The 57,671-nt window shown below is 44.5% G+C and carries 49 protein-coding genes, 1 tRNA gene, 1 riboswitch and 2 other annotated features (1 of these 53 running past the window's edge); of the genes, 48 read left to right on the forward strand and 2 right to left on the reverse strand.

Features of this window, described 5'->3' with window-relative positions:
* The 10 genes from J7I80_RS12430 to J7I80_RS12475 form a co-directional block, all read left to right on the forward strand.
* The coding region (locus J7I80_RS12430; protein ID WP_214738679.1) for a hypothetical protein at positions 1–214 on the forward strand (214 nt) is incomplete at its 5' end.
* A gap of 46 nt (positions 215–260) precedes the next feature.
* Positions 261–1,211: an NAD-dependent epimerase/dehydratase family protein gene (locus J7I80_RS12435; protein ID WP_214738680.1), complete on the forward strand. Its 951-nt coding sequence runs from the start codon at positions 261–263 to the stop codon at positions 1,209–1,211.
* Positions 1,195–2,115: a lysylphosphatidylglycerol synthase transmembrane domain-containing protein gene (locus J7I80_RS12440; RefSeq protein ID WP_214738681.1), complete on the forward strand. Its 921-nt coding sequence runs from the start codon at positions 1,195–1,197 to the stop codon at positions 2,113–2,115. The genes J7I80_RS12435 and J7I80_RS12440 overlap by 17 nt, the downstream gene beginning before the upstream one ends.
* On the forward strand, positions 2,112–3,587 hold the full coding sequence (locus J7I80_RS12445; RefSeq protein ID WP_214738682.1) for an alkaline phosphatase family protein: 1,476 nt from the start codon (positions 2,112–2,114) through the stop codon (positions 3,585–3,587). Before J7I80_RS12440 ends, J7I80_RS12445 begins: the two co-directional genes overlap by 4 nt.
* Positions 3,580–4,353 carry a glycosyltransferase family 2 protein gene (locus tag J7I80_RS12450; protein WP_214738683.1) on the forward strand — a complete coding sequence of 258 codons (774 nt, stop codon included), beginning with the start codon at positions 3,580–3,582 and terminating at the stop codon, positions 4,351–4,353. Before J7I80_RS12445 ends, J7I80_RS12450 begins: the two co-directional genes overlap by 8 nt.
* Positions 4,354–4,402: 49 nt before the next feature.
* Complete coding sequence (locus J7I80_RS12455; protein WP_214738684.1) at positions 4,403–5,152, forward strand: hypothetical protein; 750 nt, start codon at positions 4,403–4,405, stop codon at positions 5,150–5,152.
* Between the two features lie 38 nt (positions 5,153–5,190).
* Positions 5,191–6,120, forward strand: coding sequence for an FTR1 family iron permease (locus tag J7I80_RS12460; protein WP_214738685.1), 930 nt, complete (start codon positions 5,191–5,193; stop codon positions 6,118–6,120).
* Positions 6,121–6,231: 111 nt separating this feature from the next.
* Complete coding sequence (locus tag J7I80_RS12465; protein ID WP_214738686.1) at positions 6,232–7,692, forward strand: glycosyltransferase family protein; 1,461 nt, start codon at positions 6,232–6,234, stop codon at positions 7,690–7,692.
* A gap of 15 nt (positions 7,693–7,707) precedes the next feature.
* A complete protein-coding gene (uvrC, locus tag J7I80_RS12470) occupies positions 7,708–9,480 on the forward strand; it encodes an excinuclease ABC subunit UvrC (protein WP_214738687.1) in 1,773 nt (590 codons plus the stop codon).
* 69 nt (positions 9,481–9,549) lie between these two features.
* Positions 9,550–9,727, forward strand: a riboswitch (Lysine riboswitch).
* A 151-nt stretch (positions 9,728–9,878) separates the two neighbouring features.
* Positions 9,879–11,111, forward strand: coding sequence for an aspartate kinase (locus tag J7I80_RS12475; protein ID WP_214738688.1), 1,233 nt, complete (start codon positions 9,879–9,881; stop codon positions 11,109–11,111).
* 412 nt (positions 11,112–11,523) lie between these two features.
* Here the strand turns inward: J7I80_RS12475 and J7I80_RS12480 are convergent, their stop codons facing one another.
* Positions 11,524–11,976: a YslB family protein gene (locus J7I80_RS12480; protein WP_214738689.1), complete on the reverse strand. Its 453-nt coding sequence runs from the start codon at positions 11,974–11,976 to the stop codon at positions 11,524–11,526.
* 467 nt (positions 11,977–12,443) lie between these two features.
* Here J7I80_RS12480 and J7I80_RS12485 point away from each other — a divergent pair, with 467 nt between their 5' ends.
* From J7I80_RS12485 to yihA, 26 genes are all read left to right on the forward strand, one after another.
* The gene (locus tag J7I80_RS12485) at positions 12,444–13,052 is read left to right on the forward strand and encodes a succinate dehydrogenase cytochrome b558 subunit (protein ID WP_192471467.1); all 609 of its coding nucleotides are present in this window, start codon (positions 12,444–12,446) and stop codon (positions 13,050–13,052) included.
* A gap of 85 nt (positions 13,053–13,137) precedes the next feature.
* Positions 13,138–14,895: a succinate dehydrogenase flavoprotein subunit gene (gene sdhA / locus J7I80_RS12490; RefSeq protein WP_214738690.1), complete on the forward strand. Its 1,758-nt coding sequence runs from the start codon at positions 13,138–13,140 to the stop codon at positions 14,893–14,895.
* Positions 14,896–14,901: 6 nt separating this feature from the next.
* Positions 14,902–15,663 (forward strand): succinate dehydrogenase iron-sulfur subunit, encoded by a 762-nt coding sequence (gene sdhB / locus J7I80_RS12495; protein WP_192471469.1) that lies wholly within the window; start codon positions 14,902–14,904, stop codon positions 15,661–15,663.
* 216 nt (positions 15,664–15,879) lie between these two features.
* On the forward strand, positions 15,880–16,347 hold the full coding sequence (locus J7I80_RS12500; protein ID WP_214738691.1) for an acyl-CoA thioesterase: 468 nt from the start codon (positions 15,880–15,882) through the stop codon (positions 16,345–16,347).
* Between the two features lie 140 nt (positions 16,348–16,487).
* A complete protein-coding gene (gene gerE / locus J7I80_RS12505; RefSeq protein ID WP_019154738.1) occupies positions 16,488–16,712 on the forward strand; it encodes a spore germination transcription factor GerE in 225 nt (74 codons plus the stop codon).
* A 186-nt stretch (positions 16,713–16,898) separates the two neighbouring features.
* A complete protein-coding gene (locus J7I80_RS12510) occupies positions 16,899–17,357 on the forward strand; it encodes a MarR family winged helix-turn-helix transcriptional regulator (protein WP_214738692.1) in 459 nt (152 codons plus the stop codon).
* A 10-nt stretch (positions 17,358–17,367) separates the two neighbouring features.
* Positions 17,368–18,165: a glutamate racemase gene (racE, locus tag J7I80_RS12515; RefSeq protein ID WP_214738693.1), complete on the forward strand. Its 798-nt coding sequence runs from the start codon at positions 17,368–17,370 to the stop codon at positions 18,163–18,165.
* 133 nt (positions 18,166–18,298) lie between these two features.
* Positions 18,299–19,369 (forward strand): GerMN domain-containing protein, encoded by a 1,071-nt coding sequence (locus J7I80_RS12520; RefSeq protein ID WP_214738694.1) that lies wholly within the window; start codon positions 18,299–18,301, stop codon positions 19,367–19,369.
* 124 nt (positions 19,370–19,493) lie between these two features.
* Entirely contained in the window at positions 19,494–20,249 is a 756-nt protein-coding gene (rph, locus tag J7I80_RS12525; RefSeq protein ID WP_214738695.1) for a ribonuclease PH, read from the forward strand.
* A 13-nt stretch (positions 20,250–20,262) separates the two neighbouring features.
* Entirely contained in the window at positions 20,263–20,868 is a 606-nt protein-coding gene (locus J7I80_RS12530; RefSeq protein WP_214738696.1) for an XTP/dITP diphosphatase, read from the forward strand.
* The gene (locus tag J7I80_RS12535; RefSeq protein WP_214738697.1) at positions 20,861–21,385 is read left to right on the forward strand and encodes a metallophosphoesterase; all 525 of its coding nucleotides are present in this window, start codon (positions 20,861–20,863) and stop codon (positions 21,383–21,385) included. Before J7I80_RS12530 ends, J7I80_RS12535 begins: the two co-directional genes overlap by 8 nt.
* Positions 21,386–21,506: 121 nt before the next feature.
* A tRNA-Arg gene (locus tag J7I80_RS12540) sits at positions 21,507–21,583 on the forward strand.
* 374 nt (positions 21,584–21,957) lie between these two features.
* Positions 21,958–22,860: a branched-chain-amino-acid transaminase gene (gene ilvE / locus J7I80_RS12545; protein ID WP_214738698.1), complete on the forward strand. Its 903-nt coding sequence runs from the start codon at positions 21,958–21,960 to the stop codon at positions 22,858–22,860.
* Positions 22,861–22,886: 26 nt separating this feature from the next.
* Positions 22,887–23,140 (forward strand) — a binding site (T-box leader).
* 82 nt (positions 23,141–23,222) lie between these two features.
* Complete coding sequence (ilvB, locus tag J7I80_RS12550; protein WP_214738699.1) at positions 23,223–24,932, forward strand: acetolactate synthase large subunit; 1,710 nt, start codon at positions 23,223–23,225, stop codon at positions 24,930–24,932.
* Complete coding sequence (ilvN, locus tag J7I80_RS12555) at positions 24,929–25,444, forward strand: acetolactate synthase small subunit (protein ID WP_192471479.1); 516 nt, start codon at positions 24,929–24,931, stop codon at positions 25,442–25,444. The genes ilvB and ilvN overlap by 4 nt, the downstream gene beginning before the upstream one ends.
* Positions 25,445–25,587: 143 nt before the next feature.
* Positions 25,588–26,610, forward strand: coding sequence for a ketol-acid reductoisomerase (gene ilvC, locus J7I80_RS12560; protein ID WP_214738700.1), 1,023 nt, complete (start codon positions 25,588–25,590; stop codon positions 26,608–26,610).
* The gene (locus J7I80_RS12565) at positions 26,597–28,135 is read left to right on the forward strand and encodes a 2-isopropylmalate synthase (protein WP_214738701.1); all 1,539 of its coding nucleotides are present in this window, start codon (positions 26,597–26,599) and stop codon (positions 28,133–28,135) included. The genes ilvC and J7I80_RS12565 overlap by 14 nt, the downstream gene beginning before the upstream one ends.
* Positions 28,136–28,167: 32 nt before the next feature.
* Positions 28,168–29,280 carry a 3-isopropylmalate dehydrogenase gene (gene leuB, locus J7I80_RS12570; protein WP_214738702.1) on the forward strand — a complete coding sequence of 371 codons (1,113 nt, stop codon included), beginning with the start codon at positions 28,168–28,170 and terminating at the stop codon, positions 29,278–29,280.
* 72 nt (positions 29,281–29,352) lie between these two features.
* Complete coding sequence (leuC, locus tag J7I80_RS12575; protein WP_214738703.1) at positions 29,353–30,762, forward strand: 3-isopropylmalate dehydratase large subunit; 1,410 nt, start codon at positions 29,353–29,355, stop codon at positions 30,760–30,762.
* 307 nt (positions 30,763–31,069) lie between these two features.
* Positions 31,070–31,666 carry a 3-isopropylmalate dehydratase small subunit gene (gene leuD, locus J7I80_RS12580; protein ID WP_214738704.1) on the forward strand — a complete coding sequence of 199 codons (597 nt, stop codon included), beginning with the start codon at positions 31,070–31,072 and terminating at the stop codon, positions 31,664–31,666.
* Positions 31,667–31,812: 146 nt separating this feature from the next.
* Positions 31,813–32,835 (forward strand): tetratricopeptide repeat protein, encoded by a 1,023-nt coding sequence (locus J7I80_RS12585; protein WP_214738705.1) that lies wholly within the window; start codon positions 31,813–31,815, stop codon positions 32,833–32,835.
* A gap of 157 nt (positions 32,836–32,992) precedes the next feature.
* Complete coding sequence (gene tig, locus J7I80_RS12590; protein ID WP_214738706.1) at positions 32,993–34,282, forward strand: trigger factor; 1,290 nt, start codon at positions 32,993–32,995, stop codon at positions 34,280–34,282.
* A gap of 333 nt (positions 34,283–34,615) precedes the next feature.
* Complete coding sequence (clpX, locus tag J7I80_RS12595) at positions 34,616–35,878, forward strand: ATP-dependent protease ATP-binding subunit ClpX (RefSeq protein WP_214738707.1); 1,263 nt, start codon at positions 34,616–34,618, stop codon at positions 35,876–35,878.
* 443 nt (positions 35,879–36,321) lie between these two features.
* Positions 36,322–37,989, forward strand: a complete 1,668-nt coding sequence (gene lonB / locus J7I80_RS12600) for an ATP-dependent protease LonB (protein ID WP_214738708.1) — start codon at positions 36,322–36,324, stop codon at positions 37,987–37,989.
* Positions 37,990–38,428: 439 nt separating this feature from the next.
* Entirely contained in the window at positions 38,429–40,756 is a 2,328-nt protein-coding gene (gene lon, locus J7I80_RS12605) for an endopeptidase La (RefSeq protein WP_214738709.1), read from the forward strand.
* A complete protein-coding gene (gene yihA / locus J7I80_RS12610) occupies positions 40,753–41,337 on the forward strand; it encodes a ribosome biogenesis GTP-binding protein YihA/YsxC (protein WP_214738710.1) in 585 nt (194 codons plus the stop codon). The genes lon and yihA overlap by 4 nt, the downstream gene beginning before the upstream one ends.
* 56 nt (positions 41,338–41,393) lie before the next feature.
* On the opposite strand, the gene J7I80_RS12615 is transcribed toward yihA, so the two are convergent.
* Positions 41,394–41,879, reverse strand: coding sequence for a LiaI-LiaF-like domain-containing protein (locus J7I80_RS12615; RefSeq protein WP_214738711.1), 486 nt, complete (start codon positions 41,877–41,879; stop codon positions 41,394–41,396).
* A gap of 259 nt (positions 41,880–42,138) precedes the next feature.
* Here J7I80_RS12615 and hemA point away from each other — a divergent pair, with 259 nt between their 5' ends.
* From hemA to J7I80_RS12675, 12 genes are all read left to right on the forward strand, one after another.
* Positions 42,139–43,485, forward strand: a complete 1,347-nt coding sequence (gene hemA, locus J7I80_RS12620; protein WP_214738712.1) for a glutamyl-tRNA reductase — start codon at positions 42,139–42,141, stop codon at positions 43,483–43,485.
* A 14-nt stretch (positions 43,486–43,499) separates the two neighbouring features.
* On the forward strand, positions 43,500–44,333 hold the full coding sequence (locus J7I80_RS12625) for a cytochrome C assembly family protein (RefSeq protein WP_214738713.1): 834 nt from the start codon (positions 43,500–43,502) through the stop codon (positions 44,331–44,333).
* A gap of 12 nt (positions 44,334–44,345) precedes the next feature.
* Positions 44,346–45,281, forward strand: a complete 936-nt coding sequence (hemC, locus tag J7I80_RS12630; protein WP_214738714.1) for a hydroxymethylbilane synthase — start codon at positions 44,346–44,348, stop codon at positions 45,279–45,281.
* On the forward strand, positions 45,278–46,054 hold the full coding sequence (locus J7I80_RS12635; protein ID WP_214738715.1) for a uroporphyrinogen-III synthase: 777 nt from the start codon (positions 45,278–45,280) through the stop codon (positions 46,052–46,054). The genes hemC and J7I80_RS12635 overlap by 4 nt, the downstream gene beginning before the upstream one ends.
* Positions 46,055–46,057: 3 nt before the next feature.
* On the forward strand, positions 46,058–47,038 hold the full coding sequence (gene hemB / locus J7I80_RS12640; protein WP_214738716.1) for a porphobilinogen synthase: 981 nt from the start codon (positions 46,058–46,060) through the stop codon (positions 47,036–47,038).
* Positions 47,039–47,124: 86 nt separating this feature from the next.
* Positions 47,125–48,417, forward strand: coding sequence for a glutamate-1-semialdehyde 2,1-aminomutase (gene hemL, locus J7I80_RS12645; RefSeq protein WP_214738717.1), 1,293 nt, complete (start codon positions 47,125–47,127; stop codon positions 48,415–48,417).
* A gap of 229 nt (positions 48,418–48,646) precedes the next feature.
* Positions 48,647–48,820, forward strand: a complete 174-nt coding sequence (locus tag J7I80_RS12650) for a hypothetical protein (protein ID WP_214738718.1) — start codon at positions 48,647–48,649, stop codon at positions 48,818–48,820.
* 185 nt (positions 48,821–49,005) lie between these two features.
* Positions 49,006–50,193, forward strand: coding sequence for a stage VI sporulation protein D (gene spoVID, locus J7I80_RS12655; protein ID WP_214738719.1), 1,188 nt, complete (start codon positions 49,006–49,008; stop codon positions 50,191–50,193).
* 453 nt (positions 50,194–50,646) lie between these two features.
* Positions 50,647–51,684, forward strand: coding sequence for a spore coat protein YsxE (ysxE, locus tag J7I80_RS12660; protein WP_214738720.1), 1,038 nt, complete (start codon positions 50,647–50,649; stop codon positions 51,682–51,684).
* Positions 51,685–52,075: 391 nt separating this feature from the next.
* Positions 52,076–52,317: a binding site (T-box leader), on the forward strand.
* Positions 52,318–52,372: 55 nt separating this feature from the next.
* Positions 52,373–55,012, forward strand: coding sequence for a valine--tRNA ligase (locus J7I80_RS12665; RefSeq protein ID WP_214738721.1), 2,640 nt, complete (start codon positions 52,373–52,375; stop codon positions 55,010–55,012).
* A gap of 69 nt (positions 55,013–55,081) precedes the next feature.
* The gene (locus J7I80_RS12670) at positions 55,082–56,395 is read left to right on the forward strand and encodes a bifunctional folylpolyglutamate synthase/dihydrofolate synthase (protein WP_214738722.1); all 1,314 of its coding nucleotides are present in this window, start codon (positions 55,082–55,084) and stop codon (positions 56,393–56,395) included.
* A gap of 84 nt (positions 56,396–56,479) precedes the next feature.
* Positions 56,480–57,671: the 5' portion of a sensor domain-containing diguanylate cyclase gene (locus tag J7I80_RS12675; RefSeq protein ID WP_214738723.1), read on the forward strand. The gene runs 524 nt beyond the window's last position; only the first 1,192 of its 1,716 coding nucleotides appear in the window; the start codon lies at positions 56,480–56,482; its stop codon lies beyond the right edge, outside the window.

Consider the following 57,671-nt stretch of genomic DNA (forward strand, 5'->3'; position numbering starts at 1 on the left):
GCCCAATGAAGTCAAAGAACGACTTCACTGGTCGGCCCTCCAACGCTTGTCGGGGCTGAACGAGGCGCTTGCGCTTTTCTATGTCCAGCTCCAGCGCCTAGCCCCTCGAGACGAGTTCGGTCCGCCCAATGAAGTCAAAGAACGACTTCACCGGTCGGCCCTCCAGCGCTTGTTGGGGCTGAACGAGGCGCTTGCGCTTTTTGTTCTTTTTTAGATGAAATACTATGGTAAAATGGCTTGAGAAAGAAAGAGGTGTAATCGTGAAAATTTTGATTACTGGAGGAGCAGGATTCATCGGAAGCCATCTTGCCTTAAAAATGCTGAAGGAGCAGCATGAGGTGGCGATCATTGATAACTTGCACCCTTACTACTCTGTTGAGAGAAAAAAACAGCATCTGGATGTCATAAAAAAAGCTGGCGATTTTCAATTTTATCAAGCAGATCTGCTGGACCGTGAAAAGACCATTGACATCATCAAAAGAATATCACCGGAAGCGATTGTGCACCTTGCGGCATTGCCGGGAGTTGCCTATTCCATTCTTCGTCCACTTGAATACATAGATTATGATGTGAAGGCTACCGTTAACGTACTTGAAGGAGCCGGAAAAGCTGGTGTGAAGCAGGTCATTTTTGCTTCTTCATCATCCGTATATGGAATGATGAAAAATATACCGTTCAAAGAAGAGATGGCAGCTGGCAAACCTATTTCTCCTTACGCGGCCTCAAAATACGGAGCTGAATCTTTTTGTCATGTGTATGGCCATCTATATGGGATGGATGTTAAAATTCTAAGATTTTTCACTGTTTACGGTCCATGGGGAAGGCCGGATATGGCCATCGCTAATTTCATAAAAAAATTGAAAAACAGTGAAGAAATCACGATTTTTGGCGAGGGCGGATCTCGTGATTATACATATGTAGGTGACATTGTGAACGGCATGAGCCTTGCTCTAAAAAATTTGGAGCAAAGTGCCATTATCAATATTGGATCTGGCAGACCGGTTTCGATGAATCAGCTTTTGGACGAGCTACGGATTTACTATCCTGATATGAAAATCAGGCGTGAAGAAAACCGTGCCGGAGACGTAGACAGGACCTGGGCTGATATTTCCCTGGCGCGTGAATTGCTTGGTTATGAACCAGAGGTGGACTTCAGAAAAGGAATCGCAGAGACAGTGGCATGGGCTGAGCAGTATGAAAACTACCTTTAAGAAACTAATTTCCATTCTGCTGATTACCGCATTTCTAATTATGACGTTTTACTATCTTGATGCGGGCATGATGATAGAGGAAATAAAGGTAATCGCAACAAAGCCTGGAATCCTGTTGCTTATTTTCTCTAGTTATTTCCTTGCTTTTTTGGCAAGGGGGGCAGCCTGGAAGCTTTATCTGAACAATAGAGTACGACTTACAACCTGCATGTACGGCCTGTTTTACAGCTTGCTGCTGAATCATCTACTTCCAGTCAAAGCGGGAGACTTTGCGAGGATTGGTGTCTTGAAAGCGAGGGAGCCGGTTATTACGGGGGTAGAAGCATTTAATTCAGTGATCGTCCTGCGGGTTATGGATACGCTAATTCTATTTGGAATGGCTTCGGCAGGTTTGGCTTTTCTTGAGCTGCCTTTGAATGGAAAGGTTCTCGTATGGCTGGGAGCAAGCGGTGTTGTAGTCACGATCATTCTTTACTATAAATTCCGTTCTTTCTTTGACAGACAATTAACTATAATGAAAAATGCTTTCATTGGCTGGCGAGGAGTCTGGATCATTATGCTGACCCTGATAAGCTGGATTCTTGAAGCAGCAGTAATTTATGGCGTCGTATTGAATGGAGGAAGCATCATCAGCTTTCTGCAGGCCATTTGGGTAAACAGCATTACGGTTGCCGGGCAGATCTTCCAGATCACGCCAGGAGGAATTGCCAGCTATGAGGCCATTATGGTTTTTGCATTAGGAGCAAATGGAATAGCTCCCGAAAATGCCTATACAGCTGCGGTCATTACCCATGGATTGAAGTATTTATTTTCCTTCATAGTCGGAGGGATTGCATTGGCTGCTTATCCTGTACCGGCGCACTTACTGAAAAAATGGACTAGGGAAAGGGGCAACGAATCATGAAAAGTGCTTCAAAGTTTGAAAAATTCGCGGCCCGAAGCTGGAATTTGCTTAATGAGGGGAAGCCCTTTACGCCAATTTTTACAGTTGGCACAATGGTATTATTTCATCTCGGAGATTTAGGAAGTACAGGCAGTATAGTGGATTTTTTACTCGCCTTCCTGGTTATGCTTCCACTGTTCATCATCTATTTTATCTATGATTTTCCACTTTTTTTGAGAAACTATTTGTGGATACCATTCGTTGTTTTTATGATAGTTTGGCCTGAACCTGATATTAATCTTCTGCTTTTCGCAGCTGGACTGTACTTTTTCTTTACTGTGTTTTTCTGGGGAACGCTTTACTATCACCTGAGGATTGGTACTTCATGGCTTAACTTCACGAGATTTTGGAAGCTTGTGTTGAAGAATAGTGACTCGACCAGCGGGAATGCCCAGGAACAGCTTCCGAAAGTTTTTCTGCTGCTTTCTCTCTGGGAACTGTCATTCAGTACCTTAACCGCTGGTACTGATATACCGTTTTTTGATATTGCTATTTTTTATGGCTTTGTTCTCCTATTTGCCTTTATTCTCCACCGATATTTATTTGACTGGAAGCCGAAGGCCTATGAAAGCTACACGAAGGATGATGGACCGGAAGTACCGGAGAATGGCCTGTCCGATAAGGTCATTGTCATCGTCATTGATGGAATGCGCAAAGAGCGCTTTTATGAAGCAAATACACCGTTCCTCGATCAGTTAAAAGAGAACGGAACTGAATATTTGAATATGGAAACACTGTATCCTGCAAGGACCGTTGTTTGCTTTAGTTCGATGTTCACTGGGACTTATCCGTTTGAGCATGGCATCAAATCGAATATGGTCTATAAACTTGGAGTTAACACAGAAACAATATTTGACTCGCTTCGCAAAGTGGGCAAGAGAGGGCGGCTCCTTGGCATTGCTCACCTCGTTGATGCAATGGGCAGTGATGTCGAGACCGTTACAGCTGTCATGCATAAGGACAAAGCGGATACAAACATGCTTGCGAGGGCAAGAAAAATCATGGATGAACAGGACCCGGATCTGTTTATCGTCCAGATGATCGGAACGGATCAGGTTGGCCACAGCCGCGGCGTTCTCTATGATGATTATATTGAAAAGATTGAAGAAGCAGACGCGCTGATCCAGGAGTTTGTTCAATGGCTGGAAACCGAAGGGAAGATGGAGAACACCACACTTGTAGTCTGTGCGGACCACGGACAGGCTGATGGCATCGGCGGTCACGGACACCTGGATGAAGGAGAACGGTTTGTTCCATTTTTCATGCATGGACCACATATCGCCAAGGGGGTTAAAGTGCAAGAAAAACACAGCCTTGTATCCCTGGCACCGACGATTTCCTATCTGATGGGTGCCCCTTATCCGGGGAGCAGCAGAGGAAAAGTTTTAATGGATGCAATAAAAGCAGAGAAGGATGAGAATTTAATTGAGTAAAGTTATCGTATTTTTGCCGGCTTTTAACGAAGAAGAGTCCATTGCGGAAGTGATTGAAAATATACCTCGTACCTTTGCCGGAGCGGATCAAGTGGAGGTTTTAATCATTGATGATGGTTCGACAGATGGAACTGTAGCTGAAGCGAAAAAAGCAGGCGCCGACCATATTATAAGCTTTGAGAAAAACCGCGGCCTTGGTGCCGCGGTCCGACAAGGAATAGAAGAATGCTTCCGGATGGGTGCTGATGTCGGTGTGATGATTGATGCAGATGGGGAGTATCCGGCATGGCAGATTCCTGATATAGTCAAACCGATTCTAAATGGGGAAGCGGATTATACAATGGGTTCCCGATTTATGGGCACAATAAAAGGGATGAAGTTTCATCGGAGGATGGGGAATTATTGTTTCACCTTCCTGCAAACATTATTGTTGAGAAAATGGTTGTATGACGGCCAGTCCGGGATGAGGGCTTTTTCGCGGAAAGTGCTTAAGCATGCGGAAATCATCCATGATTACAATTATGCGCAAGTGTTGACGCTCAATCTTGTCAGGAAGGGATTCAGGGTCCTTGAAATCCCGATTAAATACCGCGTCAGGACAACGGGGACATCCTTCATTTCATTCAAAAAATATATGACGAATGTTGTGCCGGCAGTCTATCGCGAAATGTCCAGGCCTGTCTCAAAGGTAACTGGAGCGGAAGAATCCCCATCTAAAAACAGTAAAAATAGTGACAATAAAGTGACGATTATCAAATATGATTGACATTCATAATGATAATCATTATCATTATCATTGTAGGAGGGAACAGTAAATGAAAAGAGCTATATTTTTTTGTTTTTCACTGATATTAATTCTCATTAACGGCATTCCTCAGACTGCCAGCGCTTATTCATATGGTGATCCAAATGAAGAAAAAGTCGCAGAAGTCTATAAGGAAATGCAGTTGAAGCTGGATGAGGACCCTCCAAACTTCTCGGCTGCGACATCCCTGTTTGAAACGGTTAAAGAAGAAATCGATATGCACATGGGAACCGAGCCAGGAGAAGTGATCATGGAAAGCCTGGAAGCAGAAGATAAAGAAGCTACAATTGAAAATATGGAGAAACTCCTCGTGTTGAATGTTGCGAGAAGGCTTGAAAGCATTGAAAAAAGCTTTGAGGAGTATGACACTTCAAAGAAGCTGCTGGCAAAGGGATATGCTACATATCAAGCGCTATCGCCAAAGGTAGAGGGTAATAATCCTGAACTGGACAAAGAAATAAAAGCTGACTTTGATGCTGCACTTGAGGCACTAGGAAATCCCGGGCTCTTTGGAGTAGGGAAGAAGCCTTCTGACATAGAAGTTTTTAAAGAGAAAAAAGAAGAGATACTGAATGCACTGCAAGACGAATTTGATCTTCCGAGCTTGGAAGTCGGGCACTTTACAGATACTGAGGAAGAAGAGGGCCCAGGCAAAAAGGACTGGACAGATCGTTCAAATATCCGTAACTGGATTCCTTTGATCTTGATAGTCGCGGTTATTGGTGCGATAGTTGTTATTGGCATTAAACGAAGAAAGTAATATAGATAGATGACACCTTGGAGAGGGGAGAATCAGCAATGGAAGTTCAAGCGTTATTGATTACATTTCGTGAAGTATTGGAAGCGTTATTAATCATCGGAATCATCACAACCTATTTAAAGAGAACTGGTAATCCAAAGTATACAAAGTATGTATGGCTCGGTGCCGGACTTGCTGTTTTGGCTAGTATCGGAGTTGCGATTTTGTTCCAGGTTGTGTTCACAGGCTTCGCTGCTATGGGCAGTGAGATTTATTTGAAAATAGGAATCATGATTGTGTCCACTGTACTCTTGACCCAGATGGTATTCTGGATGGCGAGCCACAGTAAGGACCTTAAAGGGAACATGGAAGGCAAAATGAAGAAATTCATCACGACAGGCAACATTGTCGGTATGGTCATCCATTCATTCCTCGTCGTCTTACGTGAAGGTATTGAAACGGTCTTCTTCTTTGCTGCAATTACAGGTGGTAACATCGGTGCTGCCATGCAGGGATGGGGAGCGATCACAGGTACATTGATTGCCGTTGCCGTCTCTTACATGTTCTTCAAAGGTACGATGAAGGTTAAGCTTAAGACGTTTTTCCAGATCACTGGAGCTTTTATCATCCTGATTTCTGCCGGATTGCTCGTACAGGCGATTTCGATGATGCAGGATGTAAACATAATCGGAAGCGTTATGTACCATGTTTATGATATAACGTGGCTATTGCCAGAACACCCGATTGATTATGCGCATTATCTTCGTGATACTGGTGTCGCACCGCTGATCTCTGGCGATGTAGGCATCTTCCTGAAGGCTCTGTTTGGATACTCTTCGATGCCTTCAATTGAAGAAGTCATTGCCTATATCGGATACTTTGCTGCGATCTTCCTGCTGACTTCATCACGCAGTCCCAAGAAAGAAAAGGCTGCTGACAATAAAGTAGCTGAGAACAAGCAAGTAGTATTGAACCCACAAGTTAAATAATTAATTTGATTTGAGGCTGAATGATCCTCTCTCCAGAAAAGTACAGGGAATTTCCTTGTACTTTTTTCATACGTAAAAACGTCCCCTGTGGAAGTTAGTTGGTGTAATATGATGAATTTAGAAAAACTGAACAGAATAATCTTTCCTGGACTATGTTTGCTTACGGTTCTTTACATTTTCGCCGTCCAGTTGAATTCACTTAATCCCTTCGTCGCTTCTTGGGATCAAGTTGATTTTACCCTGGCGATGGACAGGTATGACCTTCGTGCGATGCAGCCGCATTTTCCCGGATATCCGTATTTTATTCTGGGTGGTATGCTGCTGAAGTTTTTCGTAGATTTTCCAAATCAGGCACTGGTCCTATTTAATGTTTTAGTGTATGCAAGCACCATTCTGCCTGTGTATTTACTTGCATCAAGAGTTTTGAGCAGGACGAATGCATTTCTCATTGCAGCTGCCATTTATACTGCCAGTTATCCTTTGATTATCGTAAACCAGCCAATGTCGGAGGGTGCCGCGCTTGCTGCCTTTTGGTGGTTCTTTTGGAGTATCGCGGCCGCAGAGTCCAGGCCAGCAGGCAAGTGGATGCTGCTTCCCCTGATTTTATTCGGTATCCTGTTGGGAATCAGGCTGAGCTATATTCCGATGGGAATCGGGCTGATTTATCTGCTGTACAGGAAATGGGCAAAACGGGAGATTACATTGGGTGGAATTATCAAATATGTGGTCCTCGCTGGATTGTTTCAGTTGATCTGGGTTGCTGGCCTGATTATTTCTGAAGGTGGTCTCTCTAATTTTCTGGAGCTTGCTTTTGGTTTCACAGGCGGGCATTTTCAGGAATGGGGCGGCACCTCGGCGTCGAATGAACTTTCTTTTTGGGCAAGGCTGAAAGCACTCCTGTTTACCAACATTTTATGGTGGGGAATCTTTTCACGAACAACTGTTTTGATGGTATTATATATAGTTATTGGCATAGTTATTTTTTTGCCGGCATCTACAAGGAAAGTTTTAAAGGAAAACAGCGTTTATCTCGGCGTATTGCTACTCCTCGCTTATGCTGTCTGGGCGCTTTTTGCCCAGAATATCGAAAAGCCGAGGCATATACTTCCGCTGGCACTATTGTTAATGTTTCTTGGCCTTATTGTCTTTTTTAAAAAAAGGGCAGAGATGTATGCCAGTCTGTTAGTAGTTGTTGTCATCATTGCCCAGGCAATTATTTCTTCAAGTTATATACAGAAACAGGCAGTAATCGAACCGGCAGTCTATCAGCTTGCGCATTATTTGGAGGAGCAGCCAGAGGACTTCGTTTTGTATACATGGGAAGAAACCAGGGTGCTTCAGTATCTCGAAATGTCTTACCCGCATAAGCGAATCTATACTTATAGAAATTTCATCCATGACCAGGGGTTATATAAAGGAAAGACGGTTTATCTAACCAACAGTGTAGTCGACGGTTTTCGTTCGCAGGGCTTTGATCCTGACGGGACGCTCGAGAAGGTAGAAACTTTTACTTCGGGTGAAATTTTTGACCCAGTCTATCATAAGATCATTTTATATAAATGGACACCGTAACAGGAGGTGAACGGCATGAATGAACAGATCAGGAATAAGCTTGCTCTTCTCCCTGCTCAGCCAGGTTGTTATTTGATGAAGGACAGGCAGGGGACCATCATTTATGTAGGGAAAGCCAAAGTATTGAAGAACAGGGTGCGTTCTTATTTCACAGGATCGCATGACGGTAAAACTCTTCGTCTGGTCAATGAAATTGAGGATTTTGAGTATATCGTCACCTCCTCCGATATGGAAGCGCTGCTTCTCGAAATCAATTTGATCAAGAAATATGATCCAAAATACAATATCATGCTCAAGGATGATAAATCATATCCGTTCATCAAGCTGACCGCGGAACGGCATCCAAAGCTGATCATTACGAGAAAAGTAAAGAAGGACAGCGGCAAATATTTTGGGCCATATCCAAATGTACAGGCGGCCAATGAGACGAAAAAACTGCTGGACAGGATTTATCCGCTCCGAAAGTGCTCGACGCTGCCAGACCGTGTCTGTCTCTATTACCATATGGGCCAATGTCTGGCACCCTGCATCAAGGACGTCAGCAGGGACGAGTATAAGCAGATTACGGATGAAATCACTCGCTTCCTCAATGGGGGCTATAAGGAAATCAAGGAAGATTTGACGGCTAAAATGGCTGCCGCTGCCGAGGAATTGGATTTTGAACGTGCGAAGGAATTTCGTGACAAAATCGCCCATATAGAGGCAACGATGGAAAAACAGAAGATGACGACGACGGATTTTACCGACCGTGATGTGTTTGGCTATGCTGTCGACAAGGGCTGGATGTGTGTTCAGGTCTTCTTTATCCGTCAGGGGAAGTTGATTGAAAGGGAAGTTTCGATGTTCCCGATTCACAATGAACCTGAAGAAGATATCCTCACATACCTGGGGCAATTTTATTCGAAAAATGAACATTTCAAGCCGAAGGAAGTATTGGTGCCTGAGGGTGTGGACCTGGAATTGGCAGAGGGTCTGCTTGAAGTGAAAGTCCTAAAACCGCAGCGTGGAAAGAAGAAGGAGCTTGTCCACCTGGCGTCCAAGAATGCGGGTATTGCCCTGAAAGAAAAGTTTTCATTAATCGATCGCGATGAGGAACGGACCATCAAGGCTGTTGAAAACCTTGGCAAGCAAATGGGCATTTACACTCCTCATCGGATCGAGTCCTTCGATAACTCGAACATCCAGGGGACCGATCCGGTATCAGCGATGATTGTTTTTATCGACGGCAAGCCTGAAAAAAGGGAATACCGTAAATACAAAATTAAATCAGTCAAAGGTCCGGATGACTATGAATCCATGAGGGAAGTTGTCAGGCGCAGGTATACACGTGTCCTGAAAGAGGGCTTGCCGCTGCCGGATTTGATTATCATCGACGGCGGAAAAGGACATATCGAGTCCGCGCGTGATGTACTTGAAAATGAATTGGGACTTGATATCCCGATTGCCGGCCTGGCGAAGGATGACAAGCACAGGACCTCCCAGCTGCTCTACGGCAATCCACTGCAGGTGATCGAACTGGCACGTAACAGCCAGGAGTTTTACCTGCTGCAAAGAATCCAGGATGAGGTCCACCGGTTCGCGATTACCTTCCACCGCCAGCTAAGAGGCAAGAGCGTCTTTCAGTCACTGCTCGATGATATTCCAGGCATTGGCGAAAAGCGCAAGAAGGCTCTGTTGAAGCATTTCGGTTCGGTGAAAAAAATGAGGGAAGCCTCATTGGAAGAGTTAAACGCTGCCGGCCTGCCGGCAAATGTGGCAGAGGAACTATTTCAGAAATTACAGGAATAATGTAGCATTCTATTTTTGGGTGTGCTATAATGATTAAAATTTCATATAGCTATCACTTTAGAGCATTAAAGTGAAGATAGAGGTGCGAGCTTCAAGAGTAAAAGTCAGGAGAATTGTAGGATTCGAGGATGGACTTTGAAAGGGGATGTTCGCCGAAGTGGGGAAATTCCTATTGATTTTCTCGCTGGTCCTTCGTTGAATAAACGCTGGATTGTCAAGATTGCCATCTTGGAGTGCTATCTCATGTTGCAGCGTATATACACGTTTATCAAGCAATGGGAGCCACTTCCATTGCTTTTTCTGTTTTCAAAGGGCTATTTTTGACAGAATTACATATGCGGCTTGGCCATGAAACTCTATTAGAGGCAAAATACAGAATGAAGAGGCAGGGGAAACTTATGGGATTGATTGTACAGAAATTTGGCGGAACATCAGTTGGCAATGTCGAAAGGATCAGGAACGCTGCCAGCAGGACAGCGGAAGAACTGCAGAATGGCAATAATGTGGTCGTTGTCGTATCAGCAATGGGCAAGACGACAGACCATCTGGTCGACATGGCGAATGATATATCCAGCGCGCCATCAAAAAGAGAGATGGATATGCTGTTGACAACAGGCGAGCAAATTACGATCGCACTTTTTTCAATGGCATTAGCGCAAAATGGCATTGATGCCGTTTCCTATACAGGTTGGCAGGCAGGGATCAAAACTGAACCTGTCCATGGGAACGCCAGGATTGTTGATATCGAGACGGATAGGATTGCCAGAGATTTAGAGAGTGGCAAGGTGGTCATTGTCGCGGGATTCCAGGGAGTTACGGATGAAGGTGAAATCACTACACTTGGCCGCGGCGGCTCGGATACCACGGCAGTCGCCCTTGCAGCGGCTCTGAAGGCTGATAAATGCGATATCTATACCGATGTGACCGGAGTATTCACGACCGATCCAAGATATGTGAAAAGCGCGAGGAAATTGCTGAGCGTTTCCTATGATGAAATGTTAGAGCTGGCCAATCTGGGGGCAGGCGTGCTCCACCCGCGTGCGGTGGAATTCGCGAAAAACTATGGATTGCCGCTTGAAGTAAGATCCAGCATGGAAAAAGAAAGAGGCACGATCATCGAGGAGGAGAATGAAATGGAACAGAATTTAATCGTACGCGGAGTCGCGTTTGAAGATCAAATCACTAGAGTATCAGTCCTAGGAGTAAGCACTTCATTAAAAGGACTTTCAACTATATTCACAACACTTGCACAGAACCACATCAATGTCGACATTATCGTCCAGAGCCGTACAGAAGCAGGGTTAGCGAATATTTCGTTCTCCATTAAGAGTAACGACCTCCCGGAGGCACTGGACGTATTGGAACGTAATAAAGAAACATTGAACTATCAGGCGGTCGAATCCGAAACCGGCCTTGCCAAGGTATCAATTGTAGGTTCGGGAATGGTTTCAAATCCAGGTGTAGCTGCCAAAATGTTTGAAGTCCTTGAAGGACACGGTATCCAGGTGAAGATGGTAAGCACATCCGAAATTAAAGTTTCTACCGTAGTGGATGAAAAACAAATGGTGAACGCAGTAGAATCACTGCACGAAGCATTTGAGCTATACTCCGAAGCTGTTAAGACGAATTAAGAGAATCGCTGAAGAAGCTTTCCTGGTGTACCGGGAAAGCTTTTTTTACAGGTGCTGGGGCTGCCTGGTGTCCAGGGGGGAAGAAGATGACACCTAATTTATCGGTATGTGCCCGTGAAAAGGGAAAACGAGAGTTGACGGTCACAAGAAAGGGGAACTTGTGCCCGTGAAAGTGAAAAACGAGAGTTGACGGTCACAAGAAAGGGGAACTTGTGCCCGGTTTAGGCTGAAGAGAGAGAAACGGGGAATAAGCGATAACTACCCTAGTTTCCGTCGAATTTAAAGAGGCTTTGAGTTTAAATACGCCGGACCGCTCAATTTCAGATCATAATAAAAGGGTTACTGCGCCAGGGGCAAATTCTGGCGCAGTAACCCATCCTATCATGTTAAAAGACGATGCTGATTTCCTACCTCATACAATCGGGTCACTCTTATCCCACTTGACCGTAAACAGGATTTTCGATGATTTTTTATTTGGGTGTTCGAAGGCTTCAGCTGTTACTTTTTTCTGTTGTTCCATTTGCTGGGCAATGAAACCTGCTTCTAGCTGGAAAGTGGTATTGGGGTTATTTTTCAATCGGGAGGAAATTAGCTCGCTGCTAAGTTCAAGCATCATTTCTCTTCGGGATTCTTCTTTAATGGTTAATGCACCCCAGCCGGCATCCTGAAAGAAGCGGAAGGTTTCGTCAAGGGTTGATAATGGATATTTCCGGGCGAGGCGTTTTCCGGCCCAATACAGGATTTCTGGTGTATCTTTGCCGAGTAATTCCGGCAGGAGGATTTCCCTGATCAATTCATATCCAAACGCAGTAACGGCCATTGGCTCGCTCTCTGTTTTTTGCTCTGAAGTAGTTATTTCACTCATGTTCTCCCCTCTTTCTATCACTCTATTATAAACAATTTGCCGCGAAAACAACCTATATTCAATAAATTAAAAACTTGTTAAATTTTGCATGGCATAAGAAATTCTATAAAATTTTTCCATGTTTATACCATACCCGAAACTTCGTTATTCAAAAATTATTGGATCGGGAAAATTTTATCAGTCATATCCAACAGGCAATAGTATTATTTTAATATACTCTTTCACGCCTTGGAATAATTAGAAAGTGGGATTTTTACAATATCAATATATTTTAAAAATTTTCTTTATATAAGCATTTTTATGTATCCGTTTTCTTGACGCTCTATTATGATGGGAGTAAAATGAACATGTCACATAATTGTAAGAAATGCTTATTTTTTTGATGTTAGGTTGGATCAATCTGTTAGATTAATAGGGATGGGGAGAGAAGCCTGAACATCACGGCCAAATTTCAGGGGGGTATACTTATGGCAGGTAGACAAGAGTTTTATTGGCGGAGGCTGCATTCATTGCTGGGTGTCATTCCAGTAGGTCTTTTCCTTATGCAGCACCTTGTAGTCAACCATTTCGCTACAGGGGGAGAAGAATCATTCAATAACGCAGCACATTTTATGGAGCAGTTGCCTTTCAGGTACTTTTTAGAAATCTTCATTATCTTCTTACCGTTATTATTCCATGCAATTTACGGTCTTTATATTGCTTTTACTGCTAAAAACAATATAGGCCAATATGGCTATTTCAGAAACTGGATGTTCATGCTTCAGCGTGTGTCCGGTGTGATTACTTTGATTTTCGTAGCTTGGCATGTATGGGAAACTCGTATTGCTGCAGCATTTGGCGCAGAAGTTAACTTCCAGATGATGGAGACAATTCTTTCTTCTCCTTTCATGCTTTGGTTCTATTTGATTGGTGTCATCTCAACTACTTTCCACTTTGCGAACGGATTATGGTCATTCTTCGTAAGCTGGGGAATCACGGTAACACCACGTTCACAAGTGATTTCCACTTACGTAACTATCGGAGTTTTCATTGCGCTTTCCATCGTAGGTGTCCGCGCAATCCTGGCATTTGTATAAGCCCTTTTCGAGGACTATATGCTAAAAAAGATTTACTTTTGATCGGATATGAAAGACAGATATGGATTTAAGGGAGTGAGTCACGATGAGTAAAGGTAAGGTGATCGTAGTCGGCGGCGGTTTGGCTGGCTTAATGGCTACAATAAAAGTTGCAGAAACAGGAACTCCTGTTGAACTGTTTTCTCTTGTGCCGGTAAAACGTTCCCACTCTGTATGTGCACAGGGCGGAATAAACGGTGCAGTTAATACTAAAGGTGAAGGTGACTCTCCATGGGAGCACTTTGATGATACAGTTTACGGCGGTGACTTCCTTGCGAACCAGCCGCCAGTTAAGGCGATGGCTGAAGCAGCGCCTGGAATCATCCACCTTCTTGACCGTATGGGTGTCATGTTCAACCGTACACCGGAAGGCTTGCTTGATTTCCGCCGCTTTGGTGGAACGCAGCACCACCGTACTGCATTTGCGGGTGCGACAACTGGACAGCAGCTTCTATACGCTTTGGATGAGCAGGTTCGCCGCCATGAAGTGGCTGGTTTGGTCACAAAGTATGAAGGATGGGAATTCCTGGGAATAGTTAAGGATGAGGAAGGTGTGTGCCGCGGAGTCGTAGCACAGAACCTGACTTCAATGGAAATCAAATCATTTGCTGCTGATGCAGTCATTATGGCAACTGGTGGTCCTGGCATCATTTTCGGTAAGACAACTAACTCAGTTATCAATACTGGTTCAGCTGCTGCGATCGTTTATCAGCAGGGTGGTTATTACGCTAACGGGGAATTCATCCAGATTCACCCTACTGCAATCCCGGGAGACGACAAACTCCGCTTGATGAGTGAATCTGCCCGTGGTGAAGGTGGACGAGTTTGGACGTACAAGGATGGCAAGCCATGGTACTTCCTGGAAGAGAAGTATCCTGCATATGGAAACCTTGTGCCACGTGACATTGCTACACGTGAAATCTTTGACGTATGCGTAAGCCAGAAGCTTGGCATCAACGGCGAGAACATGGTTTACCTCGATCTATCACACAAGGATCCAAAAGAGCTTGATATCAAGCTTGGCGGTATCATCGAAATCTATGAGAAATTCATGGGCGATGACCCAAGAAAAGTTCCTATGAAAATATTCCCTGCCGTTCACTATTCTATGGGCGGACTTTGGGTTGACTATGATCAAATGACTAATATTCCAGGTCTGTTTGCAGCAGGTGAGGTTGATTATTCACAGCACGGTGCGAACCGTCTTGGTGCCAACTCATTATTGTCAGCAATCTACGGCGGTATGGTTGCAGGTCCAAACGCAATCCGTTACATCAACGGCCTTGAAAAGAGCTCAGATGCTATTTCTTCAGTACTTTTCGATGATGCTGTCAAGATGGAGCAGGAGAAGTGGGACAATGTCATGTCACTGGATGGAACAGAGAATGCATATGTCCTTCACAAAGAGCTTGGCGAGTGGATGACGGACAATGTAACCGTTGTTCGCTACAATGATAGACTTCAGAAAACAGACGAAAAGATCGTCGAGTTGATGGAGCGCTATAAGAATATCAATATTAACGATACGGCAAAATGGAGCAACCAGGGTGCTGTGTTCACACGCCAGCTTCAAAACATGCTTCAGCTTGCACGTGTTATCACAATCGGTGCTTATAACCGTAATGAAAGCCGTGGGGCTCACTATAAACCTGAATTCCCTGATCGTAATGACGAGGACTTCTTGAAAACAACTATGGCGAAGTTTGTTGATGCAAACTCTGCGCCAGCTTTCCATTATGAAGAAGTTGATACTTCATTAATCCAACCGCGTAAGCGCGATTATTCTAAGAAGAAAGGGGAGTAATAGAGCATGTCAGAGAAAAAAACTGTCCGTTTTATCATCAGCCGCCAGGATACTCCTGATTCAGCCCCTTATCAGGAAGAGTTCGAACTTGATTACCGTCCAAATATGAACGTGATTTCTGCACTAATGGAAATTCGTCGTAATCCTGTAAATACAAAAGGTGAAGCCACTACCCCAATTTCCTGGGATATGAACTGCCTTGAAGAGGTTTGTGGTGCGTGTTCAATGGTCATCAATGGCCGCCCGCGCCAGTCATGTTCTGCACTCGTTGACCAGCTTGAGCAGCCAATCAGGCTAGAGCCTATGAGAACATTCCCGGTTGTCCGTGACCTACAGGTTGACCGCAGCCGCATGTTCGATTCTTTAAAGCGTGTTAAGGCATGGGTTCCAATTGATGGTACTTATGACCTTGGACCAGGACCACGTATGCCAGAGAAAAAGCGTCAATGGGCCTATGAACTTTCCAAGTGTATGACTTGCGGTGTTTGCCTTGAGGCTTGCCCTAACGTAAACGACAAGTCAGATTTCATTGGGCCTCAGCCATTATCACAGGTTCGTCTCTTCAACGCACACCCAACTGGTGCCTTGAACAAAGGCGAGCGTCTTGAAACAATCATGGGAGACGGCGGACTTGCGAACTGCGGTAACTCACAGAACTGCGTTCAGTCTTGCCCTAAAGGAATTCCATTGACTACATCAATCGCTGCCCTGAATCGTGATACAACATTCCAGTCATTCAAGAACTTCTTCGGAAGCGACCAAGTTTAACAAAAAGCCTCCTTTTCCAGACGGAAAAGGAGGTTATTCTTTTTTTACAGTGCGGTTCTGTGGGTATACTAAAATAAAAGAGTTGTATGAGCTAGTTTATCCAGCATGGATCAATTCTGTGCTGGTTTTTGTTAGCCTTTTTTATTCCCAAAATGATTAAATATATTTATAATAAAGAAAAGAATGAATGTTCATTCAGTTTCGGGAGGTTTCAGCATGAAAAAGATGGAATATATTAACGAGATTGTAGGTTGGGAAGAGGAATTTGAATTTTTTTATCAGGTGAAGGTTCGGTTTTCGGAAACTGACATGTTTGGACATTTAAACAACACAGTTCCGTTTACATATTTCGAACAGGCGAGAATTGAATATTTCAAGAGCCAGGGATTCATGCAGGATTGGGTCAAACCAGAGAACGAGACGATTCCGGTCGTGGCCGATCTTCAATGTGATTATTTAAGCCAGATTTTCTTTGATGAAGACCTGAGAATATTTGTGAAAGCCAACTCCATTGGGAATTCCTCGGTTGACCTTCACTATATGGTCAAAAAAGCGGATGGCTCGATTTGCTTGACTGGCAGGGGCACAATCGTACAAATTTCCAAGAGAACAGGCAAGGGAGTATCCTGGACAGAGGAAATGAGGCAATTGTTTTCAGAAAGCAAAAAATCTGCGGTTAAATAAGTTTTGCATTTAAAAATAAAATTGGCATGAAGTCCCTTAAATGTTGTCACTACACCTCTTTCCTTCACATATGATATTTTGACTAAATTTATACCCACCCCGCAGTTCACAGCTGGCGAAGGCAAGGAGGGTTACAATACTTGAAGGAAAATGAATATACTCACAAGCCATTACTCACAAAACGCGAAAGAGAAGTTTTCGAACTGTTAGTACAAGACAAAACAACAAAAGAGATCGCTAGTGAATTATTTATCAGCGAAAAAACGGTTCGGAACCATATTTCAAACGCCATGCAAAAGCTTGGTGTAAAGGGGCGTTCCCAAGCTGTTGTAGAGCTCCTGCGTATGGGAGAGCTAGAACTTTAATCATGACCGGCCAACCCGAATGGGGGGCCGGTTAAGATGTTTAATAGGGTAAAACAGGCTCTTATTGGAATTCTGTCTTGAAATTTGCGCGAAAAAAGTAGAAAATAAGGGCAATAGTAAAAATCATCTCGGCTTGGAAAACAAGTTTTATGGATAAAGGAAATAGATTTTTAGGAGTTGTTACGGATGAAAGTTGAAGGGGTAGAAAAGAATCAGGGACTGGAGACGGTTGCTGATATCGAAAAGGATCTGCGGTACATATCAGGTATTATTAAGCAAAAGGGACGAGAGCTCCTCAGCAATTACACGATCACTCCTCCCCAGTTCATTGCGCTGCAATGGCTATTTGAGGATGGAGATATGACAATTGGGGAGCTGTCGAATAAAATGTTCCTGGCTTGCAGCACGACCACGGATCTAGTAGACAGAATGGAGAAAAATGAGCTTGTTGTCAGGGTGAAGGATCCTAATGACAGGCGTGTAGTCCGCATTCATCTTCTTGACGAAGGCGAAAGGATCATCGATGAAGTGATCAAGAAACGCCAGCTGTACCTTCAAGAGGTATTGAAGGACTTTTCAGGTGAGGAAATATTATCCCTTAAAGAGGGCTTAGCGAAATTACATCAAGAAATGCGTGGAGAATGAGGCGAGTTTTTTGAATCGACCAATCGGAATCATTGATTCAGGAGTAGGCGGGTTAACCGTTGCCAAGGAAGTCATGAGACAGCTGCCATATGAGCAGATTATCTATGTTGGTGATACGGCACGTTGTCCATATGGCCCTCGACCCGTTGAGGAAGTGAAGAGATTCACCTGGCAAATGACCCGTTTTCTTTTAGGAAAAAATATTAAAATGCTGGTTATTGCGTGCAATACAGCGACTGCTGTGGTCCTTGACGAGATAAGGAATGAACTCCCGATTCCTGTGTTAGGTGTCATCCAGCCTGGTGCGAGGACAGCGATCAAGGTAACGGACAATTATAAAATTGGCATTATTGGAACTGAGGGCACGGTAAAAAGCCGTGCGTATGAGCATGCGCTGAAATCCATCAATCGTAAGACTGCCATTGAAGCACTCGCCTGCCCAAAATTTGTGCCGCTTGTAGAAAGCGGAGAATATGATGGACGTGTCGCAAAGAAAGTGGTGACTGAAACCCTTCAGCCACTGCAGGGACAGGGGCTTGATACATTGATCCTTGGCTGCACCCACTACCCTTTGCTCGAGCCGCTCATTAAGGAAGTGATGGGGCCTGAGGTCAAGGTGATTAGTTCAGGCGAGGAAACAGCGCGAGAAGTAAGCACGATTCTCGGCCATAACGACATGTTTGCGGACAGGGAAGAACTTCCGGAGCATTTCTATTACATGACAGGCTCCAGAACCATTTTTTCTGCCATAGCATCCCAGTGGCTGGAGAGGCCGATTGAACATGTTGAAAAAATTAAATTAGGTTAGTAAGGCTTCCGGAGACGGAGGTCTTTTTTATTTGCTTTAATTCGATTTTAATTCAAAAAACTTCTCAAAGGCGGTCTAAAATATCCAGAGGCTCGTATACATATTAGTACAAACTGTCTTTGGAGGGATTTATATGTCAAAAAATAAAAAGGCTGTGGTCGTTACAGCTGCTACATTGGCAACTACGGTATTCCTATCAGGCTGCGGGCTGTTCGGGGGCGAGGAAAAGAAAAAGATCGATCCTCCCCAGGATGTCACGTTCATGGAAGAGGGGGAAGCTCTTGATGAAAATGTTTCTACAGAAACAACGGAGGATGGTAAAGAAGCGGTTGAAACATCCATCCAGACAGAATTGTATTTGATCGATAAAAATGGCTATGTAGTCTCACAGACAATGGATCTTCCGAAAACAGAAAGTGTCGCCAAGCAGGCACTGGAATACCTTGTTGCAAATGGGCCAGTCGAGCAAATGCTTCCAAATGGCTTTAGGGCCGTCCTTCCAGCTGATACACAAATGACAGTGAACATTAAAGATGGGACGGCAACTGTTGATTTTTCAAAGGAATTCGGATCCTATAAAAAAGAGGATGAGAAAAGAATTCTTCAGGCTGTGACATGGACGCTCACACAGTTTGATACCGTTGATGAAGTGAAGCTTCAGATGAATGGCACCCCTCTTGAAGCGATGCCTGTAGGCGGCACTCCTATCGGGGGAGAGTTGAGCCGTGCGGATGGCATCAATACTGACAATACCGATGTAGTGGATATCACAAACACGAAAGCGGTCACTGTATATTATATTGGCGGCGAGGAAGGCGCATATTATTATGTTCCAGTAACAAAACGCGTCAGCAATGATATGAAAGATAACATTACTGCAATCGTCAACGAGCTTGTTGAAGGGCCGGCGTATGCATCCAATCTACTGTCGGATTTCCAGTCGGGTGTAAAGCTGCTTGACGCACCTAAGGTTGAGGATGGCAAGGTGACATTGAACTTCAATGAATCCATTTACGGCAGCTTTGAAGAAAAAATGGTGTCTGAACACCTGCTGAATTCCCTTGTGCTGTCACTGACAGAACAGACAGGTGTTGAGAGTGTGGCCCTTACGGTTAACGGAAAGGCAGATATCCTTACAGAATCCGGGGAAAAACTGGCTGAGCCGGTTACAAGGCCTGAAAAAGTAAACACAGGTAGTTTTTAATAGCCAGATTTTGATATACTAATTAAAGACATTCAAAGAGGCAGGCGTATTTCCTGCCTCTTATTTATATTGTGGTTACCGGGCAGGCTGCCTGCTTTTTATCATGCTAAGGAGGATATTTATCATGCGATTTGATGGGCGTGAACCATTGCAATTAAGACCAATACATATTGAAACGGATTACCTTAAGCATCCAGAAGGCTCTGTGCTGATCTCTGTTGGAGATACGAAAGTGATTTGTACTGCCAGCATCGAGGACCGCGTTCCTCCGTTCATGAGGGGCGAAGGAAAAGGATGGATTACGGCAGAATACTCTATGCTGCCGCGCGCTACAGAGCAGAGAAATATTCGTGAGGCTGCAAAAGGGAAGATATCCGGAAGAACGATGGAAATCCAGCGTTTGATCGGGAGAGCTTTGCGTGCAGTAGTCAATCTTGAGGCTATTGGCGAGCGTACTGTTTGGGTTGATTGCGATGTCATCCAGGCGGATGGGGGCACTCGTACTGCTTCAATCACAGGAGCATTTGTTGCGATGGCTATGGCCCTTGAGAAGCTGAGCAAGCAAAAGAAGCTGTCTGCTTTTCCTGTGACTGACTTTCTTGCTGCGACGAGTGTCGGCGTCCTGAAGAACGGTGAGGTAGTTGTTGATTTGAATTATGTCGAGGATTCTGCTGCCCATGTCGACATGAATGTTGTCATGACAGGAAATGGAGAATTCGTTGAGCTGCAGGGTACTGGAGAAGAAGCTACTTTTTCATACAGCCAGCTGCAAGACCTTTTAAAGGCCGCACAAGATGGAATCACAGAACTGTTCGAAAAACAAAAGGAAGCTCTGGGAGTAGAATTGACGGCCAAAATTGCGGACGGAAAACAGAGATAGGGGAGTTCTCAAAATGGATTCAGTCATTATCGCGACAAAAAATAAAGGAAAAGCGAAGGAATTCGAGAAACTTTTTTTGCCAAAAGGGCTGGCGGTTAAAACTTTGCTCGATTACCCAGAGCTTGATGATGTAGAGGAAACAGGGACAACTTTTGAAGAGAACGCGATTTTAAAAGCTGAGGCAATCGCTAATATTCTTGGAGGCAAAGTGATTGCAGACGATTCAGGGCTTGAGATCGACGCATTGGAGGGACGGCCGGGTGTGTATTCGGCACGTTACGCAGGTCCTGAGAAAAATGATGAAAACAACATCGACAAAGTTCTCGATGAACTTCAGGATGTGCCAGAAAGTGAGCGCACCGCAAGATTCTGCTGTGCACTCGCAATGGCGGAGCCAGGGAAGGAAACAGTGACTGTATTCGGTACATGTGAAGGCAGAATCCTTAATGAACGACGCGGTACCAACGGTTTTGGCTATGATCCCATTTTCTTCGCAGAAACAAAGGGGAAAGCTATGGCCGAATTGGCATCAGACGAAAAAAACAAAATCAGCCACCGGGCTAATGCGATCAGAAAACTGGACGATCTTCTTAAAGAGCGAGAGGAACGCCATGAGTAGGGTGCTGATTGTCAGTGACAGCCACGGGTCAACAGAGGTGCTAGAGGGAATTGAAAAGCTGCATGGCAATGATGTGGAATTGATGATCCACTGCGGTGACTCAGAGCTATCTGAAGATGATGCTGCTATTAAGAATTTCAAATCGGTGAAGGGAAATTGCGATTTTTATGGCCATTTTCCTGATGATGAAATCCATGTGATTAAGGGCGTGAAAATTTTTGTGACACATGGGCACCTATACTCAGTGAAGTCTACACTCGTAAATTTGTACTATAAGGCAAAAGAACTAGAGGCTGATGTCGTGTGCTTTGGGCATTCCCATTTGCTGGGAGCAGAAATGGTAGACGATGTACTGTTCATTAATCCGGGAAGCATCAGGCTTCCACGCGGCAGGTCTGAAAAGAGCTATGCCCTCCTGGAGCTGATAGACAAAAAAGCGGTAGTGCGGATCTATGACTATGGAAATGGTGAGGTGTCAGAGTTAAGGCAGGAGTTTTCACTTCACAAAACAAGTTAAAACTACTATAATGATTTTCTGAGGGGAGTCAGCTGGTTTCCCTCAGAAAAAAGTTTTGATTTTTTATTGACATTTAGTTATTTGGCTAATATAATAAATCTTGTCTTTAAAAAACAACCAAGTCCCAGTAGCTCAGTTGGATAGAGCATACGCCTTCTAAGCGTACGGTCGGGAGTTCGAATCTCTCCTGGGACGCCATTTAAACTACATACCTTAACTCACCTTATTGAAGGTGAGTTTTTTTTATGTCCTATAGTTCTTACTCGCTCTCGAAAATTGAAGTCCATTATAGGGGCTAGCTAAAAAAAAATAAATTTATTTAAATGTGAATATATCAACAATGTAAGCGTATACAAATAAATTAACTAATCTAAATTATCAAATAATTTAGAAAAAGGGTGTTGACGAGTGTGAAAATTGGGCGTAAGATAATCCTCAAATAAAAAAAACAAGTTGAATGCAACTAAAGCGAGTCATAGTTTTATATTAATTTTTGAATAATGTAAAACTGTATTTTTTTAACCTGTAAATTTAATAATTTAAAGCGTCTATTCGTTAAAGGAGTGTTTATTGTGCCCGATCAGTGGATCTACTTAAACGGTGAATTTGTCACCAAGGAAAATGCTAAGGTTTCGGTATATGATCATGGATTTCTATACGGAGACGGTATTTTTGAAGGGATACGGGTATACAGCGGCAATATTTTCAGGATGGAAGAACACATGGACCGCCTTTACCGGTCAGCCAAGTCCATTATGCTGAACATGCCACACTCTAAGGAGGAGTTCACCGGACTGGTTGTTGAAACGGTCGAACGGAATCAATTGAGAGATGCTTATATCCGCATTGTCGTTTCCAGAGGTGTAGGGGACCTTGGGTTGGATCCCTATAAGTGTCCGAAAGTGAATGTCGTCATCATTGTGGAGCCCCTGGCTATTTTTCCAAAGGAATTGTATGAACGGGGACTGGAAATTGTAACTGTCGCGACAAGAAGAAATCGTCCCGATGTGTTAAGTCCTAAAGTAAAATCTCTGAATTATTTGAATAATGTTCTTGTGAAAATCGAAGCTCATCTGGCAAATGTAAGTGAAGCACTTATGCTGAATGACCAGGGCTATGTTGCCGAAGGCTCCGCGGATAATATTTTTATCGTGAGAGGAAACACCTTCCTCACACCGCCAGGGTATGTAGGAGCGCTAGAAGGAATCACCAGAAATGCGGTAATTGATATCGCCAAAAATCTGGGCTATGAGATTAAGGAGGAACCATTCACCCGCCATGATGTATACACGGCTGACGAGGTATTCCTTACCGGGACTGCAGCAGAAGTCATAGCAGTCGTCAAAGTAGATGGAAGAGTCATCGGCGATGGAGTACCAGGTGAGCATACACAAAACATCCTGCGTGAGTTCAGGGCAAGAGTGGTTGAAGAAGGAATCCAGGTCTATCCGGAAAAAGCCCATCAAGTCAGTTGATATGAATAATAGTCTAATTGAATATGGATAAAGCGAAGACAGGGACAAGTAATTTATTGCGATCAGCATGCACAGAGAGCCGGGATTGCTGGGAAACGGCGATGCCGCGATAAATGAACTCACCCTGGAGCGCCAGTTCGAAAGGAAACCTAGTAAAACTGGTCGAGTGCCCTGCACTTGTTATCAAAACCGGCAGCTGAAGCTGTCACGAGTGCACGCATCATGCGTGAATAAGGGTGGTACCGTGGAATAAGGAGATAAAGCCTATTCCATCCCTTTGCCTGGCATACCTGGCATATGGAGATGGAGTGGGCTTTTTTATTTTGAAAAAAACTGTGAGTTCACAATGGGAGGTTCGATAAATGGAAGCTGCCTTGAAGGAAACAAAGGCTAAAACGAGTGAAGTAAGCGGTGCGGATATGCTGCTTAAAGCCCTGGAAAAGGAAAACGTCGAAGTCATTTTCGGCTACCCGGGAGGGGCTGTCCTTCCGATTTACGACAAACTCTATGATTCTAACATTCTTCATGTTTTGCCAAGGCATGAACAGGGAGGGATCCACGCGGCGGAAGGATACGCGAGAATCAGCGGGAAACCTGGAGTAGTAATCGCGACTTCCGGTCCCGGAGCGACCAATATTATTACCGGCATTGCTGATGCCATGATGGACTCATTGCCGCTGGTCGTCTTTACGGGCCAGGTTGCGACAGGAGTGATTGGTACAGACGCCTTCCAGGAAGCAGACATCCTTGGTATCACGACTCCTATTACGAAATACAATTATCAGATTCGGGATATCAAAGATATCCCCAGAATCATCAAGGAAGCATTTTATATAGCGACAAGCGGAAGGCCCGGACCAGTCGTCATAGATTTTCCAAAAGACATGGCAGCAGGCGTATCGGCAGTACCAGCTGAGGAGGAAATCCACCTTCCAGGCTATCAGCCGACAGTGGAGCCGAATTTCCTTCAAGTAAGAAAACTGTCCGAAGCTGTCAGCAAGGCAAAAAGGCCGGTCATTCTCGCTGGGGCAGGTGTCCTTCACGCGAAGGCTTCGAATCTTTTAAAAGAATACGCAGAACAGCAGAACCTTCATGTTGTCCACACGTTACTGGGGTTAGGAGGCTTTCCGGCAGCACATGACTTATTCCTTGGGATGGCTGGGATGCATGGCTGTTATACAGCAAATATGGCGCTATATAATTGTGACCTGCTGATCAATATTGGAGCAAGATTCGATGACCGGCTGACTGGAAATTTGAAGCATTTCGCTCCGAAAGCAGCTGTTGCCCATATCGATATCGACCCGGCAGAAATCGGCAAAAATGTGCCAACGCAAATCCCTGTTGTCGGTGATGCAGGAGAGGCGTTAAGACAGTTGTTAAAGCTGGAAGGCAGGCCTCCACTCCAGGAAGAATGGGTGGAAACACTCGCAGCCTGGAAGGAGGATCATCCTTATCATTACGAAGATAGTGAAGTGCTAAAACCGCAAAAGGTTATGGAACTCCTATATGAAAAAACGGCGGGTGAAGCGATTGTCGTAACCGATGTTGGCCAGCATCAAATGTGGGCAGCACAATATTATCAGCTCCAGCAAGCGGATCGATGGGTGACCTCCGGAGGACTCGGAACAATGGGATTTGGCCTGCCTGCAAGCATTGGAGCCCAACTGGCAGATCCATCTGCCTGTGTTGTCGCCGTTCTCGGAGATGGCGGCTTCCAGATGTCAACACAGGAGCTGGCCGTCATTGCTGAATTCCAGCTGCCGATCAAAATAGCGATTTTCAATAATAAGGCGCTTGGGATGGTCAGACAATGGCAGGAAATTTTCTATAAAGAAAGATATTCCCACAGTAAAAATCCGGTACAGCCATCTTTTGTAAAACTGGCTGAGGCCTATGGCATTAAAGGGTTTGAAATCCACTCGGAGGAAGAAGCACATTTAATTCTGGATCAGGTCCTGCATGACAAAGAGCCGGTGCTGCTCGATTTCAGGGTCGATGGAGCTGAAAATGTCTACCCGATGATTGCGCCCGGGAAAGGAATCCACGAAATGGTGGGAGTGAAGAAATGAAAAGAATCATAACGATGACGGTATTGAACCGGCCAGGAGTACTGAACAGGATCACGAATTTATTCTCGAAGAGGAACTACAATATTGAAAGCATCTCGGTAGGCCTTACCGAGCAGGAGGGAGTTTCGAGGATTACCTGTGTTGTCCATGTGGAGAATGACGGGATGGTCGAACAAATCACGAAACAGCTTAATAAACAGATTGATGTCCTTAAGGTGGCAGATATCAGTGACCAGGCAATTGTCGCCCGCGAGCTGATTCTCATGAAGGTCCCAGTTCTGCCGCACAACCGGGCAGAAATCTACTCGATCATTGAACCATTCCGGGCGTCGGTGATCGACGTCAGCAAGGATAGCATCATCATCCAACTGACAGGCGAAACAGAAAAAATTGAGGCATTTATCGATTTGATTAAACCATACGGAATCAGAGAATTGGCCCGTACCGGAACGACAGCATTCCCTAGGGGGAACCAGCGGACCGGGCAGCAAAAAACATTTTCATTTGTTTGATAGGGATCTTTCGTTAGCTTGTTGTTCACTCAATCAAGCGATAAACAGAAGTTATTTCATTCAAGAATTGATTCGAAAAGCAACACTCAAGAAGAAACCGATTAAAAATACACTAATTTTTTATCCGGAAAGGGAGAGTAAATATGGCGAAAATGTACTATAACGGTGATGCAAATGAGGCTTATTTTAATGGGAAAACAGTGGCAGTAGTTGGTTATGGATCACAGGGGCATGCCCATGCACAGAATCTTCGAGACAGTGGTGTTGAGGTTGTCATTGGTTTAAGACAAGGGAAGTCATGGGAGAAGGCGGAGCAGGATGGCTTTGAAGTTAAAACAGTTGCTGAAGCTGTAGCATCATCAGATGTGGTCATGATTCTTCTGCCGGATGAGCGGCAGACTGCGGTGTACAAAAATGAGATCGAACCTCAGCTGACAGGCCAGGCGCTTATGTTTGCCCACGGCTTTAACGTCCATTTTAACCAGATTGTCCCGCCGGAAAGCTGTGATGTTTTGCTAGTAGCTCCAAAGGGTCCTGGGCATTTGGTCAGAAGGACTTATCAAGAAGGAGCGGGTGTGCCGGCACTGTTCGCGATCCATCAGGATGTATCGGGGACTGCAAGGGAACTTGCGCTTGCTTACGCGAAAGCGATCGGTGCATTGAGGGCCGGGGCGCTTGAAACAACCTTCAAGGAAGAAACCGAAACGGATCTATTTGGAGAACAGGCAGTGTTATGCGGCGGTTTGACCTCGCTCGTGAAATCAGGCTTCGAAACACTTGTCGAAGCAGGATATCAGCCGGAACTGGCTTATTTCGAAACGATGCATGAGCTGAAGCTGATCGTGGACTTGATGTATGAAGGCGGACTCGAAGGAATGCGTTATTCGATTTCGGACACAGCTCAATGGGGCGACTTTGTCAGCGGGCCGAGAGTGGTCAACGACCAGGTTAAAGAGGAAATGAAAAGAGTTCTGAAAGACATCCAGGAAGGAACTTTCGCAAAAGGCTGGATTGAGGAAAATGAAAACGACAGACCGGTCTTCAACGCCATCAATGAAAAAGAAAACCGTCACCAGATCGAAGAGGTAGGAAGAGAATTAAGAAAGATGATGCCGTTTGTCAACAAACAAAAGCAGAGAGAAGTGGCTGCCAGTGCGAAGAATTAAAATATTTGATACGACTTTGAGGGACGGGGAACAGTCAGCAGGGGTCAATCTGAATTTTTCCGAAAAGCTGGAGATTGCCAGGCAATTAGAGAGGTTGAATGTTGACATTATTGAAGCGGGATTCCCAGCCGCATCTAAAGGAGACTTTGCTTCCGTAGCTGAAATAGCCCGCCAGATCAAAGGATGTTCGGTTACAGGGCTGGCAAGGTCGGTTACAACAGATATCGACGCTGCCTGGGAAGCATTGAAGCATGGAGCCGAACCAAGGCTACACCTGTTCATCGCCACTTCGCCGATCCACAGGATCCATAAGCTGAAGCAGACAAAAGCTGAGGTCATCGAAACGGCAGTAAGAACCGTAAAGTATGCGGCAGCCAAGTTTCCTGTCATTCAATGGTCTGCTGAGGATGCCTGTCGGACCGAGCTTGATTTCCTTGCTGAAATTGTAGAAGAGGTGATTAAAGCCGGTGCAAAGGTCATCAATATTCCTGACACTGTCGGTTATATTTCGCCGCAGGAGTATGGCCGAATTTTCACTTACTTGCGAGAGCATGTTCCTTCTATTAGTAAGGTCGAACTATCAGCACATTGTCATGATGACCTTGGAATGTCGATCGCCAACTCACTTGCAGCTGTATCCGCAGGAGCCACACAGGTTGAAGGAACGATCAATGGGATAGGGGAGCGGGCAGGAAATGCAGCACTCGAAGAATTTGCGGTTGCCCTTCATATCCGCAAAGACTTTTACCAGGCGGAAACTGGATTGAATCTTAAGGAAATCAGCAGAACGAGCAGCCTTGTCAGTAAGTTGACCGGTATGGCGGTACCAGCCAATAAAGCCGTGGTCGGAAGGAATGCCTTTGCCCATGAATCGGGAATCCACCAGGATGGGGTTTTAAAGGAGAAAACGACCTACGAAATCATATCTCCGGAACTTGTTGGATTACAGAATAACTCGATGGTCCTCGGAAAGCATTCCGGCCGCCACGCGTTCCGCAATAGATTGAATGAGATCGGGCTTACGGTTCCTGAGCAGGACATCAATAAGTTATTTTCTGTTTTCAAGGAACTTGCGGACAGGAAAAAGGAAATGACAGATGATGATCTCGTGGCCATCATCCTGGAAGAGAACCTGTCAAAAGAACAGCAATATTACCGTCTTGATTCCATTCAGGTCCAATATGGGACCAACCAGGTGCCAACTGCGACAGTCACCCTTTATGGCTGCCAAAATGAAAAGATCCAGGAAGCGTCCACAGGCTCTGGCAGTATTGAAGCTTTATATAATACGCTTGAAAATTGCATGGAAGAAAAGGCTAGCTTGCTAGATTACAGGATTCAATCTGTTGGAGCTGGCAGGGATGCCCTGGCGCAGGTATATGTAAAGCTGGAATTTGGCGGTGTCGAGACAAGTGGAAGAGGCCTCGCACAGGATGTCCTTGAAGCTTCGGCAAAGGCCTACTTAAATGCAGTCAATAGAGTTCTATATATGGAAGAAACGAAGAAAGTCGCAGTCAGCGGTTAAAAAATATGATTAAGAAATCGGAGGCGAAGGTAATGGAAAAAAGGATCGCAATCCTGCCAGGAGATGGCGTCGGGAAAGAAGTAAGCAGGGGGGCGGTTACGATCCTCCAGGCAGTTGCTGAGCTATTTAACCATAAGTTCCATTTTACTTATGGAGAAATCGGCGGGGCAGCAATCGATGAATTTGGAACGCCGCTGCCGGAGCATACACTAGACCTCTGCAAGTCCAGTGATGCTGTCCTGTTAGGTGCAGTGGGCGGGCCTAAATGGGATCGGATGCCTGGCCATATTCGCCCGGAAAAAGGACTGTTGAAAATCCGGAAAGAGCTCGGTTTGTATGCGAATGTCCGTCCGGTTCAATATTACTCCAGTATTTCCGGGATCTCGCCACTGCGCAAGGATGTTGTTGAAGGGGTTGACATGGTCGTGGTCAGGGAGTTGACGGGCGGGCTCTATTTTGGGAAGCCAAGTGAGAGATCTGTCCAGAAAGGCGAGGCCTCTGTAGTTGATACATTGTTTTACCAGAAAAACGAGATGGAGAGAGTCATCCGCTACGCATTTGAACTGGCTGCCATGAGAAAAGGCAAAGTCACTTCTGTGGATAAAGCGAATGTTCTGGAATCGAGCCGAATGTGGCGTGAAACAGCGGAAGAGGTTGCCAGGGATTTTCCAGATGTCCAGCTTGACCATATGCTGGTCGATAATGCGGCGATGCAGCTGATCAAGAATCCGCGCCAGTTCGATGTACTTGTCACAGAGAATATGTTTGGGGATATTTTAAGCGATGAAGCCTCCGTACTGACCGGATCGCTGGGCATGCTGCCGTCAGCAAGTGTTTCGGCTGCAGGGCCATATCTATATGAGCCAATCCACGGTTCTGCACCGGATATTGCTGGTATGAACGCGGCCAATCCGATCGCGATGATCCTGTCTGCCGCGATGATGCTGCGGCTGTCCTTTGGCCTTGAAGAAGAAGCGGAGGCAATCGAGAATGCGGTAGAGCAGGTGCTTGATGCTGGCAGCAGAACCCGGGATATTGCCGTATTTGGCACACCTTTTTTAACAACTGAAGGGATGGTCGAGGAAATCAAAGCCGCATTGCTGGACAATGAAGCGATCCTGAATATCATGGGTGCTTACGCATAAAGCAGGAATTTAAAGAATCAGGCAGTTTGCATAGAAGAGATGAAAAGTGATTTGAAAAAGGGGAGGGTATTTTTGGGGAAAACGATTATCGAAAAAATTTGGGAGAAGCATATAGTGCGTCGGGAGGAAGGCAAACCAGACCTTATGTATATTGACCTCCATCTTGTTCACGAGGTAACCTCCCCGCAGGCTTTTTCGGGACTAAGGCAGAAAAAACGGTCTGTCCGACGGCCGGATTTGACGTTTGCGACCATGGACCATAATGTACCAACAGTTAACCGGCGTGAGATCACTGACCCTGTTGCGAAAACCCAGATGGATACCTTAAGGGAGAATTGCCTTGAATTCGGCATAGCACTGGCTGACCTTGACAGTCCTGAGCAGGGCATCGTCCATGTCATCGGGCCTGAATTGGGATTGACACAGCCTGGGATGACAATTGTTTGCGGGGACAGCCATACTTCTACGCATGGTGCGTTCGGAGCCCTCGCATTCGGAATTGGCACCAGTGAGGTTGAACATGTGCTGGCAACTCAAACACTATGGCAGACGAAGCCTAAGACACTGAAAGTTGAGGTGTCCGGTACTCTTGCACCGGGAGTGAGCGCAAAGGATCTCATCCTGTTCATTATCAGCAAGCATGGAGTCAATTTCGGTACCGGTTACGTGATCGAATTTTGCGGCGAGTCCATTAAGATGATGTCCATGGAGGAAAGGATGACTATCTGCAATATGTCCATTGAAGGAGGAGCCAAGGCTTCCCTCGTGGCACCTGATGAAAAAACCTTCGCTTATCTGAATGGAAGGAAATATGTAGCACAGGGAGATGCCTTCCTAGATAAGATCCTTGAATGGCAGCAGCTCAGCTCAGATGATGATGCAGAGTATGACCATACCATCACGATAGATGGCGATGCCATATCACCAATGGTCAGTTGGGGTACAAACCCGTCAATGACTGCTCCGGTAACAGACAGAGTGCCTTATCTGGCAGAATGTGAGACTGAGGCAGAAAGGAAGTCCGTGCAAAGAGCGTTTGATTATATGGGGTTGGCGGAAGGCCAGTTAATTACAGATATTAATGTAACGAAAGTCTTTATCGGCTCCTGCACCAATTCAAGGCTAGAGGATCTCAGGGCAGCGGCTGACATCGTCAAAGGTAAAAAAGTGGCCGTTGGAGTTGAAGCGATTGTCGTCCCTGGTTCGCAGCAGGTCAAGAAGGCGGCAGAAGCAGAAGGTATCGCCCAGGTTTTTATCGAAGCAGGATTTGAATGGCGGGAATCCGGGTGCAGCATGTGCCTGAGTATGAACGCAGATATTGTACCGGCAGGCGAGCACTGTGCTTCCACTTCAAACCGGAATTTTGAGGGCAGACAGGGAGCCGGAGCGCGCACCCATTTAGTCAGTCCCGCAATGGCAGCAGCTGCCGCACTTCATGGGCATTTTGTCGATGTCAGGTCGATGGCTGGCATTACCGTTTAACTTCATCTTTTACCAAAATAAGGACGAAGGGGCAATTACTCGTATTGAATGGGCAATTAATGTGATTCTTGGATTAATTAATGTTTTGAATGGGGTAATTATCAGTTAGTTTGGGGCGAATATCTTCGTTGATTAAGAGAATAATTTTTCCAGTTAAAAATACAGACGTAAAACTGACCCGAAAACGTAAATTTCGGGTCATTTCACTACCTATTTGCTGGAGTTTGCTACGCAAAACATATATTTAACTACCACTTTGCTGAATATTGTGTTTTAAAAACATATTTTTCAATGAAAGGAGCTTAAAATGACCAGATTTACAGAAATGAAGGGAAAAGTCGCTGCGATGGACCGGACAAATGTTGACACTGACCAGATCATTCCGAAGCAATTCCTTAAGAAAATCGAAAAGACGGGGTTTGGGCAGTATTTGTTTTACGATTGGCGCTATAAAACAAACGGTGAGCTCAATGAAGACTTTGAGCTCAATCATCTGGATAACGAAGGAACATCCATTTTAATTGCCAATGAGAATTTCGGCTGCGGTTCATCCAGGGAGCATGCGCCATGGGCATTGCTGGATTACGGATTTAAGGTTTTGATCGCTCCATCATTTGCGGATATTTTTAAACAGAATTGCCTGAAAAACGGAATTCTCCCAATCGAACTGCCAGATAAAGACGTTACCTATTTGCTTACGAAAGCAAGCGGGCAGCAATATGAACTGAATGTTTCGCTGGAACAGAAAGTGGTTTATGACAACGAGGGGTTCAAAGCAGGATTTGATATCTCTCCCTATTGGTATAACATGCTCCTCAATGGCTGGGATGAAATCGAACTAACGCTCCAGCTTGAAGACAGTATCAGAGAATATGAGAATAAGCATATAGAAAAAGTAATCTAACTTATAAAAAATGGTTGATTCACAGGCATAGCTTGTGAATCTTTTTGTTTTTTCAAGGATTCGTGCTAAACTTTCTAAAAAAGCTGAACTCAAATAAAAAAATGGAATTAATAGAGTGAACTATTAAAAAGTAAGGCGGTATGTGTATGAAAAAACGGGAATCAAATGAGGATAATGTGATCCTGTTTCCCGGTCTGGAAAAGCGTCTGTTGGAGAAGGGCCTCGATTATTTAAAACAGCGAAAGTACAGGGATGCGATTCAGTTTCTTGAGCAGGCTTTGGAGCATGACCCTGAGAACAGTGATGTATACGTTGGCCTTGCTCTTTCTAATTATGAAGCAGGCAATACCCATCAGGCCAAGGAAATTGTGGCGGAGATGCTCCGGAGCGGAATGGGTGATTACATACAAGTGATTGACATGTATCTAATGATCCTTGTCCAGTTGAATCAATACAAAGAAGTTGTTGCGACTATCGAAGCCCTTCTTGAGGAACGGGAAATCCCGGCGGACAAGCATGAACATTTCATCACTATGCTTGAATTTGGGAAGCGGATGCTGAATGGCGAAACAGAAATGGAGCCCATTGAGAGTTTTGAAGAAGAGCCTGAAGAGGAAGAGCTTAATCTGTTTGACTATAAGAGTCCGAACGATCAGGTAATGGTTGCTGCTGAACTTGCGAAGGTAAACATACGACCCTATATTGAAAAAATCAAGGAATATGTCGTATCAGGAGAAGGCCATCCCTTTTTAAAAACGATGCTTCTTAATATATTGAAAGAACAAGAGTATGTAGAAGAAACTCTGGTGCGTAAATTCGATTGGGAAGAATCGTTCAATCCAGCAGGTATACCCGAACTTAAGGAATACATCGAGAACAGCGGTGTCATCCAACTTTTAAGCCGCGAGATTGAAAGTGATGATCCTGTTTTATTTGAAAATGTTCAAAGGCTGGTCGAACGATACCTCTTTTTGGTTTATCCTTTCGAACTGCCAATCGGACAGGCTTCAGCCTGGGCTGCTGCCTGCCATTTCATCGCGAATGAGTACTATGGATTTGAAGATCCGCTCGAGTCATTTGCTGAAATATACCATAGCGAGGCCGAGGCGGCAGAACAGGTTTTGGACTTTATCCGGAAGCTAGAAGAAATTTCTTACCCGATAATATAGTCCAGGCTGTTGAAACGAAATAATCCTGTGTTATAATGTAGTGGTTGTATTATGTAAAAATCATTCTATTTTACATTTAATCTGGAATATTGCTTGGTAAACAAGAGTATTCATCGTCGAATGAAAATGACAATAGATTATTGTTGGAGGGAACTATATGTCTGCAAAGGTAGAAAAAAGAGAAGGGAACCAAACGGTTCTAACAATTGAAGTAGATGCAGAAAAGGTCAATAAAGGTCTTGACGCTGCATTCCAGAAAGTCGTTAAGCAAATTAACGTACCAGGATTCCGTAAAGGGAAAATGCCTCGCCAAATGTTCGAAAAGCGTTTCGGCGTAGAGTCTTTATATCAGGATGCAATTGATATCCTTCTTCCAGAAGCATATGCAAATGCAATCGACGAAACTGGTATCGAGCCAGTTGACCGCCCGGAAATCGATGTAGAACAAATCGAAAAGGGCAAGAGCTTGATCATCAAGGCAACTGTAACAGTTAAGCCTGAAGTTAAGCTTGGCGAGTACAAAGGACTTGAAGTAGAAGCATTCGACACAAACGTAACAGATGAAGAAGTTGAAAATGAATTAAAAGCAATGCAGGAAAAGCAGGCTGAGCTTGTTGTTAAAGAAGAAGGCACTGCTGAAAATGGCGACAATGTTGTCATCGATTTTGAAGGATTCGTTGATGGCGAAGCTTTTGAAGGCGGCAAAGCTGAAAACTATGCACTTGAACTTGGTTCAGGTTCATTCATCCCTGGCTTCGAAGAACAGCTAGTTGGAACAGCTACTGGCGAAGAAAAAGATGTAGAGGTTACTTTCCCTGAAGAGTACCATGCAGCTGAACTTGCTGGTAAGCCTGCAACTTTCAAAGTGAAAGTTCACGAAATCAAAGGAAAAGAACTTCCAGCTTTAGATGATGAGTTCGCTAAAGATGCTGACGAAGAAGTTGAAACTTTGGAAGAGCTTAAGACAAAGATCAAAGATCGTCTGGCTCACGACAAAGCACACCAGAAGGAACACTTCGAACGTGACACTGTTGTAGAAAAAGCAGCAGCTAACGCAGAAATCGATGTTCCTCAATCAATGATTGATACTGAAATCGACCGCATGGTTAACGAATTCGAACAGCGCCTTCAAATGCAAGGCATGAACCTTGACCTGTACTACCAGTTCTCTGGACAGGACGAAGCTGCTCTTCGCGAACAAATGAAAGAAGAAGCTGCTACACGCGTACGTGTGAACCTGACTCTTGAAGCAATTGCAAAAGCTGAAAACATCGAAGTTACTGATGAAGAAGTAAGTGCAGAGCTTCAAAAGATGTCTGAAATGTACAATATGACTGCTGACCAAATCCAAGCAGCACTAGGCGGAAGCCTTGACGGAATCAAAGGCGACCTTCAATTGAAAAAAGCAGTTGATTTCCTTGTAGAAAACAGCAAAACTGTTGCATAATAGAATCAGGATATAATATAGAAACAAGGCGCGAGTAAATCGTGCCTTGTTTTCTACAATTAGCACCATATACATACATAATTTTTTAAGCAATTTGCTCTAAGTCGATTTAATGGCTTGATTTATGGTTAAGATGAGTTAGTACATATTTTTTTCGATTCATAAGCGCGAAACTGAAATGGCCGAGGGTTATTATTTCCTGTACCCTGGCAAAATGTGATACAATGCAATACATACCTGCTCGACAGCAGCAGAAAAACTGTTACTTAACTGATCGTTTGCTTATGAATCGCAGCTTTATATATGTTTAGAAGTTCTCAAGGGGTGAAGGCATTGTTCAAATTTAATGATGAAAAAGGACAGCTCAAATGTTCTTTCTGCGGTAAGACGCAGGATCAAGTCCGCAAATTGGTAGCAGGGCCAGGCGTCTATATCTGTGACGAGTGTATAGAATTATGCACGGAAATCGTTGAAGAAGAACTTGGCACTGAAGAAGAAGTTGAGTTTAAGGATGTTCCAAAACCACTGGAAATCCGCGATATTCTTAATGAGTATGTAATTGGGCAGGACCAGGCGAAGAAGAATCTGTCTGTAGCCGTTTACAATCACTATAAGCGTATCAACTCAAACAGCAAAATCGATGATGTTGAACTTTCAAAGAGTAATATTGCGATGATCGGGCCTACAGGAAGCGGTAAAACTTTACTTGCCCAGACTCTGGCGCGAATTCTCAATGTACCGTTCGCAATCGCTGATGCAACATCACTGACAGAAGCAGGTTATGTTGGTGAGGACGTTGAAAACATCCTCCTAAAATTGATCCAATCAGCTGATTATGATGTAGAAAAGGCTGAAAAAGGGATCATTTACATCGATGAAATCGATAAAATCGCCAGAAAATCCGAAAACCCTTCTATTACTAGAGATGTTTCCGGTGAAGGTGTACAGCAGGCACTTCTGAAAATTCTTGAAGGTACAGTTGCAAGCGTACCGCCACAAGGTGGACGAAAGCACCCTCATCAGGAATTCATCCAGATCGATACGACGAATATCCTGTTCATTTGCGGCGGAGCATTCGACGGTATCGAGCAAATCATCAAACGCCGCCTTGGCCAAAAAGTAATTGGCTTTGGCTCTGAAAAGAAAGAGGAAGATCTAGACAAGAAGGAACTGCTTTCAAAAGTGCTTCCTGAAGATTTGCTGAAATTCGGTTTGATCCCTGAATTCATCGGCCGTCTTCCGGTAATTGCCAGCTTGACTCCGCTTGATGAAGAAGCGCTAGTCGAAATCCTGACAAAACCGAAGAACGCACTAGTAAAACAGTATCAAAAGATGCTTGAACTGGATGATGTCGAGCTTGATTTCGAAGACGACGCACTGATTGAAATTGCCAAAAAAGCAATTGAGCGCAAGACAGGTGCCCGCGGACTTCGTTCAATCATCGAAGGCATCATGCTGGATGTCATGTTCGACCTTCCTTCACGTGATGACATTGTTAAATGCATCATCACAAAGGAAACAATCGAAAACAACATGCCGCCAAAGCTCGTGTTAGAGGACGGTACAGTCCTTAAAGACGAAAGAAATTCAGCTTAATACGCATAAATCCCGGTGAATTTTTCACCGGGATTTTTTATTAGACTCTGAAATTGAGATTGGTGTGGGAAAACAGGGAGAACTTAAGACAGGTTTGATGTTAAAAGAGGAAAAGCTGTCAGAAGTAAGAGTAACTTAAGACAGGTTTGGTGTTGAAAGAGAAAAAGCTGTCAAAAGAAAGGGCAACTTAAGACAGGTTTGATGTTAAAAGAGGAAAAGCTGTCAAAAGAAAGGTCAACTCAAGACAGGTTTGGTATTAAATGAGGATAAGCTGTCAGAACCAGGTCAAATCTTTGTTCATGTTGGCAGAAAGTTCATTAATTCCTTATCAAAATATAGTCTTTACAGGTGGGAAAATTCACTTGAAAATATTGTTTATTCCAACACTGTCAGGGGGATACTAGGTTAAAGCCAATAGTATCAACTTACGGGAGGGAATATAATTGAGTTGGACCGGAATCGCCTTGTTCATACAGCTGTTTTTCGGAATCATCATCGGGCTGTATTTCTGGAATTTACTTAAGAATCAGCGGACTCAAAAAGTGTCAATCGATCGGGAATCACGAAAGGAAATGGAACAGTTAAGGAAGATGAGATCGGTCTCCCTGAGTGAACCGCTAGCTGAAAAAGTCAGACCATCAAGCTTCAAGGACATTGTCGGACAAGAAGATGGAATCAAGGCACTAAAAGCTGCCTTATGTGGACCTAATCCGCAGCATGTCATCATCTATGGTCCGCCGGGAGTAGGGAAAACCGCTGCGGCCAGGCTCGTGTTGGAGGAAGCAAAGCAAAACCAAAAATCCCCCTTCAAGAAATCTTCAGTATTCGTTGAGCTGGATGCTACGACGGCGAGGTTTGATGAGAGAGGAATCGCTGACCCACTGATTGGTTCCGTTCATGACCCGATTTATCAAGGGGCCGGAGCGATGGGCCAGGCAGGTATTCCTCAGCCAAAACAAGGAGCTGTTACCAATGCTCATGGCGGAGTATTGTTCATTGATGAAATTGGAGAGTTACATTCAATCCAAATGAACAAACTATTGAAAGTATTAGAAGACAGGAAAGTGTTCTTAGAGAGTGCATATTATAATGAAGAAAACACGCAAATCCCGAGCCATATCCACGACATCTTCAAAAATGGGCTCCCGGCAGACTTCCGCCTTGTAGGAGCGACGACAAGAACTCCAAGTGAGATCCCTCCGGCAATCAGGTCGAGATGCATGGAAGTATTTTTCCGTGAGCTAACCCAAGAGGAAATTTCTGAAGTAGCCAGGAATGCTGCTGAAAAAGTAGAACTGACTATGAGTGATAAAGCGATTGAAATCTTGTCAAACTATGCACGGAATGGGCGCGAAGCCGTTAATATGGTACAGATTGCCGCAGGATTGGCCATAACAGATGAACGTACCTACATTAAAGAGGAAGAAATCGAATGGGTGGTGCATTCAAGCCAGCTGACACCAAGGATGGAAAGAAGGATCAATGAAAAGTCAGCAGTTGGTCTTGTCAATGGGCTGGCTGTCTATGGACCAAATACAGGTGCACTTCTTGAAATCGAAGTGACGGTCATTAAAGCAAAAGAAAAAGGCTCCATCAATATCACTGGCATCGTCGATGAAGAAAGCATCGGCGGACAGGGGAAATCAATACGCAGAAAAAGTATGGCACGAGGGTCAATTGAAAATGTCATCACAGTTCTCCGGTCTATGGGTGTTCCAGCTGATGAATTCGACATCCATGTCAACTTCCCTGGCGGTACCCCAATCGACGGCCCATCTGCCGGGATTGCAATGGCGACGGGAATTTATTCAGCCATCTATAAAATCCCAATGGACAATACTGTCGCAATGACAGGAGAAATCAGCATCCATGGGAATGTGAAGCCGATTGGCGGTGTTTATCCAAAAGTGAAAGCAGCGAAAAAGGCGGGTGCCAAGAAGGTAATTATTCCGCAGGAAAATGTTCAGACCATCCTAAATGAAATCACTGATATAGAGATTATTCCAGTCACCCACCTGAACGAAGTCTTTGAAATTGCTCTTGTAAAAGATCATCCGAGAGAGCAGATTATTAAGGCAGCCGATGAACTGACGCAAAAAGAGACGAGCTAATAACGCGAAAAAGAACGCTTGCCGGCGTTCTTTTTTTAGGCTTTTTTCGAAACAGTGTTTACATGCATCAATGAGCCTTTTTGAATTATCCCGGTAGCAGCTATGAATCAATTCAGCAAGAGCCTTCATAACTTCCATCAATAGTTCAAATAGCAACTTACGAAGAAAAGCGGGTTTATTTTTCCCTGGAAAAGGAAAGAGGGTGTAATAGAGGTTACCATGTTGAAGTTGCTGCTACCACAAATGAGATACCGTTTGCTTTTAAAAGTAACTTCAGATGTAGACATATTTTCGCATAAATATCAGGATACTAATCAATGACACAAAACGATGCTAAGTGCTCTTGTTATTAGACACCTGAAAATAAATACGATAGAATTGAACAACAAAGTATTTTATACTTATGGTTTGATACAATGCATGTTGGAGGTGCAATGTCATGGCGAATAAGAATGAGCACACTGTCCCACTCCTGCCGCTGCGCGGTTTGCTTGTGTACCCGACGATGGTTCTGCATTTGGATGTAGGACGAGAAAAATCGGTACAGGCATTGGAAAAGGCAATGGTGGATGACCATTTGATCTATCTTACAACCCAAAAGGATATATCCATAGATGAACCAGGCGAAGAGGATTTGTACCAGATGGGTACATTGACTCGCGTCAAACAAATGCTGAAGCTCCCGAACGGAACGATCCGCGTGCTGGTTGAAGGGTTGTCCAGAGCTGAAATCATTGAACTTTTTGACGAGAATGACCATTTTTCCTGCAAAGTAAGAACCTTCGAGGATGATGAGTCAAAAGATGTCGAAGATGAAGCATTGATGAGGACAATGCTTGAGTATTTCGAACAATACATAAAGATGTCCAAGAAGATTTCTGCGGAAACGTATGCATCTGTTTCTGATATTGAGGAGCCTGGAAGGATGGCGGACATCATTGCCTCCCATCTGCCTCTTAAGCTCAAAGAGAAACAGGAGATTCTTGAGACGATTGACATCAAGGAACGGATGAATCGTGTCATCGAAATCATCCACAATGAAAAAGAAGTGCTGGGTCTCGAGAAAAAGATTGGCCAGCGTGTAAAGCGTTCGATGGAACGTACCCAAAAGGAATATTATTTGCGTGAGCAGATGAAGGCCATCCAGAAGGAACTTGGTGAAAAGGAAGGAAAGACAGGAGAAATTGCTGAGCTTACCGAAAAAATCGAGCTTGCCGGAATGCCTGAGAATGTGAAGGAAACTGCTTTGAAGGAACTCGACCGTTACGAGAAAGTTCCGACGACTTCTGCTGAAAGCGCAGTAATCCGGAATTATATTGAATGGCTTATTGCATTGCCGTGGTCAAAGTCGACAGAGGATGACCTGGATATCGGCAAGGCGGAAAAGATCCTTGATAAGGATCATTATGGATTAGAAAAGGTAAAGGAAAGGGTACTTGAGTATCTAGCAGTCCAGAAGTTGACGAACTCATTAAAAGGACCAATCCTGTGTCTAGCTGGACCTCCGGGAGTCGGTAAAACAAGCCTGGCCAGGTCGATCGCTAAATCACTTAACCGCAACTTTGTAAGGGTGTCTTTAGGCGGTGTCCGTGATGAGTCAGAAATTCGCGGCCACAGAAGGACTTATGTCGGTGCGATGCCGGGCAGGGTCATCCAGGGGATGAAAAAGGCAGGAACGATTAATCCTGTGTTCCTTCTTGATGAAATCGATAAAATGTCCAATGATTTCCGCGGCGATCCTTCATCTGCAATGCTAGAGGTACTGGATCCGGAACAAAACCATAATTTCAGCGACCATTACATTGAAGAGGCATATGACCTTTCAAAAGTAATGTTCATCGCTACTGCCAATAATCTTTCAACTGTACCTGGACCGCTGCTCGACAGAATGGAGATCATCAATATTGCAGGCTATACCGAGCAGGAAAAGCTGCACATTGCCAAGGATCATCTCCTTCCAAGACAAATCAAGGACCATGGTCTGTCAAAATCACAGCTTCAGATGAAAGATGAAGCGATTACGAAGGTAATTCGTTATTATACACGTGAATCTGGTGTGCGCTCCCTTGAGAGGCAGCTCGCATCCATCTGCAGAAAAACAGCGAAAATCGTTGTTTCCGGTGAGAAAAAACGTGTGATCGTCAGTGAAAAGAACGTCGAGGACTTCCTCGGAAAGACTAAGTTCAGGTATGGACAGGCTGAGTTGGAGGATCAGATAGGCGTTGCAACTGGTCTCGCTTATACAACAGTCGGTGGAGATACCCTCCAAATTGAAGTGTCCCTGTCACCAGGAAAAGGCAAGCTGGTCCTTACTGGTAAGCTAGGGGATGTTATGAAGGAATCTGCTCAGGCAGCCTTCAGCTATGTGCGTTCAAAAGCGAAGGATCTGGACATTGATCCGGACTTCCATGAAAAGAATGATATTCATATCCATGTTCCTGAAGGTGCTGTTCCAAAAGATGGTCCTTCTGCGGGTATTACGATTGCTACTGCGCTAGTATCTGCTTTGTCAGGAAGGCCGATCCGCAGGGAAGTGGGAATGACAGGAGAAATAACGCTTAGAGGACGGGTATTGCCAATTGGCGGTCTAAAGGAAAAGTCGTTGAGCGCTCACAGAGCAGGCTTAACCAAGGTTATTTGTCCAAAGGATAACGAAAAAGATATTGATGATATTCCAGAAAGTGTACGTAAGGAGCTCGAATTTGTGTTAGTTTCTCATTTAGATGAAGTATTGAAGCACGCTCTTGCCAGCGGTGATTCTCAATGAAAGTAAATAGTGCAGAAATCGTGATCAGTGCTGTAAGGCCGAATCAATATCCGGAAGGCAATCTTCCGGAGTTCGCCCTTGCAGGCCGGTCGAATGTTGGAAAGTCTTCTTTTATCAATAAAATGCTTAATAGAAAAGCCCTGGCCAGGACTTCGTCAAAGCCGGGAAAAACACAAACGCTGAATTTTTATTTGATCAATGAAATACTTCATTTTGTTGATGTTCCAGGATACGGGTATGCCAAGGTTTCGAAGTCAGAGCGTGAAGCCTGGGGCAAGATGATTGAAACGTATATAACGTCACGAGAACAATTGAAAGCGATGCTATTGATCGTTGACTTGAGGCATCCGCCTTCAAAGGATGATGTCATGATGTATGATTTCCTTAAGCATTATGATATCCCCGTCATTATCATCGCGACCAAAGCGGATAAAATTCCAAAATCAAAGTGGCAAAAGCACTTAAAGATTACAAAAGAGACACTTGATCTCGACCCGGATGATACAATCATTCTTTTCTCATCAGAAACCGGGGAAGGGAAAGACAAAGCCTGGTCAGTATTAGGAAGTTTCATGAAATGATTTTTTCATAGAAGCACAAAGAAACCCGCACCGTATCGACTACGGTGCGGGTCTTCTTATTTCTTTTTCATAAATAACAGATAAACACCAATAAGGATCAATGCTGCCGGCCAAAATCTCCATGCTGTCGAAACTCCATTTTCCAATAAACCAAGCCATCCACTGACTTTGTCATAAAACAGCAGCAGTCCTGCTAAAATGAGAAAGAGGACGCCGTGGAACAAGCCGTTGCCTGTTTTCTGATATCGCAGCAAAAAGCCAAGGGCGATGATTAAAATGAAAGCTCCGAGGTGATCGGGCCAGAGTGTGAATTGATTGACCACATGGAAGTGAACACCGAAGCCGACGAGTATCACGCCCGGAAAGATTGATTCATAATCCCTGCCCCAATAGGCCTGAACTAAAAAGGCGGCTCCGACGATGATCAAAAGTGTCGGCCACGTATAAAATTCATTGAACAACGATGCATTTTCTTGCTGAAGATAAAAGTAGATTCCAAATCCGATTAATATAATTGCTGGTATAATTCTCTGATTTTTCATTCTTTCACCGCTTCCAGAAAGGCTCACTTGAATTAAAGGACAAACTTTGATAAGGTACATTAGGGAGTATGTTTATTTGCTTTTGATATAGTATAAAAGTATAACAAACAGACAGAAAAAATAGTCCAATTTAATCAATGCATTTATATATATGTTTTTTCAACAGTTGTTCACATTTACAACGTAAGAAGTAAAAAAACGTCATGTATAATTGCCTTAGCCAATTATGCAATTTCTATTGTGGGGGTGTCAATTAATAATGCATATTATCGTTGTTGGTCTTAACTATAAAACTGCCCCTGTCGAAATCCGCGAAAGATTGACATTTAACGAGGCGAATCTTGGGGAAGCCATGAGTGCCCTTCAGGAAAAGAAGAGCATCCTTGAGAATGTCATCGTATCAACTTGCAACCGTACAGAAATATATGCTGTCGTGGATCAGCTTCACACAGGCAGATATTATATCAAAGAGTTTCTATCTGAATGGTTCGGGATCCCTCAGGCAGAATTTACGCCGTTCCTGTTCATCTATGAACAAGACGGGGCTATTGAGCATTTATTCAAGGTTTCCTGCGGATTGAATTCCATGGTGTTGGGTGAAACCCAAATCCTTGGGCAGGTGCGTTCAAGCTTCATGCTTGGCCTTGAAAATAACACGACTGGAACGGTATTCAACCAGCTATTCAAACAGGCAGTCACTATTGCCAAGCGCGGCCATTCCGAAACAGATATCGGCGCGAATGCTGTTTCTGTAAGTTACGCGGCTGTTGAGCTTGCCAAGAAGATTTTCGGCACTCTGGACCAGAAGCATGTCCTGATTCTTGGTGCTGGGAAGATGGGTGAACTTGCGATCCAGAACCTTCATGCAAATGGTGCGAAGAAGGTAACGGTCATCAACCGTACTTACCAGAAAGCTGAGGATTTGGCGAACCGTTTCTCAGGCAAGGCAAAAACACTGGATGAACTTCAAACTGCGCTAGTGGATGCGGATATCCTGATCAGTTCAACAGGTGCGAAGAACTTTGTTGTCACGAAGGATATGATGGCAAAGGTCGAGCAAAAGCGAAAAGGAAAACCATTATTTATGGTGGATATTGCGGTGCCGCGTGATCTTGATCCGGAAATCGCTACGCTTGAAAATGTCTTCCTTTATGATATCGATGATCTAGAGGGCATCGTTGAAGCGAATCTGCAGGAACGTCATAAGGCAGCAGAGAAAATTCTGATCATGATTGAAAGTGAGATTGTCCAATTCAAACAGTGGCTTAATACGCTTGGCGTCGTTCCTGTCATCTCAGCATTGAGAGTTAAAGCCCTTTCAATCCAGCAAGAAACAATGGATAGCATCGAGCGTAAACTGCCGCATCTATCTGATCGTGATATTAAGGTTCTTAACAAGCATACAAAAAGCATCATCAATCAGCTCCTTAAAGATCCAATCCTGCAGGCGAAAGAGCTTGCGGCTGGTCCGGATGCTGATGAAGCACTTGATCTATTCGTGAAGATTTTCAATATTGAACAGCTCGTCGCTGAACAAGAAGGAATGAAAACAGCTGAAACCAAGCAGGTAAAAGTTCCTTCGCCTCAGGCTTCTTTTCAGCCGTAAGAGAGGTGGTGCCCATGGGTGATCTTTATATTACGCGTCTCCATGAAATAACCATTGTGATTTATGCGGCCAGCGTGCTCTTATACTTTATCGATTTTCTTAATAGTAACCGGAGGGCAAACCAAATTGCCTTCTGGTTACTTGCATTTGTTTGGGGTTTCCAGACGATTTTCCTGTTGTATTACATGATCGACCAAGGCCGGTTCCCAGTTCTGACCCTTTTTGAAGGGCTTTACTTTTATGCATGGGTGCTGGTAACGCTGTCGCTGGCAATCAATAAGCTTTTAAAAGTAGATTTTATTGTCTTTTTTACAAATATCCTTGGATTCATCATCATGGCGATCCATACATTCGCACCAGTTCAATATGATTCAAATGTTATGTCCGAACAGCTCGTATCGGAACTTTTGCTCATCCATATCACGATGGCGATCCTGTCATATGGAGCATTTTCGATCTCAGTGGTCTTTTCGCTGCTATATCTCATTCAATATGACCTTTTAAAGCGAAAAAAGTGGGGTAAGCTGTTATGGAGGATAACAGATTTAACAAAACTGGATTATTGGTCATACATATTGAATGTCATCGGAGTGCCGATGCTGATCCTGAGCTTGATCCTCGGGCTCCAATGGGCGTGGATCAAGGTGCCTGACCTTGCCTGGTATGATGCCAAGCTGATAGGATCATTCATCGTACTCGCTGTCTATAGCATCTACCTCTATTTAAGGGTTGGCAAAGAAATGTATGGAAAATCGCTTGCCCTTTGGAATGTCGCATCGTTCCTGATTGTATTAATCAACTTTTTCCTTTTCGGAAAATTATCATCTTTCCATTTTTGGTACCAATAATAGGAGGCTGTCATGAGAAAAATTATCGTTGGCTCCAGACGGAGTAAGCTAGCATTGACACAAACAAATTGGGTAATTGAGCAGCTGAAAAAACTAGGTGCTCCTTTTGAGTTCGAAGTAAAAGAAATCGTCACAAAAGGAGACAAAATTCTTGATGTGACTCTATCAAAGGTTGGCGGTAAAGGCCTTTTTGTAAAAGAAATCGAACAGGCTATGCTTGATAAAGAAATTGACATGGCTGTCCACAGCATGAAGGATATGCCTGCCGTACTTCCTGATGGACTTGTCATCGGATCAATTCCTGAAAGGGAAGACCACCGCGATGTCCTGATTTCCAATGGCCATGTTGCTTTTAAAGATCTGAAACCAGGTTCAGTCATCGGAACAAGCAGCCTGCGCAGAAGTGCCCAGCTGCTGGCTCAGCGGCCTGATCTTGAAATGAAGTGGATTCGCGGAAATATCGATACAAGGATCGCTAAGCTTGAAACAGAAGACTATGATGGTATTATCCTTGCTGCTGCCGGTTTGAAGCGCATGGGATGGGCCAGTGATACAGTAACTGAGTTCATCAATGAGGATATTTGTGTACCAGCTGTCGGCCAGGGCGCGCTTTCGATCGAGTGCCGCGGCGATGATGAAGAGCTTCTTCAATTGCTGGAGAAATTCACTTCTGCTGAAACAAGAGCGACAGTCAGGGCTGAAAGATCGTTCCTTCACAAGATGGAGGGTGGCTGCCAGGTGCCGATTGCCGGATATGCATATCTTAACGACAAGGAAGAAATTGTCCTTACAGCACTTGTTGGTTCTCCGGATGGAAAGACCATTTTCAAGGAACAGGTTACAGGAACAAACCCAGAGGAGCTGGGAGAGCTTGCAGCTGACAAGCTGATCAGCCAGGGAGCGAAAGACCTGATCGACCAGGTAAAACAGGAGCTTGATAGTGAATGATTCCAGCGCATTCGCTGCAAAATAAAACGGTCATGATTCCAAGGGGAAAGGCTCACGCGAAGTCTTTCTCCGAATTGGTTGCAAGCAATGGAGGGATTCCGGTGGAGATCCCTCTTATTGCCTTTCAGCCGGTTTCAGCATCTGAAAAACTACTTAAAACACTTGCGAAATTACATACCTACGATTGGATCATTTTTACGAGTAATGTGACGGTTGAAACCTTTTATTCTTTTTTGAAAAAGGGACAGGCTCTTCTGCCAAGAATAGCCGTAATCGGCGAAAAAACAAAAGAAGTCCTCGTGGACATGGGTGAAATGGTAGACTTTGTTCCAGAAGAATTTGTTGCAGAAGGCTTTGTCGATGAGTTTTTACCACATGTCAATCAGGGTGATAAAATCCTGATTCCAAAAGGGAACCTGGCCAGGGATTATATCTCTGCTGCATTGAAAGATAAGGGCGCAATTGTCGATGAAATCATCATCTATGAAACATTCATGCCTGATGAAAGCAGAGGCAAGCTCGTTAAGATGCTATCTGAAAAAAGTCTTGATATACTTACATTTACAAGCCCTTCTACGATTGACCACTTTATGAAAATCGTTGAGGAAAATCAATTAAGAGACAAATTGGAGCACTGTATCGTTGCCTGCATCGGCCCTGTATCCAAAAGGAAAGCAGAGCAGCGGGGATTGAAGGTGCATGCCATGCCGGAAAAATACACCGTTGAAGAGATGCTGAAAAGCGTTGCCAAGTTTATAAATATTGGAGGGTAATCCATGAAACATATTGAATTCAGTCGTCACCGCCGTCTTCGCCAATCAGCGAATATGCGCGCACTAGTACGTGAAAACTATCTTCGCACTGAAGACCTGATCTACCCGCTTTTTGTCGTTGAAGGAGAAAATGTGAAAAAAGAAGTTTCTTCAATGCCGGGAGTCTATCAACTATCCCTTGATAACCTGAAAGAAGAAATGACTGAAGTGGATTCTTTGGGCATTAAATCCGTGCTGCTTTTCGGCGTTCCTGACGAAAAAGATGAAGTAGGCTGTCAGGCATATCATGACCACGGAGTGCTGCAGGAAGCAATTCGAGTCATAAAAAAAGATTTTCCTGATATGGTTGTCATCGCCGATACATGCCTGTGTGAATACACTAGCCATGGCCATTGCGGCGTCATCGAGGATGGCAAGGTTCTCAATGATCCATCTCTTGAGCTGCTCGGAAAGACAGCGGTCAGCCAGGCTAAGGCTGGAGCGGACATCATCGCACCATCGAATATGATGGATGGTTTTGTTACAGCGATTCGTTTTGCTTTGGATGAAGCAGGATTCCATGATGTGCCGATCATGTCTTACGCTGTAAAATATTCTTCTGCATTTTACGGTCCATTCCGTGAAGCGGCAGAAAGCACACCGCAGTTCGGTGATCGCAAATCATACCAGATGGATCCGGCAAACCGGATCGAAGCGATGCGCGAAGCTGAATCAGATGTCATGGAAGGTGCAGACTTCCTGATCGTCAAGCCGGGCATGCCTTACCTGGATATTGTCCGTGACGTAAAAAACAATTTCAACCTGCCTGTTGTCATTTATAATGTCAGCGGTGAATATTCAATGGTCAAAGCAGCCGCTCAAAATGGCTGGGTCGACGAAAAGAGCATCGTGATGGAAATGCTGACAGGTATGAAGCGCGCAGGGTCAGACCTGATCATTACCTATCACGCGAAGGATGCAGCACGCTGGTTGAAGGAACAATAAGGATATAAGGCTTTGCTGATGTCTCTGGCAGTCATAATGGCTGGAACTGAATCGCCGGAGTCAATTAAATAGAAATGAGGGGTAATATGCGCTCATATGATAAATCGATAGAAGCTTTCAAGGAAGCGACAGAACTTTTGCCAGGAGGAGTTAACAGTCCAGTCCGCGCATTCAAGTCTGTCGATATGGATCCTATCTTCATGGAAAAAGGAAAAGGTTCTAAAATCTATGACATTGATGGCAATGAGTATATTGACTATGTATTGTCATGGGGACCACTAATCCTTGGACACACCAACGACAAGGTCGTAGAGGGAATCAAGAGAGTGGCGGAGCTTGGGACAAGCTTCGGTGCACCGACAGTTGTTGAGAATGAGCTTGCACAATTAGTCATTGACCGAGTACCATCGATCGAGATGGTAAGGATGGTATCTTCGGGAACTGAGGCAACGATGAGTGCATTGCGCCTGGCCCGCGGGTATACAGGCCGGAATAAAATCCTGAAATTTGAAGGCTGCTACCATGGACATGGAGACTCATTGCTTATTAAAGCTGGCTCAGGCGTCGCTACACTAGGCTTGCCAGACAGCCCGGGTGTTCCAGAAGGAGTTGCCAAGAACACGATTACAGTACCTTACAATGACCTAGAGAGCGTCCGTTACGCATTTGAGCAGTTTGGTGATGATATCGCTGGTGTGATTGTGGAACCAGTAGCCGGAAACATGGGTGTTGTTCCCCCAGTTGAAGGCTTCCTGGAAGGTTTGCGCGAAATCACCACTCAGTATGGCACAGTTCTTATTTTTGATGAAGTTATGACAGGCTTCCGTGTAGGCTATAACTGTGCGCAGGGCTATTATAATGTAACACCAGACCTTACATGCCTTGGAAAAGTAATCGGCGGCGGACTTCCTGTAGGTGCATACGGCGGCAAGAGAGAGATAATGGAGCAAATCGCTCCAAGCGGTCCGATTTACCAGGCGGGAACACTTTCAGGCAACCCGCTCGCGATGACAGCCGGCCTCGAAACGTTGAAGCAGCTGACACCGGAGTCCTACAAAGAATTTGAACGCAAAGCTGACATTCTTGAAAAAGGCCTAAAGGCAGCGGCTGAGCAATACGGGATTCCGCATACAATCAACCGCGCAGGCTCAATGATCGGCATCTTTTTCACAAATGAAAATGTCATTAATTATGAAGTAGCCAAACAATCGAACCTGGATTTCTTTGCAGCCTACTACCGTGAAATGGCGAACGAAGGAGTCTTCCTGCCGCCATCACAGTTCGAAGGCTTATTCCTGTCAACAGCACACACAGACGAAGACCTGCAAAAAACAATCGAAGCAGCAGAGAAAGCATTTGCAAAGCTGCAGAATAAATAAGCTAATTAGACACTCTTCAATTGAAGAGTGTCTTTTTCAATTTCAAGGAAAGTGAGGAGTTAGGAATAAAATTGGATTTTAAGGGATATATCAATTTTTTAAAAAATGGCTCTGTTAAAGCTAAAATCTGTTATTACATCCTGTTGATTGTAGTGGAAGGCGCGAAGACTCCTCCGAAAATGCTAACGCATTTCCATCGTGCGTGGGCAGTTTCGAGGAAGCTCAATCAATGTCCTGCGGGATCAGCTGGACAGGTGAGACCCCACAGACGCCAACGGCGGCGAGGAGGCTCACCGCCAGCCCCAAGGAAGAATTGCTTATGAAAAAGACGGCAGTTGGTCTTTTTCATATTCTTCCCGCGGAAAGCGAAGCGCCTGGAACGAAAATCAACAGCCTTGATTAACAGAGCAAAGAATACTTAATTTTAAGGAATTTTAATGACTTTTATAGAATATATCATTCTATGTGTCAAACACAGGACACACCACATCCTTTTTATGTTCTAAATTATCATAAAACTAAATACAGACTCATAAAGTGTTAATGACATAGTGATTTTACGTTTAAGGAATGAAAGGAGGAGTCGCTTTGTCTCAGGGGAATCAATCGTGCCTGCGATTTTCATTAGAAGAGTCTGTGTGGTTTCAAAGAGGACAGGAAGTCGCGGAGCTTGTCTCGATTTCACTCGATCCGAATATAACCATCCAGGAAAATGAACAATACGTATCCATTCGCGGATCGCTGGAGTTGACTGGGGAATATACATGTCATGAACAGCAGCAAGAGGACGAAAGTCAAATCGCAGCTCTTAAGTACGTGCATTCTGTCATGGAAAGGGAAGAAGGAGTCTATGAATTCCTTCATCGTTTCCCGGTAGATATCACAATTCCAAAAAACCGGATTGAAAGTATCTATGACATCGATATTCAGGTGGAAGGATTTGATTATGTTTTTCCGGAAAAAGACCGCCTGAAGCTGAATGCTGATCTTGCCATCACTGGCCTGTACGGCGAACAGCAGCATGAAGCCGATCAGGATGCTGACAGTGAAGAGGCGGAGGAACTGGAAGTCAGCTACCGCCAGGAGGCAACTGCAGAGGTTGATGTTGACGTTGAAACAGAAGCCGAAGCAGAGGAGGAAAACCATAGCCTGGAAGATCGAGATGAACAAGACTTCCCGGAAGCTCCTGCCTATTCTTTCGTCCAGCAAAATGAAACATTAAATGAACAGGAGGAGCAGGACTCCTACGAAGAAGAATTGTATGCGCCATTTAGGGCAGAAGCAAAGAAATCGCTAGATGCAGAAGAAGCATCTGAACCTGAATTGCAAGAGCAAAGAGAGCACCAACAAGTTCCTGAGTATGCTTTCAGTGACTTCAGAGGTGAGCCGGAGCCAGTTGCGGAGGTCGAATTAGAGCAAGAGGAAGTGGAAGTCGAAGTCGAACTGGAGGCAGAGGAGCAGCCACAAGCGGAAAATCAGCCTGCTGAAATGGAAGAGTCTCCCGAAAGCTCATCCTCTCCAATATTGAAAAAGAAGAAGCCGAATATGAAACAAGGCATTTCAATTGCTGAATTCTTAGCGCGTAAGGAAGAAGAAACTGAGGTTGCTAAAATAAGAGTGTGCATTGTCCAGCAAGGCGATTCACTTCAATCGATTTCCGAACGATATGATGTGCCAGTCCAGCAGCTTCTCCGGGTAAATCATCTGAGCATCGACCATGAGGTACATGAAGGCCAGGTACTATATGTTCCAGGAGTCGCGGTTCACAATACTTAACACTTTTCACTTTATAAGTATTAAAATTTTACACTGCGATTTGTGTCTAGCTTCAGTGCCTAGCCCCTCGAGACGTTTCGATCCTGCCAATGAAGTCAAAGAACGACTTCACTGTCAGGCCCTCTATGGCGCAGGACGTGCAGACCTGCCAGCCACACGATGTGGCGTTTTAGGCGGGCAACACTTGTCGGGGCTGACCAAGGCGCTTACGCTTTTCTTTGTAGCAACGCCTTGTCCAAAAGGAGGCTGGTTGTCAGGGCTGGCTTGGCTGCTGGCTGGGATTGCTATAGCTTTTAGTATGGGCAGGTGTCTAACACCTGCCCAGATTTATTTATTCGAGAATAAAAAGGTATATTGCTCAATTCGAGTATTGTCCAGCTCTTGCGCTTGTCGGGGCTGACCAAGGCGCTTACGCTTTTCTAAATATGATGTCCAGAAAGTAGGCGAGATTCGATGGATGATCGCAATTTTTTAAAAGAAGAATCTGCAGTGTTAAAGCAATATCCTATCGATCCGTATTTTGCAGAGGATTTTGGCAAAGTGAAAAAAGTTTACACGAAATCGGGGACATTCGCTTTGAAAAAAATCCACCCGTATGAGGGGACAGATTTTATCAAACATATCCAGCACCTTTATCAAAAAGGCTATAACAGGATTGTGCCAGTTTATCCGGCAAATGATGGACGATATGCTGTGCTGCATAAACAGTCCCTGTATTATTTAATGCCGTGGATTCCGAATGAGACAAGAGAGGACCAGTCTCAAAGACACCAGCAGCTGTTCAGGGAATTGGCGAGGATGCATACATTGTCAGTCAAGGAACTGGAAATCAGTGCGGAAGTGAAGCAGGAGCATTATGAAAAGACGTTAAAAGAATGGGAAAAGGAAGAAGAATTCATTAATGGATTCCTTGAAAGCTGTGAGAACAGAATATATATGTCCCCGTTTGAACTGACATTCTGCCTGTATTATATTCAGATTCGCCAGGCAATCCAGTTCGCCAAGCATAAGCTGGAGACATGGAATGAAAAAACGAAGGAGCAAAAGAAAACGAGGACGGTCACGCTTCACGGTAAGGTCTCTCCTGAACATTTCCTGTTTGATGAAAGAGGATACGGGTATTTCATCAATTTTGAGCAGGCGAGGCAAGGGTCGCCAATCCAGGATTTACTCCCATTCCTGGCAAGGTCGCTGAAGACCCAGCCAAAGTATGGGGATGAAGTCATCGACTGGATTTATCTATATCTGAAATACTTTCCTTTCCGAGAGGATGAAATGCAGCTATTCATGAGTTATCTTGCCTTTCCGTCAGGCATTATCCGGGTTGCGGAGATGTACCATCAGCGCAAGACAGAAGTGGATGAAAGGAAGTTTGTCCAAAAACTGCAGCGACAATACTGGCTCTTGAGCAATACCGGTTATGTAGTGACCAAAATCGACGAAATGGAAAAACAAAAGGAGCAGGCAAAACAAGAAGGAGCCCAGAGCTAAATGATGCTCTCAGGCTCCTTAAATAATTTCGAATTTAATTGCAAGAGCAATTATGATGAATATCGATAACAGGAAGACATCAAATGTCGTCGGAAAAAACAGGGTTCGGATTCCCTGGAAAACACAAAAAGGAATAATGAGCTGAGCGCATACTGCTCGTGCCGTCCTCGCCCACCTCGGGAGTGTATAAGGATTATATCGTCGTCTCTTCATCGCTATCCCTCCAAACATCAGGTATCCCTTTTTTTATTCTATGAGTGACAGACCCAAAAAGTGCTTATTGTTCGCACATCAAGGTGCAAAAAGTATAAAATAATAAAAAATAGGAAATGATGATTGACGTCAATCCACTTTTTTGGGTAGTATATCTATTATACAAAACACATAATAAAGCAAAGCTTTGACAGGGAAGAGTACATGAGCAGCCAGCTTAAAGAGAGGGAGTCCATTAGCTGCGAGGACTTCTAAGCGGAACCATGGAAGGTCGCCCTTGAGCATCGCCTGGGAACGGAATATTCTCACTAACAGGCGACGGTGAAGAACCGTTATCCATATTTGAGCCAGCAACCAAACTGTTTTTACCGTTGCTGGGAAAAAAGGTGGTACCGCGAACAAACTCCATTCGTCCTTTTATGGCGAATGGAGTTTTTTATTTTTCAAGGAAATGCATTGAATGGAGGAAAAACTGATGGAAGAGAATTTATCTATGCCGACTAAATACGATCCGTCTTCAATTGAGCAGGGACGTTATGAATGGTGGATCAATGGTAAGTTTTTTGAAGCGAAGGATGACGAAACGAAAAAGCCTTATACAATCGTGATTCCGCCGCCAAACGTAACTGGAAAGCTGCACCTAGGCCATGCGTGGGACACAGCGCTTCAGGATATCCTGACACGAATGAAGCGGATGCAGGGCTATGACGTACTATGGCTGCCGGGAATGGACCATGCGGGCATCGCGACACAGGCGAAGGTTGACGAGAAGCTGCGCAGCCAGGGCATCAATCGATACGAACTGGGCCGTGAAAAATTCCTTGAGGAAGCATGGAAGTGGAAAGAGGAATACGCACAGCATATCCGTACACAATGGTCAAAGCTCGGATTGGGGCTAGATTACAGCCGCGAGCGCTTCACATTGGATGAAGGTCTATCTAAGGCAGTAAAAGAAGTTTTCGTTTCTTTATACCGTAAAGGCCTGATCTACCGCGGCGAATACATCATTAACTGGGACCCTGCAGCGAAAACGGCCTTATCTGATATTGAGGTTATCCATAAAGATATCCAGGGTGCTTTCTACCACATGAGATATCCTCTGGCAGATGGCAGCGGCCACATCGAAATCGCAACAACAAGACCGGAAACAATGCTTGGCGATACTGCGGTTGCCGTTCATCCGGAAGATGACCGCTACAAGCATTTGATCGGCAAAAGTGTTATTCTGCCAATCGTCGGCCGTGAAATTCCGATTGTAGGCGACGACTATGTTGATATGGAGTTCGGTTCAGGTGCTGTTAAAATCACTCCTGCACATGACCCTAACGACTTTGAAATTGGCAACCGTCATAACCTTGAAAGAGTCCTTGTCATGAACGAAGATGGCTCGATGAACGCAAAAGCCGGCAAGTATCAGGGTATGGACCGTTTCGAATGCCGCAAGCAAATCGTCAAGGATCTTCAGGATGCTGGCGTACTGTTTAAAATTGAAGAGCACATGCACTCAGTAGGACACTCTGAGCGCAGCGGAGCAGTAGTTGAGCCATATCTGTCAACTCAATGGTTCGTTAAAATGCAGCCGCTTGCTGACGAAGCAATCGCCCTTCAGAGTAAAGAAGAGAAGGTTAACTTCGTACCTGAGCGCTTCGAAAACACCTATATGCGATGGATGGAAAATATCCGTGACTGGTGTATTTCTCGTCAGCTTTGGTGGGGCCACCGGATTCCTGCCTGGTACCATAAAGAAACAGGCGAGGTATACGTTGACCACGAGCCGCCAGCAGACCCTGAAAATTGGGAACAGGATAATGACGTTCTTGATACATGGTTCAGTTCAGCACTTTGGCCATTCTCAACAATGGGCTGGCCGAATGAAGATGCAGCTGACTTCAAGCGTTACTATCCAACAGACGCCCTTGTAACTGGATATGATATTATCGCTTTCTGGGTATCACGGATGATTTTCCAGGGACTTGAGTTCACAGGCCAAAGACCATTCAAAGATGTTCTGATCCACGGACTCGTTCGTGCAGAAGATGGCCGTAAGATGAGTAAGTCACTAGGGAATGGTGTTGATCCGATGGATGTCATCGACCAGTACGGCGCTGATTCACTCCGCTACTTCCTGACAACAGGGGGCTCACCGGGGCAGGACCTTCGCTACAGCACAGAAAAGGTTGAAGCGACCTGGAACTTCGCAAATAAAATCTGGAACGCATCACGTTTTGCCTTGATGAACATGAACGGCCTAAAGTATGAAGAAATTGATTTGAGCGGCGAGAAATCTGTTGCGGATAAGTGGATTTTGACAAGGCTGAATGAAACAATCGAAACTGTTACAAGACTTTCAGACCGTTATGAGTTTGGTGAGGTTGGCCGAGCGCTATACAACTTCATCTGGGATGATTTCTGTGATTGGTATATTGAAATGGCAAAACTTCCGCTATACGGCGAAGATGAAGCGGCCAAAAAGACGACAAGATCGATTCTTGCATACGTTCTTGATAACACAATGCGCCTGCTTCACCCATTCATGCCATTCATTACGGAAGAAATCTGGCAGAACCTTCCGCACGAAGGGGAATCCATCACAGTTGCAAGCTGGCCGCAGGTTGACCCGACTCTGACTGATAAGGAAGCAGCAGATGATATGAAGCTGCTGGTTGAAGTCATCCGTGCAGTAAGGAACATCCGCTCTGAGGTAAATACTCCGCTCAGCAAGAAGGTTGATATGTTCCTGAAGGCGAAGGATGAAAAGACATTAAGCATGCTTGAGAATAACCGCGGCTATATCGTCCGTTTCTGTAATCCAGAGAACCTGGAAATCGGGCTTGAAGTCAATGCTCCTGAAAAAGCGATGACAGCAGTTGCTACTGGACTTGAAATCATCATGCCGCTTGAAGGCCTGATCAACATCGACGAGGAAATCGCCCGTCTTCAGAAGGAAAAAGAGAAGCTCGATAAAGAAGTAGAACGTGTACAGAAGAAGCTTGCCAACGAAGGCTTCGTTAAAAAAGCTCCTGAGAAAGTCATTGAAGAGGAACGCGCAAAGGAAAAAGACTATCTGGAAAAACGTGCAGCAGTCGAAGCGCGCATTAATGAACTGAGAAGCTAATTATTATAGATAAAAATTTGAAGGCGAACCAGAGGTGGTTCGTCTTCATCTTGAATTGAGGTGTGTTTTATGTTTAATACATATGAACAGGCAATTGATTGGATCCATGCAAGGCTGCGTCTAGGAATAAAGCCAGGACTTTCAAGGATGGAATGGATGCTTGAAAGGCTGGATCATCCTGAAAGAAGGATCAAAACCATCCATGTCGGCGGCACGAATGGGAAAGGTTCGACAGTCACATTCCTGCGATCCATCCTGCAGACAGCAGGATACAGGGTCGGTACGTTTACTTCGCCATATTTTGAACAATTCAATGAACGGATCAGCATCAATGGCCAGCCGATCAGTGACCAAGAATTGGTAGAATTGACGAATGCGATTAAGCCGCTTGCTGACGAACTGGATCATACGGAGTTGGGCGGACCGACTGAATTCGAAGTGATTACTGCGATGTCGCTCTATTATTTTGCAAAGATGTCACCTGTAGATGTTGTCATTTATGAGGTAGGACTTGGCGGCCGCTTCGATTCGACCAATGTCATTCACCCGCTGCTATCGATCATCACTAGTATCGGTCTCGATCACACGGCAATCCTGGGGGATACATATGAACAAATAGCTTTTGAAAAAGCAGGAATCATCAAAAACGGTGTAAGCGTCATTACTGGAGTCAAGCAGCCTGAAGCACTGGATGTCATCAGAACAAAAGCACTTGAAGGAAAGTCCCCCATGTACCATCTTGGAGATGAATTCACAGCAGGCTCAAGAGAGTCCTTAGAGCGAGGAGAAGAATTTTCGTTTTCAAGCATGTTCGGCCAGCTTCAGAACCTAAAAACTTCAATGATCGGTTCCTATCAGGTAGACAATGCCGCCTGTGCTGTAATGGCCAGCCAGGTCCTTGCAAACTACTATTCATTTATGATCGAGGAAGAGCACATCAGGGAAGGGCTGCTTCAAGCCTACTGGCCCGGTCGGCTTGAAGTATTAAGTGAAAATCCTTTAGTCCTGATTGATGGTGCTCATAATGAAGAAGGAATAAATGCATTGGCAGGTGAAATAAGTTCGCGATTTGCCGATAAAAGGATTAGTATCCTATTTGCAGCTCTGAAGGATAAGAAGTTAGACAAGATGATTGCAACTCTTGAAGAAGCTGCCGACCAGCTGACTTTCACAACATTCGACTTCCCTCGGGCAGCTTCTGCGGAAGAACTATTGGAAGTTGGAAGCAATAAGGTAAATAACAATCTCGCAGTCGATTATCAAGACTTTCTCTCTGTGAAAATAAATGAATTAAAAGTAGATGAAATTCTAATTGTCACGGGCTCTCTTTACTTTTTATCAGAAGCAAAGCCTTTTATTGTAAACGTGTTGAAAAATAAATAAGAAAATTATGACATTCGACAAAAAGTTTGCTAAACTATAAAAAAAGTGTGACTTTTTACCTAGTAAGGAGGTGGATAGATAAAGATGACTCCAATGATCAAAAAATCAATATGGTTCAGCTGGCTCCTGATCGTTCCGGTTGGACTCTGGCTGACCTATCAAGTCTATCCGCCTCCCAATAATATTTCTCTATTGGAAGTATTCACCTTTCTGGTCTTAATGTCTGTTGTGGCTTCCATGCCTATGGTCGTCAATAATACGCCGATTTTCCTCATCCAGTGGGTTTCGCTCGCTGTATTCCTGTCATACGGGATTTTCGTAGAAATGGTTTTAATGCAAATTTCGGTCCTAATCCTTTTAATGAGGCTCAGGGTACAAAAATCTGATATCTACAGGTTTCCTCTGAATTCATTAATGTTCTTCATCGTTTCATTAGTGAGCGGATTGTTATTTTACGCACTGGGCGGAGCGCATGGCGCGCATTTGGCTGACGATCCATATACTTATATTTTGGGAACGGTATATGGCATCAGCAATTATAGTGTGAATACTTTATTCCTGATATTGCTGCAAGCAGTCGTCCTAAAACTGAAGGGACCTTACTTCGGTAAAGATTTCATTTGGGAAACCGTTACGACATTGATTACATTCCCTATAGGCTTCATACTATATGAACTATACCATAGTGGGATGGGGCTCTATTCCTTACTGTTTGTCGGGATTCCTTTCGCGAGTCTGTCTATCATACTCAGTCTCTATTACTCAAGCGGAAAGGTGAACCATTTTTTACAAAGTGCCGCAGAGATTGGCCATCAGCTGGCTGAGAGACTGAAGCCCAATGATGTTCTTGATCTATTTGTTCAAAAAGTGATTGAGATGCTTCCGGTTGACTATGCCTACATTTTGGATGTGGTGGATGACAGGGAACTGAAACTGATCCATAAGGTGGAATTTGGGGAAGTAATGGATCCTGTAGCCGAGCCGCTTGGAAAAGGTAAAGGAATTAGCGGTCTTGTATGGGCTGAGAAAAAGCCTGTACTTTTCCATTCGAAAAAACAATGGAAACATATAAATTCAGGCTATATTCCAGCAGGTGCCGAAAGTATCCTCGGTGTGCCGATCGTCAGGAACAACCAGGTGATCGGTGTCCTTGTCCTGGCCGCAAACAAAAAGAGGGCATTCGAAAAATCACAGCTGATGATCATCGATATCCTGTGTTCCCACTTTGCAATTGCCGTGGAGAATGCAAGGCACCATGAAAAGACGAAGGAATACA

The organism is Bacillus sp. ISL-41 (assembly GCF_018613235.1).
Lineage (GTDB): Bacteria > Bacillota > Bacilli > Bacillales > Cytobacillaceae > Mesobacillus.

Bases quoted from the DNA above. Each gene is read 5' to 3' on its own strand.
- J7I80_RS12440 (WP_214738681.1), top strand. From the start codon at position 1,195: ATGAAAACTACCTTTAAGAAACTAATTTCCATTCTGCTGATTACCGCA.
- J7I80_RS12445 (WP_214738682.1), top strand. From the start codon at position 2,112: ATGAAAAGTGCTTCAAAGTTTGAAAAATTCGCGGCCCGAAGCTGGAAT.
- J7I80_RS12455 (WP_214738684.1), top strand. From the start codon at position 4,403: ATGAAAAGAGCTATATTTTTTTGTTTTTCACTGATATTAATTCTCATT.
- J7I80_RS12460 (WP_214738685.1), top strand. From the start codon at position 5,191: ATGGAAGTTCAAGCGTTATTGATTACATTTCGTGAAGTATTGGAAGCG.
- J7I80_RS12465 (WP_214738686.1), top strand. From the start codon at position 6,232: ATGAATTTAGAAAAACTGAACAGAATAATCTTTCCTGGACTATGTTTG.
- uvrC (WP_214738687.1), top strand. From the start codon at position 7,708: ATGAATGAACAGATCAGGAATAAGCTTGCTCTTCTCCCTGCTCAGCCA.
- J7I80_RS12475 (WP_214738688.1), top strand. From the start codon at position 9,879: ATGGGATTGATTGTACAGAAATTTGGCGGAACATCAGTTGGCAATGTC.
- J7I80_RS12480 (WP_214738689.1), bottom strand. From the start codon at position 11,976: ATGAGTGAAATAACTACTTCAGAGCAAAAAACAGAGAGCGAGCCAATG.
- J7I80_RS12485 (WP_192471467.1), top strand. From the start codon at position 12,444: ATGGCAGGTAGACAAGAGTTTTATTGGCGGAGGCTGCATTCATTGCTG.
- sdhA (WP_214738690.1), top strand. From the start codon at position 13,138: ATGAGTAAAGGTAAGGTGATCGTAGTCGGCGGCGGTTTGGCTGGCTTA.
- sdhB (WP_192471469.1), top strand. From the start codon at position 14,902: ATGTCAGAGAAAAAAACTGTCCGTTTTATCATCAGCCGCCAGGATACT.
- J7I80_RS12500 (WP_214738691.1), top strand. From the start codon at position 15,880: ATGAAAAAGATGGAATATATTAACGAGATTGTAGGTTGGGAAGAGGAA.
- J7I80_RS12510 (WP_214738692.1), top strand. From the start codon at position 16,899: ATGAAAGTTGAAGGGGTAGAAAAGAATCAGGGACTGGAGACGGTTGCT.
- J7I80_RS12520 (WP_214738694.1), top strand. From the start codon at position 18,299: ATGTCAAAAAATAAAAAGGCTGTGGTCGTTACAGCTGCTACATTGGCA.
- rph (WP_214738695.1), top strand. From the start codon at position 19,494: ATGCGATTTGATGGGCGTGAACCATTGCAATTAAGACCAATACATATT.
- J7I80_RS12530 (WP_214738696.1), top strand. From the start codon at position 20,263: ATGGATTCAGTCATTATCGCGACAAAAAATAAAGGAAAAGCGAAGGAA.
- J7I80_RS12535 (WP_214738697.1), top strand. From the start codon at position 20,861: ATGAGTAGGGTGCTGATTGTCAGTGACAGCCACGGGTCAACAGAGGTG.
- ilvB (WP_214738699.1), top strand. From the start codon at position 23,223: ATGGAAGCTGCCTTGAAGGAAACAAAGGCTAAAACGAGTGAAGTAAGC.
- ilvN (WP_192471479.1), top strand. From the start codon at position 24,929: ATGAAAAGAATCATAACGATGACGGTATTGAACCGGCCAGGAGTACTG.
- ilvC (WP_214738700.1), top strand. From the start codon at position 25,588: ATGGCGAAAATGTACTATAACGGTGATGCAAATGAGGCTTATTTTAAT.
- leuB (WP_214738702.1), top strand. From the start codon at position 28,168: ATGGAAAAAAGGATCGCAATCCTGCCAGGAGATGGCGTCGGGAAAGAA.
- leuD (WP_214738704.1), top strand. From the start codon at position 31,070: ATGACCAGATTTACAGAAATGAAGGGAAAAGTCGCTGCGATGGACCGG.
- J7I80_RS12585 (WP_214738705.1), top strand. From the start codon at position 31,813: ATGAAAAAACGGGAATCAAATGAGGATAATGTGATCCTGTTTCCCGGT.
- tig (WP_214738706.1), top strand. From the start codon at position 32,993: ATGTCTGCAAAGGTAGAAAAAAGAGAAGGGAACCAAACGGTTCTAACA.
- lon (WP_214738709.1), top strand. From the start codon at position 38,429: ATGGCGAATAAGAATGAGCACACTGTCCCACTCCTGCCGCTGCGCGGT.
- yihA (WP_214738710.1), top strand. From the start codon at position 40,753: ATGAAAGTAAATAGTGCAGAAATCGTGATCAGTGCTGTAAGGCCGAAT.
- J7I80_RS12615 (WP_214738711.1), bottom strand. From the start codon at position 41,879: ATGAAAAATCAGAGAATTATACCAGCAATTATATTAATCGGATTTGGA.
- hemA (WP_214738712.1), top strand. From the start codon at position 42,139: ATGCATATTATCGTTGTTGGTCTTAACTATAAAACTGCCCCTGTCGAA.
- J7I80_RS12625 (WP_214738713.1), top strand. From the start codon at position 43,500: ATGGGTGATCTTTATATTACGCGTCTCCATGAAATAACCATTGTGATT.
- hemC (WP_214738714.1), top strand. From the start codon at position 44,346: ATGAGAAAAATTATCGTTGGCTCCAGACGGAGTAAGCTAGCATTGACA.
- J7I80_RS12635 (WP_214738715.1), top strand. From the start codon at position 45,278: ATGATTCCAGCGCATTCGCTGCAAAATAAAACGGTCATGATTCCAAGG.
- hemB (WP_214738716.1), top strand. From the start codon at position 46,058: ATGAAACATATTGAATTCAGTCGTCACCGCCGTCTTCGCCAATCAGCG.
- hemL (WP_214738717.1), top strand. From the start codon at position 47,125: ATGCGCTCATATGATAAATCGATAGAAGCTTTCAAGGAAGCGACAGAA.
- J7I80_RS12650 (WP_214738718.1), top strand. From the start codon at position 48,647: ATGTCCTGCGGGATCAGCTGGACAGGTGAGACCCCACAGACGCCAACG.
- ysxE (WP_214738720.1), top strand. From the start codon at position 50,647: ATGGATGATCGCAATTTTTTAAAAGAAGAATCTGCAGTGTTAAAGCAA.
- J7I80_RS12665 (WP_214738721.1), top strand. From the start codon at position 52,373: ATGGAAGAGAATTTATCTATGCCGACTAAATACGATCCGTCTTCAATT.
- J7I80_RS12670 (WP_214738722.1), top strand. From the start codon at position 55,082: ATGTTTAATACATATGAACAGGCAATTGATTGGATCCATGCAAGGCTG.